The following is a 46710-nucleotide window of genomic DNA, read 5'->3' as shown; positions in this document are numbered from 1 at the left end:
AACAACTCACCAACCCCGACTACTGGGTCCAACACCTCCGCCACACCGTCCGCTTCAACGACGGCATCCAGTACCTCCACAACCAGAACGTCACCACGTACCTGGAGCTCGGCCCGGACGGCGTGCTCACCGCCCTGACCCGTACGATCCTGGCCTCCGGGGAAGCGGAGACCCGGCAGCCGGTCACCGCGGCCCCACTGCTGCGCAAGGGCCGTCCCGAGGGCGGGACCCTCGCGGCCGCGCTGGCCCAGGCCTACGTCCGCGGCGCGGACATCGAGTGGGGCGGGTTCCTGCCCGGCGGCCGGGCCGTCGCCCTGCCCACGTACCCCTACCAGCGCGACAGCTACTGGCTGAGCGCTCCCGCCGCCCCTGCGGCGCCGAGGCCGGCCGGCGGGCACCCCCTGCTGGACCAGACGGTCGAACTCGCGGCGGGCCGGGGATGGTTGTTCACCGGCACCCTCGACGCGGACGCCGACCCGTGGCTGGCGGAGCACGCCATCCTGGGCCGGCCGCTGCTGCCGGGCGCGGCCGTCGCGGAGCTCGCCCTGTACGCGGCCCGGCGGGCGGGCGCGGCGCAGGTCGCCGAGCTCACCCTCGAACAGCCGCTGCCGCTGGACGAGCGCGTCACCGTCCAGCTGATGGTGGGCGCCCCCGGGGCCGACGGGACGCGCACCCTCGCGCTCCACTCGCGGCCCGAGGGGACGCCGGACGCGGCATGGGTCCGGCACGCCTCCGGGATGCTGGCCGACGGGGCTTCCGCGGCGCCGGGCGGCGCGGCCGAGGATGCGGCCGACCTGGCCGTCTGGCCGCCCGAGGGCGCCACCGAGATACCCGTCGGCGACCTCTACGCCCGCCTGGCCGAGCGCGGATACACGTACGGCCCCGCCTTCCAGGGCCTGCGGACCGTGTGGAGCCGCGGGAGCGACCTCTACGCGGAGGTGGTGCTCCCCGACAGCGCCACCGGACCGCAGGGGGACGGTTTCGGGCTGCACCCGGCCGCCCTGGACGCGGCCCTGCACACCGCCCTCGTCGGGGCCGGCGCCGGGGACCGGCTGCTGGTGCCCTTCGCGTGGAGCGGTCTGACCCTGCGGACGCCCGGCGCCACCGAACTGCTGGTCCGGATGCGGCGGGTGGCGGGCGACAGCTACTCGCTGCTGATCGCCGACCTGTCCGGTACCCCGGTGTTCACCGCCGACGCGCTCGCCGTGCGCGAGCTGCGGGCGGACCCGGCGGCCGCCGCCGGACCGGTGCACGGGGCCGCGCTGTTCGGCCTGCACTGGTCCCCGCTGCGCGCGGCCGCTCCCGTTCCGGCCGGCCCGTGGGCCGTCCTGGGCGAAGCGGACTCCGCCGTCGTGGATGCCGTACGCGCCGCCGGCGTGGCCGTCCGGGCCTACCCCGGCCTGGACGGGCTGCAGGAGGCCGTCGACGGGGGCGCCCCGGTGCCGTCCGTGGTCGTGGCCCCGGTGCCCGCCGTCCCGGCCGGGTCGGGCCGGGCGGTGCTCACGGCCCTGGCGCCGGCCCAGCGCTGGCTGGCCGACGAGCGGTTCGCGGACTCCCGGCTCGCCTTCCTCACCGAGGGCGCGGTCGCGGTGGCGGACACCGAGTACCCGGATCCCGCCCTGGCGGCGGTCTGGGGCCTGATCCGCTCCGCCCAGTCGGAGCAGCCCGGCCGGTACGCGCTCGTCGACACCGACGGGCGGCCCGAGTCCGTACCCGCTCTCGTGCCGGCCCTGGCCTCCCCGGAGCCTCAGCTCGCGGTGCGGGCCGGGCGGATCTCGGCGCCCGCCCTGCGCGGTCACCGGCCCGCCGTCACCGGTGAGGACGCCCCGGCGGTCTTCGGAGCGGACAGCCACGTCCTGGTCACCGGTGGTCTGGGCACGCTGGGCCGGCTGCTGGTCCGGCACCTGGTGGAGCACCACGGGGTGCGGCGGCTGCTGCTGACCGGCCGCCGCGGTGCGGCGACCCCGGGCGCGGCGGAGTTCACGGCCGAACTGGCCGCGCTGGGCGCCGAGGTGGCCGTGGCCGCCTGCGACACCGGCGACCGCGCCGCCGTGGCCGCGCTGCTGGCCTCCGTACCGGCCGGCCGGCCGCTGACCGCGGTGGTCCACGCCGCGGGCGTCACCGACGACTCCGTCCTCGCGGGACTCACCCCGGAGCGGATGGAAGGGGTGCTGCGGCCCAAGGCCGACGCCGCCCTCCACCTGCACGAGCTGACCCGGGACCTGGAGCTGTCGGCGTTCGTCCTCTTCTCCTCGCTCGCGGGCACCCTGGGCTCCGCGGGACAGGGCAACTACGCGGCGGCCAACGCCTTCCTGGACGCCCTGGCCCAGCGGCGCCGCGCCGCCGGGCTGCCGGCCCTGTCCCTGGTCTGGGGCCTGTGGGCGCAGGAGAGCACGCTGACCGGCGATCTCGGCGCGGCGGACCTGAAGCGCCTGGCCCGCTCCGGGATCGGGGCGCTGTCCGCCGAGGAGGGCCTGGCCCTGTTCGACGCGGGCGTGGAATCCGGCGCCGCGGTCCTGACGGCCGCCCACCTCGACCTGCGGACGGCGGATCCGGAGGCGGTCGCGGTCCTGCTACGGGGGCTGGCTCCGGCCCGCCGCGGCGGCGCGGGCACTGCTCCGGCGGCCCCGGACACGGCGGCCGGCCTGCGCGAGCGGCTGGCCCGGGCGCCCCGGCGCGAGCACCGTCACCTCCTGCTCGAGGCGGTACGGGTCGAGGTGGCGGCCGTACTGGGCCATGCGAGCCGGGACCGGGTGCCGGCCGACGGCCGGTTCCAGGACCTGGGCTTCGACTCCCTGACCGCGGTAGAGCTGCGCAACCGCCTGACGGCCGCCACCGGCGTCAAGCTGCCGCCCACGCTCATCTTCGACCACCCGACCCCGGGTGCCCTCGCGGACCGGCTGCGGGCCGCGCTCGTACCCGACGTCCCGGCGCAGGACACCCCCGAGGAAGCCGTGAACGGCGCCGCCGGCACCGGCCTGCCGGACGGCGGGAGCGCGCTCGACACGATGAGCGCCGACGACCTGGTCCGCCTGGCCCTGGGCGAGGGCTGACCCCCGCCCAGGGCCCTGGCCCCCGGACCCGGACCCGGTCCGGACCCCGACCCAGACACCAGACCCACACCCAGCCCCCCACGGGGCCCCCAACAGGGAAGTACGGAGAGAACAGGATGGCTTCCACAACCCAACAGCAGGTCGTCGAGGCGTTGCGGGCCGCGCTGAAGGAGAACGAGCGGCTCAAGGCCGACCACGCCCACCTCGTGGAACGCGAGCACGAGCCGATCGCGATCGTGGGCATGGCCTGCCGCTACCCGGGTGGCGTCCGTTCCCCTCAGGACCTGTGGCGACTGGCCACCGACGAGGTGGACGCCGTCGGGCCGTTCCCCGCCGACCGCGGCTGGGACCTGGCGGGCCTGTACGACCCCGACCCGGACCGGCCGCACACCTCGTACGCCCGGGAGGGCGGATTCCTCTACGAGGCCGCGCAGTTCGACGCCGGGTTCTTCGGGGTCTCGCCGCGCGAGGCGCACAGCATCGACCCGCAGCAGCGCCTGCTGCTGGAGACGGCGTGGGAGGCCTTCGAGCACGCGGGCATCGACCCGGCCGCGCTGCGGGGCAGCCGCACGGGCGTGTTCGTCGGCACCATGTACGCCGACTACATGAACCGGTTCTCCCCCGCCCCGGAGGAGTACGAGGGCTTCCTGAGCGTCGGCGGCGCCGGCAGCGTTGCCTCCGGACGGCTGTCCTACACCTTCGGGCTGGAGGGCCCCGCCCTCACCGTCGACACGGCCTGCTCCTCCTCCCTCGTGGCGCTCCACCTGGCCTGTGCCTCGCTGCGGCGCGGCGAGTCCACGATGGCGCTGGTCGGCGGTGCCACGGTGATGGCGACGCCGATGCCGTTCGTGGAGTTCAGCCGGCAGCGCGGGCTGGCCGCCGACGGCCGCTGCAAGGCCTTCTCGGCCGCCGCGGACGGCACCGGCTGGGCCGAGGGCGCCGGTCTGCTGCTGGTCGAGCGGCTCTCCGACGCCCGCCGCAACGGGCACCGCGTCCTGGCGGTGGTCCGTGGTTCGGCCGTCAACCAGGACGGCGCGAGCAACGGGCTGACCGCCCCCAGCGGCCCCGCGCAGGAACAGCTGATCCGCCAGGCCCTGGCCGCCGCCGGGCTCACCGCCGCCGACGTCGACGCGGTGGAGGCGCACGGGACGGGCACCTCGCTGGGCGACCCGATCGAGGCGCAGGCGCTGCTGGCCACCTACGGCAGCGGGCGGCCGGCGGACCGGCCGCTCCACCTGGGCTCCCTGAAGTCGAACATCGGGCACACCCAGGCCGCGGCCGGGGTCGGCGGCGTCATCAAGATGGCGATGGCGCTGCGCGAGGGGGTGCTGCCGCGCACCCTGCACGTGGACGAGGCCACCCCGCACGTGGACTGGTCGAGCGGCGCGGTCTCCCTGCTGACCGAGACGATCCCGTGGCCCGGGCAGGGCGACCGGCCGCGCCGGGCCGCGGTGTCCTCCTTCGGCATCAGCGGCACCAACGCGCACGTGATCCTGGAGCAGGCGCCCGCGCCCGAGCCGGAGCCGGCCGCCGCCGCCGGGAAGCCGGCCGCGCTGCCGGCCGTACCGGTGGTGCTGTCGGCGGCCGGTGAGCCCGCGCTGCGCGCGCAGGCCGACCGGCTGTACCGGCACCTGACCGAGGCGGACGGTGACGCGCTGGCGGACGTGGGCTTCTCCCTGGCCACCACCCGCGGTCACCTCCCGCACCGGGCGGTGCTGCTCTCCGAGGACCGCGACGAACTGCTCGACGGGCTGCGCGCGCTGGCCGACGGGGTGCCGGGGCCGGACGTGGTCCGTGCGACGGCCGCCGAGGGCCGCACCGCCTTCCTCTTCGCCGGTCAGGGCTCCCAGCGCGCCCGGATGGGCCAGGAACTGTACGAGACCTTCCCGGTGTTCGCGGCGGCCTTCGACGAGGTGTGCGCCGCCCTGGATCCGCACCTGGACCGGCCCCTGCGGGACGTGGTCCTCGCGGCCGAGGACAGTCCCGAGGGCGGGCTGCTGAACCGGACGCGGTACACGCAGCCGGCGCTCTTCGCCTTCGAGGTGGCCCTGTTCCGGCTCCTGGAGTCGTGGGGCATCCGGCCCGACGCCGTCCTCGGGCACTCCGTGGGCGCCCTCGCGGCCGTCCACACCTCGGGCGCCCTCTCGCTGGCGGACGCCGCCGAGCTGGCGGCCGTACGCGGCCGGATCATGCAGCAACTGCCGTCGGGCGGGGCGATGGTGGCCCTGCGCGCCTCCGAGGAGCAGGCGACGGCCCTGCTCGCGGGGCACGAGGAGGCCGTCTCCCTCGCGGCCGTCAACGGCCCGGCCGCCACGGTGCTCTCGGGTGACCGGGAGGCCCTGGCCGCCGTGGTCGCGGACTTCGAGGCGGCCGGCGGGAAGGCCACCTGGCTGCGCGTCAGCCACGCCTTCCACTCGCCGCTGATGGACCCGGCGTTGGCCGAACTGCGGGCCGTGGCCGCCCGCCTGGACTTCCACGAGCCGCAGCTCTCCTTCGTCTCGGACCTGACGGGCCGGCCCGTGGGCGGGGAGGAGCTCGCCGACCCCGAGTACTGGGTGCGGCACGCGCGCCGCGCCGTCCGCTTCCAGGACGGCGTGGGCGCCCTCGCGGAGCTGGGCTGCACCCGCTTCGTGGAGGTGGGGCCGGGCACCGACCTCACCTCGATGGCCGCCGACTGCCTGGAGGAGGCGGACCGGGGCCGCTCCGCCGCCCGCACGCTGATCCCCTCGCTGCGGCGGCGCCTGCCGGAGGTGACCGCGCTGCTCACGGCGGTCGCGCGGATGCACGCCTGCGGCGGTGACGTCGACTGGGCCGCCGTGTTCGCGGGCCGCGGGGCGCGCCGGGTGGAGCTGCCCACGTACGCCTTCCAGCACCGGCCGTACTGGATCGACCAGCCGGCCGGGACCGGGGACGTGAGCTCCGCCGGACTCTCCGCCGTCGGCCACCCGCTGCTGACGGCCGCCGCCGAACTGCCCGACAGCGGCGGTCTGCTGCTGACCGGCCGGCTCTCCCTGGCCCGCCACCCGTGGCTGGCCGACCACCGTGTCGGCGGCCGGGTGCTGCTGCCGGGCACCGCGCTGCTGGACCTGGTGACGTGCGCCGCCCGCGAGGCAGGCTGTGGCCTGGTCGAGGAACTCGTCCTGGAGGCGCCGCTGGTGGTGCCGGAGGACGGGGAGGTCCGGCTGCGGGTGTCCCTGGCCGCCGCGGACGGCTCCGGCAGCCGGGCCGTCTCCGTCCACTCCCGTCCCGAGGACGACGCCGACGGGCAGGGCTGGTCCCGCAACGCCCAGGGCTCGGTCCTCCCCGACGGCTCCGGCCCGGCGCCGGAGCGGGTCGCCGGCCTGGCCGCGCAATGGCCGCCACGGGGCGCCGAGCAGGTCTCCGTACCCGTGGCCGAGCTCTACGCCGCGCTCGGCGCCAAGGGCCTGGCCTACGGGCCCGTCTTCCGCGGCGTGCGCGCCGTGTGGCGGCGCGGGCGGGAGGTCTTCGCCGAGGTGGCGCTCCCCGGTGAACGGCCCGGCGCCGACGCCTTCGGGCTGCACCCGGCGCTGCTCGACGCGGCCCTGCACCCGATCGCGCTCGGCGGCCTGATCGACGAGGGCGAGGGCGCCGGCGCCGACGAGCGGACCTTCCTGCCGTACGCCTGGTCCGGCGTCCGCACGTACGGCCCCGCGGGCGCGGTCCTGCGGGTCCGGCTCGCCCCGTCCGGTACGAACGCGGTGAGCATCGACGTCGCGGACGGCTCGGGCCGGGCGGTCGCCTCGATCGGCTCGCTGGCCCTGCTTCCGCTCCCGGCGGGGGCGGCGAACGCCCCGGCCGCACCGCGTGACGGCCTGCTGCTGCCGACGTGGGAGGAGCTGGCCGAACTGCCGCCCGCCCCCGCGACACACCGCTGGACGCTCCTCGGTGCGTACGGCGCCGACGGCTCCGGCGACGGCTCCGAACCGGTCCTCGGCGCGGCCCTGTCCGGCCTGCCGGCCCTGACCGACGCGCTCTCCGCCGGCGCCGGGGCCCCCGCGCTGCTCGTCCTGCCCTGCCCGCCCTCCGCGGGCGGCGGCGCCCCGGACTCCGGAACCGGGGCGGCCGTACGCACGGCCCTGCACCGGGTCCTCGACGCGGTACGGCTCCTGGCGCAGGACGAGCGGCTGGCCGGCACACGCCTGGCGGTCCTCACCCGGGGCGCCGTCACCCTGGGCGGCGAACAGCACCCCGGGGACCCGGCCCACCGTGCGGTGTGGGGTCTGCTGCGCTCCGCGCAGGCCGAGCACCCCGACCGGTTCACGGTCCTCGACGAGGACGGCACGCCCGCCTCCCGGCGGGCCGTGGCGGCCGCGCTCGCCACGGGTGAGCCGCAGCTCGCCCTGCGCGGCGGCACCGCCTACCGTCCCTCGCTCGCCGAGCAGGACGCGGACACGGCCCTCCGGCCGCCCGCCGACACCCCGCACTGGCACCTCGACTACGTGGCCAAGGGGACCTTCGCGAACCTCGCCCTCAAGCCCTGGCCGGAGGCGGCCGCCCCGCTGGAGGAGGGGCAGGTTCGGATCCGGATGCGGGTCGCCGGCCTGAACTTCCGCGACGTCCTGCTCTCCCTCGGGGTGATCCCGCCGTCCGTGGACGGGCACGCGGGCGGTTCGGGGCAGGGCGGCGAGGGTGCGGGCACCGTCCTCGAAGTGGGGCCCGGAGTCACCGACCTGCGGCCCGGCGACCGGGTGATGGGCCTCTTCTACGGCATCGGCCCGACCTCGGTCACCGACCGCCGGTTCGTGTGCCGGATCCCGGAGGGCTGGTCCTTCCGGCAGGCCGCTGCGGTTCCCGTCACCTACCTGACGGCCTACTACGGCCTGGTGGACCTGGCCGGACTGCGCGCGGGCGAATCGGTGCTCGTGCACGCGGGCGCCGGCGGCGTCGGCACGGCGGCGATCCAGATCGCCCGCCACCTCGGCGCCGAGGTGTACTCCACGGCGAGCCCCGCCAAGTGGGACGCGCTGCGAGCCGCGGGGGTCCCGGACGGGCGCATCGCCTCCTCCCGCACCCTGGACTTCGAGCGGGCCTTCCTCGGTGCCACCGGGGGCGACGGCGTCGACGTGGTGCTCAACTCCCTCGCCGGGGAGTTCGCGGACGCCTCGCTGCGGCTGCTGCCGCGCGGCGGACGGTTCCTGGAGATGGGCAAGACCGACCGGCGCGACGCCGCCGAGGTGGCCGGCGCGCACCCCGGGGTGACGTACCGGACGTACGACGTCCGCGACCCCGGTCCGGACCGGATCCAGGAGATCTTCACCGACCTCCTCGGGCTGTTCGAGCGGGGCGCGCTCCAGGCACCGCCGGTGGCGGCCTGGGACCTGCGCCGGGCACCGGACGCGTTCCGCTACCTGAGCGAGGCCCGGCACATCGGCAAGGTGGTGCTGGACCTGGCCGACGGGAACGAGCGCTGGGACACCGCCCGGGCCGTCCTGATCACCGGCGGTCTGGGCTGGCTGGGCCGGCTCGCGGCCCGCCACCTGGTGGCGGAGCACGGGATACGGCAGTTGGTCCTGATGGGCCGCGGGCTGCCCGGCGAGGACGCGGCCCGGGACATCGCCGAGCTGCGCGCCCTGGGCGCGGACGTCCGTACGGTGCCCTGTGACGCGGCCGACCGGGCCGCGCTGGCCGCGGCCCTCGGCGGGCTGGCCGGTGACGGCGTCCGCATCGGCGGGGTCGTGCACGCGGCGGGGGTGCTGGACGACGGCCTGCTCACCTCGATGACCGCCGAGAGCCTGGAGCGGACCCTGCGTCCGAAGGTGGACGCGGCGCTCCACCTGCACGAGCTCACCGAGCCGCTCGGCCTCGACGCGTTCGTCGTCTTCTCCTCCCTCGCGGGAACGCTCAGCTCTCCGGGGCAGGCCGGCTACGCGGCGGGCAACGCGTTCCTCGACGGACTGATGGAGTACCGGCGTTCGGTCGGCCGCCCCGGCGTCTCCGTCGTGTGGGGTCTGTGGGAGGGGGCCGGCGGCATGGGCGCCGGTCTCACCGACGCGGACGTCGCCCGCATGGCGCGGGTGGGCGTGGCTCCGCTCACCTCGGAGCTCGGGCTGGAGCTGCTGGACGCCGCGGTGCGCCGCGACCGTCCGGTGGCGGTCGCGGCGCGCTGGAACCTCGACGGGCTGCGGGCCCGGATCGCGGAGGGCGCGGCGGTGCCGGCCCTGCTGCGGAGCCTGGTGCCCGCCCCGGCGAGCGGCGCGGGGGCGCGGTCCGCGCCCGGGGCCGCGGCGGGGGCGGCGGTCGCCGAGTCCTCGCTGACCGGCGACCGGCTGCTGGACTCCGTGCTCCAGGAGGTCGCGGCCGTCCTGGGGCACGCCTCCGGTGCGGCGGTGGACCGGGACGGGGCCTTCGAGCGGCTGGGCTTCGACTCGCTCACGGCGGTGGAGCTGCGCAACCGGCTCGCCGTCGCCACGGGCATCAAGCTGCCCGCGACGTTCATCTACGACTGGCCGACGCCGGCCGAACTGGTGGTCCACCTGCGGGAACAGCTCCCGGAGGCGGCCGCCGAACCGGCCGTGGAAGCCACCGTCGCGCCGGCGGCCGAGCCGGCCGTGGGCGCGGCTGCCGCGGCGGACACGGCGGACACGGCCGGCAACGGCGCCGGCGTCACCGTGGCGCTGCTCGCCGACCTCGCCCGGCTGGAGGCCGCGGTCGCCGACCGGCCGCTGAGCGAGGCGCAGAGCGCCGTGGTCAGCGAGCGGCTGCGCGAGCTGCTGACCGAACTGGGTTCTATGAAGGAGGATCACTCCGCGTGGGCATGACCAACACCCCGACGGCCGCGCCGGCTCCGCCGGCCGGCCGGGCCACCCGGCCGACCCGGCCCGCGAGCGGGCCCGTCGACCCCTCCCGGTGGATCCGTACCTACCACGCCCGGCCGGCCGCGACCGCCCGCCTCGTGTGCTTCCCGCACGCGGGCGGGGCCGCGAACGCCTTCGTGGCGCTGTCGGCCGCGCTGCCCGAGGACATCGAGCTGCTCGCCGTCCAGTACCCCGGCCGCCAGGACCGGCGCGGCGAACCCTGCGCCGAGGACATCGGCGAGCTCGCCGCGGGCGTGGCCGAGGCCCTCGCCTCCCGCTCCGATCTGCCGGTGTTCCTCCTCGGTCACAGCATGGGGGCCCTCGTGGCCTTCGAGACGGCCCGGCTCCTGGAGGAACGCGGCACCGTCGCCCGGCTGTTCGTCTCGGCGGCCCGGCCCCCGGCGCAGGACTGGGAGGAGCCCGACCTGACCGGCGTCGGCGACGAGGAGCTGGTCGCCGGGCTGCGGCGGCTCGGCGGGATCCCCGAACCGCTGCTGCGGGACCCGGAGATCGTCGGCGAGGTGCTGCGCCTGCTGCGCGCCGACCACCGGGCCCTGCTGCGCTACCGCTGCGCCGGCGGGGCCGCCGTGACGGCCCCGCTCACCGTGCTCCTGGCGGCGTCCGACCCGAAGAACTCCCTGGAGCAGATGGCCGGCTGGGCCCGGCACGGCAGGAACGGGCACACCCTCGTGACGCTGTCCGGCGGGCACTTCTCGCTCGTCGAACGGCCCGGGGAGACCGGGCCGCTGCTCTCCCACTGCGTCCGCGAGGACCTGGCCCGGCTAGCCGCGGCGCCCCGGGCCGCGGAGCCGGACGCGCCCGCCGCTCCGGCCGAGGAGCCCCTCGCCGACCTCGTACGGGAGATCCTGCTGGGCGGCCTCGAAGGCCGCACCCCGGCGCTGCCGACCGACCCGGCCGCGCTGGAGGCCGCGGCCCGCGCGGTGATGTCCCCCGAGGGCTTCGCGTACGTGGCGGGCACCGCCGGCTCCGGGGCGACCGGCCGGGCCAACCGCGCGGCCTTCGACCGCCACCGGCTGGTGCCGCGGATGCTGTGCGGCATCCGCCGGACCGACACCTCGGTTACCCTGTTCGGGCAGCGGCTGCCCGTACCGGTCCTGCTGGCACCGCTGGCCGCGCAGCAAGTGGCGCACCCCGAGGGCGAGTCGGCCACGGCGCGGGCCGCCGCGGCGGCCGGGGTGCCGCTGGTGCTGTCGACCTTCGCCTCCCGCACGCTGGAGGAGGTGGCCGAGCTGGCGGGTGACCACCCGCGCTGGTTCCAGCTGTACCTGCCCTCGGACCGGGCGGTGGGCGAGTCGCTGGTGCGACGCGCCGAGGCCGCCGGCTACACGGCCATCGTGGTCACGGTCGACGCCACCCACCTGGGCTTCCGCCCGGCCGAACTCGACATCGGCTACTCGCCGTTCCTGCGCGGGACGGGCATCGCGAACTTCACGGGCGACCCCGCGTTCCTGGCCGGGCTGCCGGCCGGGGCGGACGCCACCGCGGCCGTGCTGCGCTGGGCGCAGATCTCCACCGACCCGACCCTCACCTGGGCGGACCTGGCCTGGCTGCGCGGGCTGACCCGGCTGCCGCTGCTCGTCAAGGGCGTCCTGCATCCGGATGACGCCCGGCTGGCGCTGGAGCACGGCGCGGACGGCGTGGTCGTCTCCACGCACGGCGGCCGCCAGCTCGACGGCAGCGTGTCCGCCCTGGACGCGCTGCCCGGGGTGCGCGCGGCCGTCGGCCCGGACGTACCGGTGCTGATGGACTCCGGGATCCGGACCGGCAGTGACGTGGTCAAGGCCCTGGCCCTGGGCGCGGACGCCGTCCTCTACGGCAGGCCGTACGTGTACGGGCTCGGGCTCGGCGGCCGGGGCGGCGTCGAGCACGTGCTGCGCTGTCTGCTGACGGACCTCGGCCTGGCCCTGGCCCTCACCGGCTGCGCCGGCCTCGCGGACGTCGGGCCGCACCTGCTCGCGAGCACCACCTCGGACACCCCCGGGGCCCACGGGCCCGCGGAGAACGGAGATCGGCGATGAAGCGACCCCACGGCTCCGGCTCGGACCCCACGGGCTGGCTGCGCAGTTACCACCGGGCGCCGGCCGGCGCGCCGACGCTGGTCGTCTTCCCGCACGCGGGCGGCTCGGCGACGGGCTACCACGGCCTGTCGGCGGCCCTGTCCGACAGCGCCGAGGTGCTCAACGTGCAGTACCCGGGCCGCCAGGACCGGCTGGGCGAGCGCTGCCTGGAGGACATCGGGGAGATGGCCGACGAGGTGGTCGAGGCCCTGCTCCCCCGTGCGCACCGGCCGCTCGCCCTGTTCGGCCACAGCCTGGGCTCGATCGTCGCGTACGAGGTGGCCCTGCGGCTGGAGCGCCTGCACCCGGACCGCGCGCCGATCGGCGTGATCGTCTCGGGCCGGCCGGCGGCCGCCATCCACCTGAGCCGGGGCCTGTCCCTCATGGCGGACGAGGACCTCGCCTCGTCCATCTTCGACCTGGCCGGCACCCCGCCGGAGCTGCTGGCCGACAAGGACCTGATGGCGACGGTACTGCCCTCCCTGCGGGCCGATTTCAAGGCCGCGGAGAGCTACCGGGGCGCCGTGGGCACCCGGCTCGCCTGCCCCCTGCACGCGTACTCCGGGGCGCAGGACTTCAACGTGCCGCGCGAGGGACTGCTGCGGTGGAGCGAGCACACGGCGGCCGCCTTCACGGCGCGGTTCTTCGAGGGCGGCCACTTCTACCTGCAGTCCTCCGAGCACGAGGTGGTGCGGGCGATCGCGGACGACCTCCGCGTCTTCGCCGCCGCCTCGCTGGTGGGCAGCGGCCGCTGACCCGGCGGCCCGCTCACCACGGCGAAGGCCCTCCCGGTCAACCGATCGGGAGGGCCTTCGCCGTGTGTACGGGGGGCTAGGCGGCGCGTTCGCCGGTGAGGCGGACCTTCAGGGTGGCGTGTCCGTTGGCGAAGTTGGAGAAGAGCCGGGTGGGTGGGGCGAGCAGCTCGATGTCGGCCACCCGCGTGCGCAGCGACTCCAGCATGGAGATCATGTGGACGCGGCCCAGGTAGGCGCCGAGGCAGAAGTGCGGTCCGTGGCCGAAGCTGACGTGCTTGTTGGGGGTGCGCCCCAGGTCGAAGGTGTAGGGGTCGGCGAAGGCGTCCTCGTCGAAGTTGGCCGAGCTGTTCCACAGGGTGACGATCTCACCGGCCTTGACGACGTGGTCGCGGATCGGGATGTCCACCAGGGCGTGCCGGCCGAAGTGCATGGTCGGGGTGGTCCAGCGCATGACCTCCTCGGTGGCGCTCTCCAGGGTGACCTCCGCGTTCTTCAGCCGGCGCCACTGGTCCTCGTACTGGCTGAAGGCGTGGACGATGCCGGAGGCGGTGGCCCGGCTGGACTCGTCGCCGCCCAGGATCAGGCTGTACGCGTTGTAGATGATCTCCTCCTCGCTGAGCGGCTCGCCGTCGATCGTGGCGGTGGCCAGCGTGCTGAGGACGTCCTCGCCGGGATTGCGGCGGCGCTCGGCCATCAGTCCGGAGATGTAGAGCACGATCTCGTTGCGCGCCATCAGCGAGACCTCCTCGCCGTCGTCGGCGCTGTACCGGGAGAGGGTCTGGGCGTTCCAGTCCACGAGCTGCTCGCGGTCCTCGGCGGGGATGCCCATGAGGTCGCCGATGCTGTGGATGGGGATCCGGTCGGCGACCGCGGTGACGAAGTCCACCTCGCCGGCCTCGACGGCCTCGGAGATCAGCTGGTCGGTGAGTTGCTGGACGTTCTGCACGACCGGGGCCAGGACGCGCGGCGAGAAGGACTTCATCATCAGGTTGCGGATCTCGCGGTGGCGCGGGCCGTCGGTGACGGCGAGCATCTTGCCCGCGGCGGAGTCCTCGCCGAGCAGCAGGGTGCTGAGCACGTTGCCCTGCTCGGAGGTGTACCGCTTGTTGTCGCGGTAGGCGGTCATGATGTCGTCGTACTTGGTGAGGACCCAGAATCCGGGCTTGCCGTCCCGTGCCGGGTGCCAGAACACCGGGTTGTGCGCGCGGAAGGGCCGCCACAGCTGGTGCGGGTCGTTGTCCTCGAAGGTCTGCGGGTCGGTGAGGTCGTAGGCGGCCGGATCGGCCAGGTCCGCCGGGTCCGCGAGCTCGGCCGCCGGCAGGGTGGGGGCAGTCATGGGCGTGTCTCCTCCGGGGCCGCGGACCCGGAGGTCCGCGGCACGGTAAGGGTCGGCTGTGGAGGGGGGCGGGGGCGGGGGCCTCAGGCGGCTTCCGCCACCACCGCGGTGGTGGCGAGTTCGGCGATGGTCTGCTTGCGGAACACGTCCTTGGCGGAGATCACCAGCCCGGCCTTCTTCGCCCGGGCGACGACCCTGATGCCGAGGATGGAGTCCCCGCCCAGCTCGTAGAAGTTGTCGGTGACTCCGACGGCCGGGATGCCGAGCACGTCGGACCAGATCTGGGCGAGCAGCCGCTCGGTGCCCGTACGGGGCTCCTGGGCGCCCGCGGGGGCGGCGGCGTGCTCCGGGGCGGGCAGGGCCTTGCGGTCGACCTTGCCGCTCGGGGTGAGCGGGAACTGTTCCAGGCACACGACGGCGGACGGCACCATGTGGACGGGCAGCCGGGCGGAGACGAACTCCCGCAGCTCTGCCGGCTGCGGGTGGTGTCCCGCGGCGGCGGGGGTCACGTAGCCGACGAGGCGCTTGTGCTCGCCGTCGGCCAGGGCCAGGACCAGCGCCACCCCGACCTGGGGGTGCTGCTGGAGGACGAGTTCGATCTCGCCGGGCTCGATGCGGTAGCCGCGGACCTTGACCTGGTGGTCGGCCCGGCCCACGTACTCGATGACTCCCGCGCTGGTCCAGCGCACCAGGTCGCCGGTGCGGTACATGCGGTGGTCCGGGGCCTCGCCGTGCGGGTTGTCCAGGAAGCGGTCGGCGGTCAGCTCGGGCCGGTTGAGGTAGCCCTGGGCGACGCCCGGACCGGCGATGAACAGTTCGCCGGCCACCCCGATCGGCGCCGGCCGCAGCCGCTCGTCGAGCACGTACGCGGTGGTGTTGGCGACGGCGCGGCCGATCGGGACGGGCATGTTCCCGTCCGCCTCGCGGATGAGGTGCCAGGTGCCGAGGACGGCGGTCTCGGTGGGCCCGTAGAGGTTCACGAGCCGCTGCGGCGGCGCGGCCGCCAGTACCTCGGCCACGCGCACGGAGTTGGCCGCCTCGCCGCCGAAGAGCACGTGGCGCAGCGCCCCGAAGGCGTACGGGTCGGCGGCGACGATCTGGTTGAAGACGGCGGTCGTGACGAACAGCGTCGTGACGCCGCCCCGGCGCAGTGCGGCGGTCAGCTCGGCCGGGTCGAGCAGCGTGTCCTTGTCGATGACGGCCATCCGGCTGCCCGCCAGCAGGGGGCCCCAGATCTCGAGGGTGGCCGCGTCGAAGGTGACGTCCGAGCCCTGGGCCATGACGTCGTCCGGGCCCAGCGACACCCAGTCGGCGTTGCGGAACAGCCGGACGACGGAGCGGTGGCCGATGACGGCGCCCTTGGGCGTGCCCGTGGAGCCCGATGTGTACATGATGTACGCGGGGTCGTCGGCGGTGACCCGGACGTCCGGGGCAGCGGCCGGCTGGGCGGCGACCGCCTCGTCCTGCTCGTCCAGGGAGATCATCCGCGTGCCGGCGGACGGCAGTTTGCCGGTGAGCCAGGACTCGGTGAGGCACAGCGGCACTTCGGCGTCGGAGAGCATGAAGCTCAGCCGGTCCCCGGGATAGTCGGGGTTCAGCGGCAGGTAGGCACAGCCGGCCTTCAGGACGCCGAGCAGCGCGGTGACGAGCTCGGGTCCGCGGGGCAGGCAGACGGCGATGAACGTGCCGGGCCGGACCCCGTCGGCGACGAGCAGGTTGGCCAGCCGGTTCGCGCGGGCGTCCAGTTCGGCGTAGGTCAGCGTCTCCAGGCCGGCGCTGACGGCGATCGCGTCGGGGCGCAGGCGCGCCTGTTCGGCGACGAGCTCGTGGACGCAGCTGTCAGCGGGGAACTCGGCGCGGTTGACGGCCCATTCGGTGGTGAGGAGGCGCAGCTCCTCCTCGTCGGCGAGCGGCAGCTCCTCCACGGCGGTGTCCGGGTCGGCCGCGGCGGCGTCGAGCAGCACCGACAGGTGGCGGGCCAGCACTTCCACGGTGACCGCGTCGAAGAGGGCGCCGTCGTACTCCATCGTGCCGGCCAGGTCGCCCGTGCCGGTCTCGGCGAACTCCACGGTGATGTCGTACGCGGCGGGCACACCGGGCGCGGGGAAGGCCCGTACGTCAAGTCCCGGCGCCTGTACGGGCCCGGCCGCCTCGGCGGTGTCGCGCAGCACCACCATCACCTGGACGGCGGGGGTGTCGCCGGCGTCCTTGCCCTCGCCGAGGGCGGTGCGGACCTGGTCGAAGGGCACGTCCTGGTGGGCGGCGGCCTCGGCGAGGGTGGCACAGGTCCGCGCCAGCAGCTCGGTGAACGGCGCCTCGGCGCGTACGTGGGCGCGCAGCAGGAGGGGGTTGTCGAAGGCGCCGACCAGGCCGTCGAGCACCGGCTGGGGGCGGCCGTCCGCGAGGGTGCCCAGGGCCAGGTCCTCCTGGCCGGTGTGCCGGGAGAACAGCACCTGGCAGGCGGCGAAGAGGCCGGCGAACAGGGTGCCGCCGTGCGCCTCGGCGGCCGCGGCGAGGCCCTTGACGGTCCCGGCGGGTATCCGGAACCCGTGGTGGGCGGCGGCCGCGCCGCGGGCCCGGGAGCGGGGCCGGTCGGTGGGCAGCCGCAGGGCGGGCAGGCCGGCGAGGTGGCCGCGCCAGTGCTCCAGCTGCGCGGCGAGGTCGGTCTCGGTGACGCGTGCGCGCTGTTCGGCCGCGTACTGCGCGTACCGGACCGGGAGTTCGGGCAGCCGGGCGGGCCTGGCGGAGACGGCCGCCGCGTACAGCTCGGTGAGCTCCGCGATGACGAGCGTCCGGGAGCGGGTGTCCACGGCGATGCGGTGGGCGTTCAGCACCAGCACGTGCTCGTCGGCGCCGAGGCGGACCAGGAGGGAGCGCAGCAGCGGGCCGGAGGCGAGGTCGTACGGCCTGGCGGCCAGTTCCGCGATGCGGGCGTCGAGCCGGCGGGTGCGCTCCGGTGCGGGCAGCGCCGTCAGGTCGGCGGATTCCAGCTCCAGCGGCCCGGCCGGCCAGACCTTCTGCACGGGCCGGCCGCCGGCCTCGGTGAAGGTGGTGCGCAGGGGCTCGTGGCGGGCCGCCAGGAGCCGCAGGGCCCCGGTGAGTTCGGTGCGGTCGAGGGTGCCGGTCAGCCGCAGCGCGATGACCGGGTGCTGACCGTACGCCCCCTCCCGGCGGTGTCCGGACCGGATGAGCTCCTGCCCGAAGGTGAGCGGCAGCCGGTCGTTCCCGGTCGTCCCGTCGGTCATCCCTTCGTTCCTTTCATGTCCATCTCTTCCATCAGGTCGAGCAGTTCGGGGGTGACGAATTCGTCGATCGGGCAGACACCGGACAGCGTCGAGAAGTACCGGTTCGTCAGTTCACCGCTGGTGGCGATGGCGCGCAGCAGGTCCAGGTGGTGGGCGGGCGGGTCCAGCCGGGCCGTCTTGAGCGTGGCCCGGTATTCGGGCGTGAGCGCCTCCATCCGCTGCTCGGCGTAGGTGTCGAGGGCGGTCCGCAGCCGCTCGGGGTCGTGCAGGCCGTCGCCGATGCAGTCCGCGAGCAGCTGGGCCTGGTAGAAGCCGTCGGTGATCCCGCGAGCGGTGATCGAGTCCTTGTGGTGGGCGGCGTCGCCGACGAGCACCCAGCCGGGGCCGGCGGCCTGCCGGAAGAAGTTGCGCTGGTCGCCGGTACCGTAGACGCGCTCCAGCCGGGCCCCGTCCGCCATTTCCTGGCGCAGTTCGGGGGCCGTCTTCTCCACGTTCGTGAGCAGGGCGCCCAGCGCGTCGCCGCGCACGCTGTGGAACTGGTCCTGGGGGAGGTAGCCGGCGACGAGCGTCGCCCCGTCGTTGGTGGGTACGGTGCCGACCCAGTGCCCGGGGGTGTCGTACAGCCTGAATCCGGGCCGCAGGCCGGACCAGTAGGAGTAGTAGGCGCACGTCGAGGTCGGGTCCTCGACGACGAGCGGGGCGCCGGCCTTCGCGGCGACGGTGGAGCGCATGCCGTCGGCGCCGACGACGAGGGTGGCCCGCTCGACGGTGCCGGTGGAGCCGAGCCGGACCCCGACGACGCGGTCGCCGTCGAAGACGAGGTCGCTGACCGAGCAGTTCTCGCGGAATTCGACGCCCGCGTCGACGGCGCCCTGCGCGAGGATCGGGTCGAGGAGGTAGCGGCGGGGCGCGTAGGCGGCGCGCTGCCCGTCGGCCGCCCAGGAGCAGCCGTCGAGCCGGATGTCGCCGTGGGTGTAGCGAACGTTGTCGAGGGCGGGGGCGCCGGTGGCCACGACCGCGGGCAGCAGGCCCCACCGGGCGAGGGAGGCGACACCGGGCTGGTGGATGTAGAGCGTGGAGAGGGTGTCCTTGGGGAAGGTGCCGCGCTCGACCATGAGCACCCGGTAGCCGGCGCGCGCGAGCAGCATCGCGGCCGGAGCCCCGGCGCACCGAGCGCCGACCACAATCGCGTCGTAGTGGGTCAAAAGATGCTCCTTGTCCTGCGCCGGCCCCGGTGGCGGGCGTTACGGGGATGCGGGGGGGGCGGGTACGGGGCCGGCGGCCCGGACCGGTCGGTCCGGGCCGCCGGCCGGCTAGTTCACCCGGATCGGCAGCTTCCAGACCCCGGTGAACTCCGGGGAGGTGAGGAAGGTCGGCTTGTCGTCCGGGTCCACCCGCAGCTTGGGGAAGCGGTCGAACAGGATGTTCATGGCGATCCGCCCCTCCAGCCGCGCGAGCGGGGCGCCGAGGCAGAAGTGGATGCCCCGGCCGAAGCCGATCTGCGGGTTGGGGGTGCGGGCCGGGTCGAAGACGTCCGGGTTCTCGAACACCCGGGCGTCCCGGTTGGCGGCCGAGAACCAGACCTCCAGCACATCGCCCTCGGGCACCTTCACCCCGGCGATCTCCACGTCGCGGGTGGTGACCCGGTAGCCCGCGGCGAGCGGGCTCAGGTAGCGCAGCGACTCCTCCAGCAGGGTCGGCACCAGCGACCGGTCCGCCCGCACCCGTTCGTCGACGTCCGGGAAGGCGTCCAGGCACAGGATGGTGTTGCCCAGCAGCATCGTCGTGGTGATGTGGCCGGCCGAGATCAGCAGATTGGCGAAGTTGACGATCTGCCGGTCGGTGAGCCGCTCCCCGTCGACCTCCGCCTCGACGAGCCGGGACAGCAGGTCCTCCTGCGGTTCGGCGCGCCGCCGGGTGACGAGGTCGAGGATGTAGAAGCCCATCGCCATGGCCGCTTCGGCCTGGGTGTCGAGGGACTCCTCCTGCGCCTGGTCGCCCTGGTGCGTGGTGAGCTGGGTGCTCGCCATGAGCGACTGGTCGGCCCATTCCTTGAGGAGCTCCCGGTCCTCGCGGGGGATGCCGAGCATGTCGCAGATGACGATCACCGGCAGCGGGTAGGCCAGTGCCTCCGCGAGGTCGAAGGTGTCGCCCTTGACCTCGTCGAGCAGCTCGTGGGTGAGCGCGGTGATGCGCGATTCGAGCTCGGCCACCATCTTCAGGGTGAAGGTGCGCCCCACCAGCTTGCGCAGTTTCTGGTGCTCCGGCGGGTCGGCCTGGGTCAGGTTCCCGTCGAAGGCGACGGCCGCCTGTTCCGGGCTGACGTAGCGGGCGGCCACCTCGGAGGAGTACGTGGCGGGGTCGCTGAGGATCTCGAGCGTCTCCGGGTACCCGTAGACGTGCCACATCCCGACCTCGGGGTCGTACTCGATCGGCGCCTCGGGCTGGATCCCGCGCAGCCAGAAGTGCCGTGGATGCATCTCCCACTTGGCGAGGGGGCTGGTCGTACCGGTCATCGGGGGTCTCCTTCGGTGGCCCGGTCACGGGCCGCACAGTGGCGCCTCATCGGACGAGGAGCGGGAGCTCCGAGGTCGAGATGACGTGGGGCAGCGGCAGGAAGGCCGGCGGGTTGTCCGGGTCCGTCCGCATCTTCGGGAAGCGGTCCAGCAGGATGTCCGTCGCGATCCGGCCCTCCATCCGGGCCAGCGGGGCACCGAGGCAGAAGTGGATGCCCCGGCCGAAGCCGATGTGCGGATTGGGGTCGCGGTACGGGTCGAACAGGTGCGGGCGGGTGAACTGGCGCTCGTCCCGGTTGGCCGCCGACAGCGAGATGGCGACCAGCTGCCCCGGGTGCACCGTGACGCCGGCGAGTTCGCCCTCGGCGACGCAGGCCTTGTAGGCCGTCGCGATCGGGCTCAGGTAGCGCAGCGACTCCTCGATCAGACCGGGGGTGAGGTCCGGGTTCCCGCGGACGGCGGCCAGGTGCTCCGGGAAGGCGTCCAGGCACAGGAGGGTGTTGCCGAGCAGCGCGCTGGTGGTGGCGTGGCCGACGACGAGCAGCTCGTTGGCGAAGTTCACCACCGCGTTGTCGCTCAGCCGCTCCCCGTCGACCTCCGCCTCGACCAGCTTGGTCAGCAGGTCCTCGCGCGGCTTGAGCCGGCGCTCGGCGGCGTGCTCGCGCAGGTACTGGAACATCTCCGGGACCACGCGCATGGCGGCCTGGGCGTCGACGTCCTCGTCCAGGTCGCGGTCGCCGGAGGTGAGGGCGACCGCGCTGTGGGCCATCCGGTCGACCCACGTCTTGAACAGGTCGCGGTCGCTCTGCGGTACGCCGAGCAGCTCGGAGATGACGATGATCGGCATCGGGTAGGCCAGGTCGTCGACCATCTCGATGCTGTCCTGGTCGGACACCTGGTCGAGCAGTTCGTGGGTGATCTCGACCATCCGCGGCTCCAGGGCCGCGACCATCCCGCGGGTGAACGCCTTGCTGATGATCTTGCGCAGCTTGGTGTGGTCCGGCGGGTCGGACTGCAGCAGGGTGCCGTCACTGAACTCGGGGTCGATCTCCACGTCGCCCGCGATCAGTTCGGCCACGTCACTGGAGTACGTCCCCGGATTGCCGACGACCTCCAGCACCTCCTTGTACCCGTACACGTTGACGATGCCGTAGTCGTTGACCTCGACCGGGTGCTCGGGCTTGTGACCGCGCAGCCAGAAGAACTCCGGATTGATGCCCATGCGGTCGACGAAGGCCGCCGCTTCCTTCGCGTCCGCGCCGGCGGATGTCCCGGTCATGGTCAGTTCCCCTCAAGGTGGAGGTTGATGATGCGGGCGATCTCGGCCGCGGGCTGGGCCTTCGGCATGCCCATGTGCGTGGCGTCGATGTCGTGTTCGTGGATGGTGCCGCCGATGTGCGGGGCCCAGATCGCCGCGTAGGACTCGTCCGGGTTCCGCGTGGCGTTGAAGAACACCGCGTCGCCGTCGTAGACGGGCGAGTCCCACTCCAGCAGCATCTCGGCGTGCGACTTGAAGAGGTGGCTGCCGTTCTCCACCAGCGCCTCGCGGTCCTCGTCCACTCCGGAGCCGATGAAGAACTCCTTGAAGAACTCGCGGACCTCCGGCATGTTCACCGGGTCCTCGATGTGCCGGAACCAGCCGCTCGGCGGGCTGTCCATGAGGGCCAGCAGCGCCACCTCGTGTCCCCGCCGCTTCAGTGCCGCGGCGAGGGCGTGGGCGTAGGTGCCGCCCGTGGAGTGCCCGACGAAGTGGTACGGGCCCTCCGGCTGGACCGCCAGGATCTGCTCCAGGTAGTCGTCGAGCATCGCCTGGGTGGACCCGGCCCGGCCCGTGCCGTCGAAGCCGCGGCCCTGGATGCCGTACACCGGCCGGTCGCCGAGGAGCTGGGCGAGGCCCACGTAGGACCAGCACAGTCCGACACCGGGGTGGATGAACCACAGGGGCGGCTTCGTGCCCTCGGTGCGCATCGGCAGGACGACCGCGAACGGGTCGGCGAAGACGGGCGCCTGGGCGGTCTTGACCTGGGACTCCAGGTACTCGGCCAGCTTCGCCACCGTGGTGGCGCCGAACATCACGCGGATCGGGACCTTGGCCCCGAGGACCGCGCGGATCCGGCTGATCAGGCGGGTCAGGCGCAGCGAGTGACCGCCGAGGTCGAAGAAGTCGTCGTCGATGCCGACCTTCTCCAGTTCGAGCGCCTCGGCGAACAGCTTGGCCAGGGTGGTCTCCAGCGGGTTGCGCGGCGCGCGGTAGTCCGCTCCGCCGGTGAACTCCGGGTCGGGCAGGGCCTCCCGGTCCAGCTTGCCGTTCGGGGTGAGCGGCAGCTGCTCCAGCGTGACGAAGGCCGACGGGACCATGTACTCCGGCATCCGGCTGGTGAGGTGCTTGCGCAGGGCCTCGGCCACCACGCTCTCGCCCGGTGCGGGGACGACGTAGGCGACGAGCTGCTTGTCGCCGGCCAGGTTGTCCCGGGCGGTGACCACGCCGTGGTCCACCGTCGGGTGGGCCGTCAGCGCGGACTCGATCTCGCCGAGCTCGATGCGGAAGCCGCGGATCTTGATCTGGTTGTCCGTGCGTCCGCGGAACACCAGCTCGCCGTCGCGGGTCCACTCGACCAGGTCGCCGGTGCGGTACATCCGCTCGCCGGGCCCGCCGAACGGGCAGGCCACGTACCGCTGGGCGGTCAGCTCCGGCCGGCCGACGTAGCCGCGGGTCAGACCCGCACCGGCGATGTAGAGCTCCCCCGGTACGCCCGGCAGGACCGGCCGCAGCGCGGCGTCCAGCACGTACACCCGGGTGTTGCGGATGGGGCGGCCGATCGACACGGTGGCCCCGGCGGTGAGCTCGCTCACCGTCGCGCCGATGGTCGTCTCCGTCGGACCGTAGCCGTTGAACATCCGGCGTCCGGCCGACCAGGTGGCCACCAGCTCCGGCGAGGTGGCCTCACCGGCCACCATCAGGGAGGCGACGGTGGACAGCGAACCCGCGGGCATGGCGGCCAGCACCGTGGGCGTCAGGATCGCGTGGGTCACCCCGTACGTGTCGGCGGTCTCGGCGAGCGCGGCCCCGGGCGTGAGCCGGTCCGGGTCCGCCATGACCAGGGCGCCCCCGGCGAACAGCGACATGCACATCTCGGCGACGGAGATGTCGAAGCTCGGCGAGGCGAACTGCAGGACCCGGCTGCCGGCGGTGATGCCGAGCAGCTCCGTCACCTCCGCGACCATGTTGGCGAAGCCGGTGTGCGTGACGGCCACGCCCTTGGGCCGGCCCGTGGATCCCGAGGTGTAGATGACGTAGGCGGTGTTGGCCACCACGAGCGGGTTCAGCCGCTGCGCGTCGGTCAGTACGGTGTCGTCCGTCCCGGCCAGGGCCTCGGCGAACTCCGGGGCGTCCAGGACCAGCAGCTGCGAGGGCAGGTCGGGCAGCCGGTCCGCCGTGGCCCCGTCGGTCAGGATCAGCCCGATCGCCGAGTCCTCGACCATGTACGTGAGCCGTTCGGCCGGGTAGGCCGGGTCCAGCGGAAGGTAGGCGCCGCCCGCCTTCGTCACGGCGAGGACCGCCACCGGCCACTGCGGCGAGCGCCGCAGGGCCACGCCCACGACCGTCTCCGGTCCGACACCCCGCTCGACGAGGGCCCGCGCCAGCCGGTTGGCCCGCGCGTCCAGTTCCCCGTAGGTCACCTTCTCGTCCTCGAAGAGCACCGCGACCTCGTGCGGGGCCTCGGCGGCCTTCCGCTCGAACAGGGCGGGCAGGGTGAGGGCCGGGGTCTGCGTCGCCGTGTCGTTGAAGGCGAGGAGGATCCGCTCGCGCTCGGCCTCGTGCAGCACGTCCAGCGCGCCCACCGGGATCTGCGGGTCGGCGATCAGCTGCCGCAGGATGTGCAGCACCCGTTCGGCGATCCGCTCCACCGTCTCCGCGCTGATGGCCTGCCGCTGGTACTGCAGGATCATGCGCAGGTAGGGCTCGGCGTCGGCCGCCAGACCCACCAGGTACGCGGCGCCCGCGGACGGGCGGATACCGGTGAACGAGACGCCCGCCGCGGTGTTGGCCGCGCCCAGGGCCTCCTTGTCGACGGGGAAGGACTGGAACAGCACGATCGTGTTGAAGAGTTCCTTCAGGCCGGCCTCCCGCTGGATGCGGTGCAGCCCGAAGTGGTGGTGGTCCAGCAGCGCGGTCTGCCGCTCCTGGAGGTTCTTCAGCACCTGGCCGAGGGTGTCGCTCGGCGCGTACTCGGCGCGGATGGGCAGGGAGTTGACGAACAGACCCACCATCTGGTCGACGCCGGGCACCTCGGCCGGGCGGCCGGAGACCGTGGTTCCGAAGATCACGTCCCGCTTTCCGGTGAGCTGGCCGAGCATCAGCGCCCACACGCCCTGGACCAGGGTGCCCATCGACACGCCCAGCTCGGCGGCGCGCTTCTTGAGCGCACGGGCCTCGTCCAGCGGCAGCGGGACGTCGACCTGCCCGACGCGGGCGTCGTCGCCGGCGTCCCGCGGGGTCTCGGCGGCGAGCAGGGTGGCCTCGCCGACGCCCTCCATCTCCTTGGCCCAGGCCGCGGCGGCCGCCTTGTCGTCCCGCCGGGACAGCCAGCGCAGGAACTCCCGGTACTCGGGCACGCGCGGCTGCCCGGAGGCGTCGCCCCCGGACGCGTACAGGTACGCGAGGTCCCGTACGAGCAGGGGGAACGACCATCCGTCGAAGAGCGCGTGGTGCACGGTCAGCACCAGCTCGGAGGTCTCCTCCGCCAGCCGGACCAGCGAGGCCCGCAGCATCGGGGGCTTCGCCGGGTCGAACTGTGCGTAGTGGTCCTCGGCGAGGATCCGCTCCAGCCCCTCCTCGCGGCCCGCTTCGTCGAGCTCGCGCAGATCGGCGACGCGCCAGGGCAGTTCGACCTCGTCGAGGACGAGCTGGGTGAGGTCGCCGCTCGCGTCGGTGACGAAGGCGGTGCGCAGGTTGGCGTAGCGGTCGAGGAGCGCCTGCGCGGCGACGCGCATCCTGGCCGGGTCGACCTGGCCCTGGACGTGGAAGGCCACCTGCACGATGTGCGGGTCGAAGGCGTCCTCCTCCAGGCGCATGGTCTCGAAGAGCAGACCGAACTGGAGCGGGGTCAGCGGCCAGACGTCGGCCAGGCCCGGGTACTGCGCCTCCCAGTTCTCGATCTCGCCCTGGGTCATGCGGACCAGCGGCACGTCCGAGGGGGTCAGGCCGCCGGCGCCGGGGGTGGCGACGTGGTGGGCGAAGCCCTCCAGGGCGCGGACCCACAGGTCGGCGAGTGCCTGGGCCTCGGCCCGCGTAAGCACTCCGGCCGGGTAGGAGACCCGGGCGTTGAAGCGCGGGCCCCGGTCGGTGTCGGTGACGTAGGCGCTGATCTCGACCGTGGAGAGCGCGGGCATGTCCGCGTCGAGGTCCGCGGCGAGGCCGAGCGCGTCGGCGGCCAGGTTCCAGCCGGTGCCCTGCTGCCCGTCGGCGCTGTCGCCGGCGGCGACCCGTCCCAGGTAGTTGAAGGAGATCTGGGGGGTGGCCCGCCAGTCGAGTTCGGCGGCGGTGGACGGGTTGAGGTAGCGCAGGAGGCCGAAGCCGACGCCCTTGTCGGGGATGGCCAGGAGCTGTTCCTTCACGGCCTTGAGCACGCCGCCCGCGGCGGCGCCGCCGGCGAGTGCCTCCTGCACGTCGTGACCGGCGAGGTCGAGCCGTACGGGGAACATGCTGGTGAACCAGCCGACCGTACGGGACAGGTCGGCGCCGGGCACGACCTGCTCCTCGCGGCCGTGTCCTTCGAGCCGGATCAGCGTCGAGGACTCCTCGACGCCCCGGTCCGCGCGCCACTGCGTCACGGCGAGCGCGAGGGCGGCCAGCAGGCCGTCGTTGACCCCGCCGTGGAAGGCGGTGGGCACCGTGGTCAGGAGCGCCTCGGTGACCTGCTCGGGCAGTTCCAGGGAGACCGTCTCCACGGTGGACATGACGTCCACCGCCGGGTTCAGCGCCCGCGCGCCGAGGACCGGGTCGTTGCAGTCCAGCAGCTCGGACCACTGGGCCAGTTCGGCGATGCGATCCGGGTCGGACGCCTCGTCGAGCAGCGCGTGGGCCCAGCGGCGGGCGGAGGTGCCGACCGCGGGCAGGCTCGGGGCGGAGCCCGCGCCGATCTGCTCCCAGGCGGTGGAGAGGTCCGGGAGCAGGATGCGCCAGGACACGCCGTCGACGACGAGGTGGTGCAGGACCACCAGCAGCCGGCCGGCGCCCTCCTCCGGGGCGAACCAGACGAACTGCGCCATGGTGCCGGCGGCCGGGTCGAGCCGGCCGGTGGCGGCGTCCAGTTCGGCCCTGGCCGTCTCCAGCCACGCCTCGTCCCAGGTGCCCGCACAGTCCACCCGCCGGACCAGCGCGGCCACGTCGACCGTGCCGGGGGCGGCGATCTCCAGGCTGCCGTCGCCGCCCTGGACGAGACGGGAGCGCAGGACGTCGTGGTGGTCGAGCACCGCGGTCAGGACCGCGGTCAGCCCTTCCTCGTCGATGCCCTGCGGCAGTTCGAGCGCCGCGGACATCGAGAACCGGTTGAAGCTGCTGCCCAGTTCGAGCATGTACTTGGCGATCGGGGGCAGCGGCATGACGCCGCTGCCGCCGCCTTCCAGCTCGGCCAGGACCGGGCCCAGGTGCCGGCTGCCGGCGGCCGTGGCCAGCTCGGCGACCGTGCGCAGCTCGAAGATCTGCCGCGGGTTGACCACGACGCCCTGCGCCTTGGCGCGGGAGACGATCTGGATGGACCGGATGCTGTCGCCGCCGATGGCGAAGAAGTCGTCGTCGATGCCGACCCGTTCCAGGCCGAGCACCTCGGAGTAGACCGCGGCCAGCACCTCCTCGGTGCGGCTGCGCGGGGCGCGGTAGCTCTCGCCGGCGAAGTCAGGCTCGGGCAGGGCCGCGCGGTCCAGCTTGCCGTTGGGGGCCAGCGGCAGCCGGTCCAGCGGCACGAGCACCGCCGGGACCATGAACTCGGGCAGCCGGCCGGTGATGAAGCGGCGCAGCTCCCGCATGGTGATGCCCGAGGTCATGTCGGCCTCGAACCGGCCCTGCGCGTCGACCTGGCCGCCGGAGTCCGGGGAGCTCACCACGTAGCCGACCAGCCGCTTGGCCCCGTCGGGGGTGCTCTGGCCGGTCACCACGGCGTGTTCCACGCCGGGGTGGGCCGTCAGCGCCGCCTCGATCTCACCGGGCTCGATGCGGAACCCGCGGATCTTGAGCTGGGCGTCGCCGCGTCCGGCGTACTCCAGCTGCCCGTCGGCCCGCCGGCGGGCCAGGTCGCCGGTGCGGTACATCCGCGATCCGGGCGCACCGTACGGGTCGGCGACGAAGCGCTCGGCGGTCAGCGCGCCGCGGCCGTGGTAGCCGCGGGACAGGTTGCCCGCCACGTAGAGCTCGCCCACGGCCCCCACGGGCACCGGCTTCAGGCCGGCTCCCAGGACGTACGTGCGCATGTTGCCCAGGGGCGCGCCGATCGGGGCGGTGTGCGCGCCGTCCCAGTCCTCACCGGCGGGGAGCCCGAAGGTGGTGGCGTAGAAGCTCTCGGTCTGGCCGTAGGCGTTGACCACCCGGACCCCGGGGACGGCCTCGCGGACCCGGTGGACCAGGGACGCGGGCAGGGCCTCGCCGGCGAACACCACGGCGTCCGCGGTGATCTTGCCGTTGACCTGGTCGAGGAGCTCGGCGAAGACCGAGGGGACCGTGCTGATCACGCCGCCGGTCCAGCCGCCCTGCTCGCCGATGACCAGGACGTCGCGGGCCAGTTCGACCGTGCCGCCCGCCGCCAGGGTCGTGAAGACCTCGAAGACGGAGACGTCGAAGTTGACGGAGGCGCCGGCGAGCGTACGGGTGCCGGCGTCCACGCCGATCGTGGCGGCGAGCCGCAGCACGCCGTTGACCACGTTGGCGTGGGTGACGGTCACGCCCTTGGGCACGCCCGTCGAGCCGGAGGTGTACATCACGTACGCCGCGTGGCCGGGCAGCAGGGCCGCCGACGGCGCGGTGGCGCCGGAGCCGGCCGCGGAGCCGCCGAGGGCCAGGTCGCCGAGGTACAGGCGGGTGATCCCGGAGTCCGGCAGGACGCCGGCGGTGGCCGCGTCCGTGAGCAGCAGCCTCGGCCGCGCGTCGGTCAGGATGTGCTCCAGGCGCCGGCTCGGGTACTTCGGGTCGATCGGCAGGTACGCGCCGCCCGCCTTCAGTACGCCCAGCAGGGCCGCGACCAGGTCCGCCGTCCGCGGCAGGGCGACGCCCACCACCGTCTCCGGTCCCACGCCGTGCCCGGCCAGCTCGCGGGCCAGCCGGTTCGCCCGCTCGTCCAGTTCGCGGTAGGTCAGCGACTCCTCGCCGCAGACCAGCGCGACCGCGTCGGGCCGCTGCGCCACCTGGAGCTCGAACAGCCCGGGCACGGTCAGCTCGGGGGTCGGCTCCTGCGTGGCGTTGAAGCCCTGCAGCACCAGCTCGCGCTCGGCGCCGTCCACCAGCTCGACCGCGGACACCCGCTGCCCGGGGGCGGCGGCCAGCAGGCCCACCACCCGTACGAAGCGGTCGGCGACGGCCTGGGCCGTCTCCCGGTCGAAGAGGTCGGTGGCGTACTCCAGGAGACCCACCACGCCCATGCCGGGCAGGTCGGCCATGTTGAAGAACAGGTCGAACTTGGCGGTCTCGGTGCGGACCCGCTCGAACTCCACCCGCAGACCCGGCAGGGCGAAGTCCTTCCGGGCGAAGTTCTGCCAGGCGAACATCACCTGGAACAGCGGGGAGTAGGCGGTGGACCGCTCCGGGTTCAGCACCTCCACCAGCCGCTCGAAGGGGACGTCCTGGTTGTCGTACGCGGCCAGGGACTTGCCCCGGACCCGCTCCAGCAGCTCCGTGAAGGCGGGGTTGCCCGACAGGTCGACGCGCAGCACCCAGGTGTTGACGAAGAAGCCGACCAGTTCGGCGAGGGCCTCGTCGGTGCGGTTGGCGATCGGGGAGCCGATCGTCAGGTCGTCACCGCCGCCGAGCCCGTGCAGCAGCACGGCCAGGGCGGACTGGAGCACCATCGAGGAGGTCGCGCCGTGCCGGCGCGCCAGGTCCTCGACGGCGGCCGCCACGTCGGGGGCCAGGGCGAACTCCACCGACTCGCCGCGGTGGGAGGCCTTCGCCGGACGCGGGCGGTCGGAGGCGAGCTGCAGCGGCTGCGGCACGCCCGCCAGCTCCTCGCGCCAGTAGCCCACCTGTGCGGCGAGCGCGCTGGCCGGGTCCTCCTCGTCGCCGAGCACCTCGCGCTGCCACAGCGTGTAGTCCACGTACTGGACCGGGAGCTCCGTCCACTGCGGGGCGCCGCCCTCCTTGCGGGCCGCGTACGCGGTGGCGAGGTCGCGGGCCAGCGGGGCCATCGAGGAGCCGTCGCTCGCGATGTGGTGGATCAGCAGGACGAGGACGTGCTCCCGCGCGCCGAGCCGGAGCACGGGAGCCCGTACGGGGATCTCCGTGGCCAGGTCGAAGAGGTGCGCGGAGGCCTCGGCCATGGCATCGGCCAGGCCGCCGCGGGCCACCTCCACGAGCGGGACGTGCAGCCGCGCCTCGCCGGCCGGCAGCACGTGCTGGGCCGGGACGCCGTCGGCGTCCTCGACGATCAGCGTGCGCAGGCTCTCGTGGCGGGCCACGACGTCGCGCAGCGCGGCCTCCAGCGCCGGCAGGTCCAGCTCGCCGGTCAGGCGGAGCGGGAAGGGGGCGTTGTAGGTGGCCGAGGGGCCCTCGAACCGGTCGATGAACCACAGGCGGCGCTGGGCGAACGACAGCGGTACGGAGTCCGGGCGCTCGGCGGTGCGCCGCAGCGGCGGCCGCACGGGCGCCCCGGCGGCGAGGTGCTCGACCAGCTCCACGACCGTGGGCGCCTCGAACACGACCCGGATGGGCAGTTCGACGTCGAGGACCTGGCGGATCCGGCTGACCAGGCGGGTGGCCAGCAGGGAGTGGCCGCCCAGGGCGAAGAAGTCGTCGTCGATGCCGACCCGGTCCAGGCCGAGCACCGCCGCGAACAGGCCGCACAGAACCTCTTCCTGCGGGGTGCGCGGAGCCCGGCCGGTGGCCGCCGCGGCGAAGTCCGGGGCGGGCAGGGCCCGCTGGTCCAGCTTCCCGTTGGGGGTCAGCGGCACCTCGGCGATGGCGACGACGGTGGACGGCACCAGGTGCTCGGGCAGCCGGTCCTTCAGGTAGCCGCGCAGGGCGCCCACCAGCGTGCCGATCCGGCCCGCGGCGGCCGGCTCGTTGGCCAGCGTCCGGTCGGCGCGGCCCGAGGGCGTGAACCCGCCGGTCAGGACCTGGTCCGTGACGGGCCCGGCCGGGAAGAAGACCGCGTCGAAGCACTCGGCCGCGGCGGCGGACCAGGTGAGCAGCACGCCCCAGCCGCGCTCGGCGGCCCATTCCCGCAGGTCCTGCGGGTCGAGCACCGGGCCGGAGGCGGCGGGTGCGGAGACCACACCCACGGCCGCGGCGGACTCGACCTCGTCGGCGAGCCGCGCGTTGGGGATGCGGGTGACGCGTACGGGCTGCTCGCCGGCCGCGCGGACGAAGTCCTCCAGGCCGAAGAGGTCGTCGACCTGGCGGCCCCACTGCCGGGCCGGGACCCCGCTCAGCGGGAGCGCGGCCACGGGCGCCTTGTGCAGCAGCACCTCGTAGCGGTGGCGCGTCAGCTCGTTGTGGGGGCGGCCGGCCTTCAGCCGGATGTCCACGCCGCCCGCTCCGTGCCGCTCGGCCCACCGGGTGAACCACTCGGGGTCAAGGACGAGTTCCTTCTCCATGAGGATGGCGCGGGCGACCGCGGCGCGGCTCACCGAGGCGGAGGCCTCGGGGTGCAGCGCGCGCTGTACGCCGGAGCGGAAGAGCCGCAGGGTGGCCGCGTTGCGGACGTCACCGACGAGGATCCGGCCGCCGGGGGCCAGCAGTTCCATGGCGCCCGCCAGGACCAGGTCCATGTACTCCGCGTCGGGGAAGTACTGCACGACGGAGTTGATGACCACGAGGTCGAAGTGCTCGCGCGGCAGACCGGAGATGTCGTCACCGTTCTGGTGCCGCAGGTGCACCCGGTCGCCGAAGCCGGTCTGCTCCACCTGCACGAGCAGCCGGTCGATGACCGCGGCCGACATGTCGGTGCCCCAGTACTCCTCCACCTGCCCGAGGGTCTGCGACATCAGCAGGCCGGTGCCGACGCCGATCTCCATCACGCGGCGCGGCGACCAGTTGGTGATCTGTTCCACCGCGGCGTCGCGCCACACGGCCATCTCGTCCAGCGCGATGGGCTGTCCGCCGGTGTAGCTGGAGTTCCAGCCGGTGAAGTCCTCGCCCCAGGCGGCGTCGGAGACGGCGTAGAGGTCGTCGTAGATCTCCTCCCACTCGTCGACCTGCTCGGCGGCGCCGGAGGTGTCGGAGCCGTCCACGCGCGGGACCACGTAGCCGACCAGCCGGCGTTCGCCGGCCTGGTCCTCGTTCCAGGTGACGACGGCCTGGGCGACGCCGGGGTGGGCGGCCAGGGCGGCCTCGATCTCGGCGGGCTCGATGCGGAAGCCGCGGATCTTGACCTGGGTGTCCACCCGGCCGCGGAAGACGAGGGCGCCGTCCGGGGTCCAGGCCACCACGTCACCGGTGCGGTACATCCGCTCGCCGGGCTCGCCGAAGGGCGAGGCCACGAAGCGTTCGGAGGTGAGCGCGGACCGGTGGGCGTAGCCGCGGGCCAGGCCCGCACCCGCGATGTAGAGCTCGCCGGCCACGCCGGGAAGCGTGGGGCGCAGGCCCGCGTCGAGGACGTACACCCGCATGTTGTCCATCGGGCGGCCGATCGGGATCGGCTCGCCGACCCGCTCGGGGTCGGGCATCGGGTGGGAGGTGGCGAAGGTGGTGGTCTCCGTCGGGCCGTAGCCGTCGACGACCTTGAGGCCGGGGCAGGCCCGCAGGGCTCGGGTCACCGAGGCCGGGGAGACGACGTCACCGCCGGTCCACACCTCGCGGACCCCGGTGAAGCACTCCGGGTTCTCGTCGGCGATCACCTTGAACAGACCGGCGGTCAGCCACAGCGCGGTGACCCGCTGCTCGGCGATGACCGCGGCCAGCGCGCCGGCGTCCAGCTTGCCGACGGGCGCCACCACGGCGGTGCCGCCGCCCAGCAGGGGGACCCACAGCTCGTAGGTGGAGGCGTCGAAGGACTGCGCGGAGTGGACGAGGACCCGCTCGTGGGCGCCGCCCCGGTACTGGCGGTCCAGCGCCAGGCCGGACACGGCCCGGTGCGTCACGCCGACGCCCTTGGGGACGCCGGTCGAGCCGGAGGTGTACATCACGTACGCGAGCTGGTCGACGCGCCCGTGGGCGGCCGCCGGCAGGGCGTCGGCGGGGGCAGCGGCGACGGCCAGGGCGGTGTCCGCGTCGTCCAGGACCACGTACGGGCAGGTGCCGCCCGGCAGCCCCGCGACGATCTCGGAGTCGGTCAGGAGCAGGGTCGGCGCGGCGTCGCCCAGCATGAACTCGATGCGCTCGGCCGGGTACTCCGGGTCCACCGGCAGGTAGGCGCCGCCGGCCTTGAGGACCGCGAGGAGGGTCACGACCAGCTCCGTGGAGCGCGGCAGGGCCACGCCCACGACGGACTCCTGACCGACGCCGCGCGCGGCGAGCACGTGGGCCAGCCGGTTGGCCCGGGCGTCCAGTTCGCGGTAGGTCAGGCTCTCTGCGCCGAAGGCGACGGCGATCTTGTCCGGTGTCGCGGCGGCCTGCGCCTCGAACAGCGCCGGGACGGTCTTCGCGGGGGCGGGTACGGCCGTGTCGTTGAACGTGCCGAGGAGCCGCTCGCGTTCGGCGGGCTCCAGGACGTGCACGGAGCCGACCCGGGTGTCCGGGTCCGACACGAGCTGCTGGAGGATCCGCGCGAACCGGGCGGCGATGCCCTCGACGGTCTCCGGGTCGAAGAGGTGGTGCTGGTACTGGAGCGCCACCCGCAGGTGCGGGTCGGCGAAGGCCATCACGACCAGCGGGTAGTGCGCGCCGCTGAGCGGGCTGATGCCGGTGATGGAGATGCCCGCGGCCGAGTTCGCCTCGTTGATGGCGACGCCGTCGATCGGGTACGACTCGAAGCCCACGAGGGTGTCGAAGAGGACGTTCAGCCCGATCGAGCGGTGGATGTCGAGCAGCCCGTGGTGGTGGTGGTCGAGCAGGGCGCTCTGCCGGTTCTGCAGGTCGCGCAGCAGCTCGCCGAGGGTGGCGCCGGGTCCGCACTCCACCCGGACGGGCAGGGTGTTGATGAACAGGCCGACCATCGAGTCCACGCCGGGGACGACGGGCGGGCGGCCGGAGACGGTGGCGCCGAAGACGACGTCCTGGCGGCCGGTGAGCCCGGCGAGGATGAGGGCCCAGGTGCCCTGGACCAGGGTGTTGAGGGTGAGGCCCAGTTCGGCGGCGCGCCGGCCCAGGTCGCGGGCGGCGTCCGCGGACAGCGGGATGTCGATCTGGCCGATGCCGGCCGGGTCGGACGCGGCGCCGGCCTCGGGGGCGATCAGGGTCGGCGACTCGACTCCGGCGAGCTCCGCGGCCCAGGCGCGGGCCGAGGCCTCGCGGTCCTGACCCGCCTGCCACACCAGGAAGTCGCGGTAGCCGGGCACCCGCGCCAGCGCGGAGGCGTCGCCCTCGGAGCCGTAGAGCCGCAGCAGGTCCTGCATGAGGACCGGGATCGACCAGCCGTCGAAGAGGACGTGGTGGGCGGTGAAGACCAGCTCCCAGCGGTCGGGGGCCAGCATGACGAGGGACATCCGCACGAGCGGGGCCCGGGTCAGGTCGAAGTGGGAGTTGTGGTCCTCGGCCAGGAAGCGCTTCAGTGCCTCCTCGCGGCCCTCTTCGCCGAACCCGCTGAGGTCGAGGTACTGCCAGGGCAGCTCCACGCGGTCGCGTACGACCTGCACCCGGTCCCCCGCCGCGTCGAATATGAACGCGGCGCGGAGGTTGGCGTACCGGTCGAGCAGCGCCTGGCCGGCGGCCCGCATCCGGGCCGGCTCGACCTCACCGGCGAGGTGGAAGACCAGCTGCATCTGGTACGCGTCGAAGGTGGAGCCGGCCAGCTGGGCGTGGAAGAGCAGGCCGTCCTGCATCGTGGTCAGCGGCCAGACGTCCTCCAGACCGGGGTAGCGCTCCTCCCAGGCCTCGATCTCGCCCTGGGTCGCCCGGACCAGCGGCACGTCCGAGGGGGTCAGACCGCCCGCGGCGGGCTCGGCGGCGTGCCGGGCCAGGGCCTGGAGGGCGGTGCTCCACAGCTCGGCGAGCTCCTCGACGTCCTCCGCCCGGAGCAGGCCCGAGGGGAAGGCGAGCCGCGCGGTGAGTTGCGGGCCCTGCTCGGTGTCGGTGACGAGCGCGCCGACGTCCAGCGTCGAGAGGGCGGGCATCCGCCCGTCGGGCTGCGCGATCAGCTCGGTGGTGCCCTCGGCGAGGGTCCAGCCCAGGCCGCGCAGGTGCTCGGGCACGTCCGCGGAGGACGAGAACCGGCCCAGGTAGTTGAAGCCGATCTGGCCGGTGGGGTACCGGCGCAGCACCTCGGCGGTCTGCGGGTTCAGGTGGCGCAGCAGGCCGTAGCCCACGCCCTTGTCCGGGAGGGACAGGAGCTGCTCCTTGACCGCCTTGACGGCGGAGCCGGCGGCGGCGCCGCCCGCGAAGGCCTCGTCGAGGTCGATCCCGGCGAGGTCGAGGCGGACGGGGTACATGGTGGTGAACCAGCCCACCGTGCGCGACAGGTCGGCGCCGGGGGCGACGTCCTCCTCGCGGCCGTGTCCCTCGACCCGGATCAGGGCGGAGGACTCGTCGATGCCGCGGGCCCGGCGCCAGCGGGCGACGGCCAGCGTCAGCGCCGCGAGCAGGCCGTCGTTGACACCGCCGTGGAAGCGGGCCGGCAGGGTGGTCAGCAGGGTCTCGGTGACCGGCACGGAGAGCTTGAGCCAGGTGTGGTCCACCGTGGACATCACGTCCACGGCGGGGTCCAGGGCCCGCGAGCCCAGGAGCGGGTCGGGGCCGGCCACGACCGAGCGCCACAGGGCGAGTTCGGCGACGCGCTCGGGCGACGCCGCCTCCTCGGCCAGGGCGTGGGCCCAGCGGCGCACCGAGGTGCCCACCTCGGGCAGCTCGGGGGTGCGGCCCTCGCGGACCTGCTCCCATGCGGTGGCGAGGTCCGGCAGCAGGATGCGCCAGGACACGCCGTCGACGACGAAGTGGTGGAGGACCAGCAGCAGCCGGCCGGCGCCCTCCTGCGGGGCGAACCAGACGAACTGCGCCATGACACCGGCCGCGGCGTCCAGCCGGCCGGTGGCCGCGTCCAGTTCGGCGGTGGCCGTCTCGAACCACTGCTCGTCCCAGCTGCCGTCGCACTCGACGCGGTGGATCAGCGCGTCCGCGTCGACGGAGCCGGGCGCGCCGGCCTCCAGGCCGGCCCGGTCGGCGCCGTCGGCGCCGCCGCCCGTGACCAGGCGGGAGCGCAGGACGTCGTGGCGGTCCAGCACCGCGCCGAGGGTGGCGGCCAGTGCGGCGCGGTCGATGCCCTCGGGCAGCTCGACGGTCATGGACATCGCGAACCTGTCGATGCCCTCGCCGAGTTCCATCAGGTACTCGCCGATCGGCAGCAGCGGCAGCCGGCCGGCGCCGCCGCCCTCCAGCTCCGCCAGCACGGGGCCGGAGCCCGCCGCGACCCCGACGACCGCGACCGCGGCCAGTTCGGCGACGGTGCGGTGGTCGAAGATCTGCCGCGGGCTGACCTCCACGCCACCGCTGCGGGCGCGGGAGACGACCTGGATGGAGCGGATGCTGTCGCCGCCGATGGCGAAGAAGTCGTCGTCGATGCCGACCCGGTCGAGGCCGAGGACCTCGGCGTAGACCGCGGCGAGGACCTCCTCCGCGGCGTTGCGCGGGGCGCGGTACTCGCCGCCGCTGAAGTCGGGCTCGGGCAGCGCGGCCAGGTCGAGCTTGCCGTTGGCGGTCAGCGGGAGCCGGCCGACCATGACGAAGACGGACGGGACCATGAACTCGGGCAGCCGGCCCGCGGCGAAGCGCCGGAGCTCGCGCACGGACACGCTGGTGGTCAGGTCGACGTCGAGGTCGCCGAGGCTGGCGACGGTGCCGAAGCCGCTCTGGTCGGCCTCCAGCGGGACCACGTGGCAGACGAGCTGCTTGCTGCCGCGGCCCTCGCGGATGGTGACCACGGCCTGGGCCACGCCCGGGTGGGCGGTCAGGACGGCCTCGATCTCGCCGGGCTCGATGCGGAAGCCGCGCACCTTCATCTGCGCGTCGTCGCGGCCGGCGTACTCCAGCTGTCCGGCGGCGTTCCAGCGCGCCAGGTCACCGGTGCGGTACATGCGCGAGCCGGCGGGCCCGAACGGGTCGGCGACGAAGCGGTCGGCGGTCAGCCCGCCGCGGCCGTGGTAGCCGCGGCCGATCTCGCCGGCGACGTACAGCTCGCCCACCACGCCGACGGGGACGGGCCGCAGGCCCGGGCCGAGCACGTAGGTGCGGACGTTGCCGAGCGGGGCGCCGATGGGGGCGCTGCCGGAGCCGTCCCACTCCTCGTCGGCGGGCAGCGCGAAGGTGGTGGCGTAGAAGGACTCGCTCTGGCCGTAGGCGTTGACGACGCGGACCCCGGGGATCGCCTCGCGGACGCGGCGCACCAGTGCGGTGGGCAGGGCCTCACCGGCGAAGACCACGGTGTCGACGGCGATGTTCCCGTTGACCTGTCCGAGGAGTTCCGCGAAGACGGACGGGACGGTGCTGATCACGCCGCCGCTCCAGCCGCCGCGCTCGCCGATCACCAGTGCGTCGCGCACCAGCTCGACGGTGCCGCCGGAGCAGAGGGTGGCGAAGAGCTCGAAGACGGACACGTCGAAGTTGACCGAGGTGCCGGCGAGCACGCGCGTCCCCGCGCCGACGCCGATCGCCGAGGCCAGGCCCAGCACGTCGTTCACCACGTTGGCGTGGGTGATCGCCACGCCCTTGGGCGTGCCCGTGGAGCCGGAGGTGTACATGACGTACGCGACCTGGCCCGGGCGGGTGGCGGCCGGGGCGGCGGCCGCGCCCTGCGACGCGCCGGAGTCGGGGTCGACGTCGGACGCGAAGTCGATGTCGCCCAGGAACAGCCGCGGGACCTGCGTCCTCGGCAGCACGCCCACGGTCTGCTCGTCGGTGAGGATCAGCCCGGGGGCCGCGTCCGCCAGGATGAAGTCGAGCCGTCGGCTCGGGTATCTCGGGTCGATCGGCAGGTACGCGCCGCCGGCCTTGAGCACGCCGAGCAGCCCGGCGACCAGGTCCGCCGTCCGCGGCAGGGCGACGCCCACGAGCGTCTCGGCGCCCACGCCGCGCGCGGCCAGCTCCCCCGCCACGCGCGAGGCCCGCGCGTCGAGCGCGCGGTACGTGAGGACCTCGTCCCCGGCCTCCAGTGCGACCGCGTCCGGGGTGGCGGCGGCCTGCCGCTCGAAGAGCTCGGCGACCGTCAGCTCGGGCAGCTCCACCGCGGTGTCGTTGAACTCCCGTACGACCGTCCCAAGTTCGGCGTCGTCGAGGACGGGCGCCAGGGCGACCGGCCGGTCCGGGCGGGCGACGACCTCGCGGATGACCCGCAGGTAGCGGTCGACGACGGACTGCGCCGTGGAGCGGTCGAACAGGTCGGTGGCGTATTCGAGGTAGCAGAGCATGCCCGGACCGGCCGGGTCCGAGAAGTAGTTGAACTCCAGGTCGAACTTGGCCGTCGGGGTGGCGAGCACCTCGAAGCGGGCCCGTTCCAGACCCGGCAGGTCCAGCTCGATCCAGGCGTCGTTCTCCCAGGTGAACATGACCTGGAACAGCGGGTGGTAGGCGGTGGACCGCTCCGGGTTCAGGACCTCCACCAGGTGCTCGAAGGGGGCGTCCTGGTTGTCGTACGCGGTCAGCGCCTTCTGCCGGACCTGCTCCAGCACCCGGTCGAAGGTGGGCGCGCCGGAGAGGTCCGTGCGCAGCACCCAGGTGTTCACGAAGAAGCCGACCAGGTCGGCGAGCTCGTCGTCGGTGCGGCCGGCGACGGTGGAGCCGATGGCGATGTCGTGGCCGGCGCCCAGGTGCTGGAGCACCACGGCGAGGGCGGCCTGGAGCACCATCGGGACCGTCATGTCACGCTCGCGGCCCAGGGTCTCGACGGCAGCCAGCAGCTCGGCGTCGATGGGGAAGCCGACCGTGTCGCCGCGGTGGCTGGCCACCGGCGGGCGCGGGCGGTCCGAGGACAGGCGCAGCGGAGTCGGCACGCCCCGCAGCTCGCCCTGCCAGTAGGCGACCTGCGTGGAGACCACGCTGTCGGGGTCGTTCTCGTCGCCGAGCAGCTCGCGCTGCCACAGCGTGTAGTCGACGTACTGCACCGGCAGGTCCGCCCACTGCGGGGCGCCGCCGCCCAGCCGGGCGGTGTACGCGGTGGCCAGGTCGCGGGAGAGCGGCTCCATCGACTCGCCGTCGCTGGCGATGTGATGGACCAGCAGGAGCAGGACGTGCTCCCGCTCGCCGGAGCGCAGCAGGGTGGCGCGAACCGGTATCTCCGCCGACAGGTCGAAGGTGTACTGCGCCGCCTGGAAGACGGCCTCGTCCACCCCGTCCGGCGCCACCTCGACGAGCGGTACGTCGAGCAGTGCCTCGGCCACCGGCAGCACCCGCTGCGAGGGCACGCCCTGCTCGTCCATCACGATGAGCGTGCGGAGGCTCTCGTGCCGTGCCACGACATCGCGCACCGCCGACCGCAGGGCGGTCCGGTCCAGCTCGCCGGTCAACCGCACGAGGAAGGGGACGTTATACGTCGCCGACGGTCCCTCGAATCGGTCGATGAACCACAACCGACGCTGTGCGAACGACAACGGGATCATTTTACTGTCCACTCCTGTCCATCTTGCGCAGTCGAGGCCGGCTCGACGTGCCTGCGTTCTTGACCGTGCGCGAAAGCTCTGAAATTGCGTGAGACTCGAAGATCGACCGCAAAGGCACGCTCACCCCGAGCACCTTCCGGATACGGCTGGTGAGCCGCGTTGCCAGCAGGGAGTTGCCCCCCAGTTCGAAGAAGTCGTCGTTCATGCCGACCCGTTCCACGCCGAGCACCTCCGCCAGCAGCTCGCAGAGAGCCGCCTCCTCGGGAGTGCGCGGCGCCCGGTAGGGGCGGCCGGCCGGTTCGGGCTCGGGCAGCGCGGCCCGGTCGAGGCGGCCGTCGTGGGTCAGCGGCAGCCGCTCCAGGGGCACGAGGACCGCGGGGACCAGGGCGGCGGGCAGGTGCCGGGCGGCGTGGGCCCGCACCTGGTCGGCGTACGGCCCGGGCTCGGCCCCGTACGGCTCGGCGGGTACGAGGTAGCCCACCAGCTGCGCGGTCCCGCCCGGCCCGTGGCCCTCGCGGGCGACCACGGCCGCCCGCGCCACCCCGGGGTGCCCGGTCAGGACGGCCTCGACCTCGGCGGGCGCGATCCGCGTGCCGCGGACCGCCGCCTCCGTGTCCCCGCGCCCCACGAACTCCAGCCGGTCGTCGCCGTTCCAGCGGACCAGGTCGCCGGTGCGGAACATCCGCGATCCGGCCGGGCCGTGGGGGTCCGCGACGAACCGCTCCGCGGTCAGCCCGGCGTGTCCCCGGTAGCCGCGGGCCGGCGCGCCGCCCGCGAGGTACAGCTCCCCGACCGCGCCGTGCGGCACGGGGGTGAGACCGGCGCCGAGGACGTACGCCCGTACTCCGGCGAGCGGTGTCCCGGCGGGCACGGCGGCGGTGCCCGGTGGCTCCTCGCCGTCCGGTGGCGAGAAGGCGGTGGCGGGGCCGGTCTCGGGGTGCCCGTGGAGGGTGACCAGCCGGACCCCCGGGGCGGACTCGGCCGCCCGCCGCGCCAGCGCGGCGGGCAGCGGCTCGCCCGAGAACACGATCGTGTCCGCGTGGATGTCCTCGGCCACCTCGTCGAGCAGGTCGGCGAAGGCCGAGGGGGTCGTGGCGAGCGCCCCGCGCGCGGCGGGGAGGCGGTGTCCCGCGAGGGCCCGCGGATCGGGCAGCACCTCGACGCCCGCTCCGCCGCAGAGCGCGGCGAGGATCTCCGGCACGGGCGGTTCGGTGTCGCCGGAGGGTCCGAGCAGCAGCCGCGGACCGCCGGCCGCGGAGCCGAGCCGCGCGAGCAGCCCCGGGACCCGCCCGGCCAAATTGCGGTGGGTGCTCTCCACCCCCGTCGGCCCGCCCGAACTGCCGCAGGCGTACGAGAGGTACGCGAGCCCGTCGGGCCGCCGGACGGGGGCCGCCGCAACGGACGCACCGTCCCCGGACTCCAGTTCCCCCAGGTGCGCGGTGGGGACCGCGATGTCCGCGGCGGCCGCGGCGTCCGGGTCGGTGAGCACCAGCAGCGGCCGCGCGTCGGCCAGGACGCGCGCGAGGCGGTCGCCCGGGTGGCGCGGGTCGAGCGGCAGGACGGCGGCCCCGGACTTGAGTACGCCGAGCAGCGCGACCACCAGGTCCGCCGAGCGGGGCAGCGCCAGGGCCACCGGGGTCTCCGGGCCGGCGCCGCGGGCGATCAGGCCGTTGGCCAGCCGGTTCGCCCGCTCGTCGAGCTCCCGGTAGGTCAGGGACCGCGTACCCGCGACCACGGCGACCGCCTCGGGGGTCGCGGCGGCCTGCCGCTCGAACAGATCCGGGACGCTCACCCCGTCGGCTTCGGTGCTGACGGCACGCTGTTCCGCTCCGAGCACGTTCAGCAGCCGGTCCCGCTCGGCGGGCTCCAGTACGTCCACGGTGCCCACCCGGCGGCCGGTGTCCTCGGCCAGCTGCCGCAGGATCGCGGCGAACCGGGCGGCCATGGACTCGGCCACGGCGGGGTCAAGCACGGTGCGCTGGTACTGCACCGCCAGGCGCAGCCGGTCGGGCTCGATGAAGGCGAGCACCGTCACCGGGTAGTGGCTGGCGGTGAAGGAGCGGATGCCGGTGATCGAGATCCCGGCCGCGCGGCTGGCCTCGACGATGCCGGCCCGGTCCATGGGGAAGGACTCGAAGCCGATGATGGTGTCGAACAGGGCGTCCATTCCGGCGGCCTGCTGGATCTCGCTCAGGCCGAAGTGGTGGTGGTCCATCAGCGCGGCCTGCCGGCCCTGCAGCGCGGTCAGCAGCTCGGCGAGGGTGTCCGCGGGGGCGCACCGCACCCGTACCGGCAGGGTGTTGAGGAACATGCCGACGGTGGTGTCGGCGCCGGGCAGGGCGGGCGGGCGGCCGGCGACGGTGGAGGCGAACACGACGTCCCGGCGGCCGGTGAGCTGGGCCAGCAGGATCGCCCAGGCGCCCTGGACCACCGTGTTCAGGGTGACGCCGAGCTCGGAGGCGCGCCGGAACAGCTCGCGGGAGGCCTCGACGGGCAGCGGCACCTCGGCCTGCCGCATGGCGATGTCCTCGGCGGACGCGGCGGACGCGGCCTCGGCCGGTTTCGGCGACTTGGCCGAGCCGGCGGCGGGGGCGGCCTGGGCGGACACCACCGGGGCGAGGAGCGTCGGCTCCCCCAGCCCGCTGAGCTCCTCGCGCCATACCCGGGCGGACTCCTCGGGGTCCTGGCGGGAGAGCCAGGCCAGGAAGTCCCGGTAGTCGCGGGCGGGTTCCAGCCCGGTCGCCCGGCCCGCCGAGCCGTAGAAGGTGAGCAGGTCCTGCATCAGCAGGGGCACCGACCAGCCGTCGAACAGCACGTGGTGGGCGGTGAGTACGAGCTCGTACGTCTCCTCGCCGGTCCGGATCAGCGTCAGGCGCAGCATCGGCGGCGCAATCTGGTCGAAGTGCGTGGTCAGGTCCTCGGCGAGGAACCGCTCGAAGGCCTCCGTGCGCTCCGCCTCGCCGAGCCCGGACAGGTCGAGCTCCTGCCAGGGCAGGGTGACGGAGTCCAGGACGAGCTGGACCAGGTCCCCGTACGCGTTGTGCACGAAGGCGGTCCGCAGGCCGGAGTGCCGCTCCAGCAGGGACTGCCCGGCGGCGCGCAGCCGGCCGGCGTCCACCCGCCCGGACAGGTGCAGGGCGTACTGCACCTGGTAGGCGTCGAACGAGGAGTCCTCGAAGATCGAGTGGAACAGCAGGCCCGACTGGAGCGGGGTGGTGGGCCAGACGTCGGTGAGGCCCGGGAAGCGCCGCTCCCAACCGTCGATGTCGTACTGGCTCGCGGTCACCAGCGGCAGGTCCGAGGGGGTCAGACCGCCGGCGCCGGGCCGGGCCGCGTACCGGGCGAGCCCTTCCAGGGCGGCGCACCACAGGTCGGCGAGCTCCCGGACCTCCGCCGGGGTGAGCACTCCCTCGGGGGCGCTGAAGGCGGCGTTCAGGACCGGGCCGGCCGGCTGGTCGCTGACCGTGGCGTTGATGTCGAGTTCGGCGGAGGCCCGCATCCGCGGGTCCTGCGCGGCGTCGAGCTCGGCCAGTTCGGCGATGGCCGCGACCTCGGGGGCCTGGGTGAAACCCGCCCCCCGTGCGTCCCCGGGCCGTTCGGAACCGGCGGCGAAGCGGCCCAGGTAGTTGAAGCCGACCTGCCCGATCGGGTGTTCGGCCAGCTGGGCGGCGGTCTGCGGGTTCAGGTGGCGCAGCAGGCCGTAGCCGATGCCCTTGTCGGGCAGGGAGAGGAGCTGCTCCTTGACCTTCTTGACGGCCAGGCCCGCGGCCGGTCCGCCCGCGAAGGCCTCGTCGAGGTCCACCCCGGCGAGGTCGAGGCGGACCGGGAAGGCGGTGGTGAACCAGCCCAGCGTGCGGGCGAGGTTCGCACCGGGGGCGGCGGCCTCCTCGCGGCCGTGTCCTTCGAGGCGGATCAGGGCGGAGGTCTCCTCGACGGAGCGGGTACGCCGCCACCGCGCGAGCGCCAGGGCCAGCGCGGCCAGCAGCCCGTCGTTGACCCCGCCGTGGAAGGCCGCGGGCAGGTCCGTCAGCACGGCCTCGGTCACGGAGACCGGGAGCCGGACGTGGGTGACGCGCACCGAGGACCGCACGTCGACGGCCGGGTCCAGCCGGCGGGCGCCGAGCACCGGGTCGGGGCCCTCGACGATCGAGCGCCAGAGGTCCAGCTCCGCGACGCGCTCGGGGCGCAGGGCCTCGTCGGCCAGCGCGTGCGCCCAGCGGCGCATCGAGGTGGTCACGGGCGGCAGTTCGGGGGTGCGGCCGGCGCTGATCTGCTGCCAGGCCGAGGCGAGGTCGGGCATCAGGATGCGCCAGGACACGCCGTCCACGATCAGGTGGTGGAGGACGAGCAGGAGCCGTCCGGCGCCACCGCGTCCGGCGCCCTCACCGCCCTGCCCCTCCTCGCCGCCGGCGTCGAACCAGACGAACTGGGCGACGACGCCCGCCGCCGGATCCAGCCGCTGCGCGGCCTCCTCCAGCTCCCCGAGCAGCAGGTCCCGCCAGGACTCGGCGTCCCAGCGGCCGTCGCACGCGACGCGGCGCAGCAGCGGCTCCACGTCCACGGAGCCGGCGGGCGCGACGACCAGGCCGTCGGCCTCACCGTCGCCCTCCCCCGCGGCGTCGGCGACGAGGCGCGAGCGCAGCAGGTCGTGGCGGTCCACCACGGCCGTCAGGGTGGCGGCCAGCCCGGCCCGGTCGATGCCCTCGGGCAGCTCCAGCACCATGGCCTGCAGGAAACGGCCGAAGCCGGGGCCCCACTCGCGGATCCAGCGGGCGACGGGCAGCAGCGGCATCCAACCGGTGCCGCCTCCGGCGAGCTCCGCCAGGACCGGGCCGGTGGGGGCGCCCCGGCCGTTCGCGACGGCGATCTCGGCGAGGCGGGCGACGGTGCGGTGCTCGACGGCCTGGCGGGCGGTGACCACCAGGCCGCGCGCCCGCGCCCAGGAGACGACCTGGAGCGACTGGATGCTGTCGCCGCCGAGGGTGAAGAAGTCGTCGTCGATGCCGACCTGGCCCACGCCGAGGGCCTTCGCGAAGAGCTCCGCGAGGATCTCCTCCTGCGGGGTGCGCGGGGCCCGGTAGGTCTCCCCCTTGAACTCGGGTTCCGGCAGGCGCGTCTTGTCGAGCTTGCCGTTCGGGGTCAGCGGCAGCCGGTCCAGCAGGACGAAGGCCGCGGGGACCATGTGGTCGGGCAGCTGGTCGGCGGCGAAGGCGCGCAGCTCGCCGACGCCGAAGCCGGAGTCGAGGGCGATGCTGCCGTAGGCGCTGCCCTGCGGGGCCGCCCGGCCGGGGCCGCCGGAGGCCGCGGGGACCACGTAGGCCACCAGCTGGCGGCTGCCGCGGCGCTCGTACGGGAGGACCGCGCTGTCCGCCACGCCGGGGTGAGCGCTGAGCACCGCCTCGATCTCGAGCGGCTCGATCCGGATGCCGCGGATCTTGACCTGGGTGTCGACGCGCCCGTGGAAGACGAGTTCGCCCTCCGGCGTCCGTTCCACGAGGTCGCCGGTGCGGTACATCCGCGCGCCGGGCCCGGCGAAGGGGCAGGCCACGAAGCGCTGGGCGGACAGGTCGGGGCGGCCCAGGTAGCCGCGGGCCAGCGAGGCGCCGGAGACGTACAGTTCGCCGGTCACTCCGGCGCCCACCGGGCGGAGCGCGTCGTCCAGGACGTGCGCGTCGGTGCCGGTGATCGAGCGTCCGATCGGCGGTACGCGGCCGTCGCCGGCCAGCGGCGCGCTCATCGTGGCGCACACGGTCGTCTCCGTGGGCCCGTACGCGTTGATCATGCGGCGGCCGGCCGACCAGGTGGCGACCAGCTCGGGGGTGGTGGCGTCACCGGCGACCACGAGGGTCTCGACGGAGGCCATGGCCCCGGCGGGGAGCGCGGCCAGCACCGGGGGCGGCAGCGTCACGTGGGTCACGCCGTGCCGGGCGATGGTGTCGGCCAGCGGGTCGCCGGGGGCCAGCGCCTCCTTGTCGGCCAGCACGAAGGTGGCGCCGGACAGCAGGCCCATGCACATCTCCCACACCGAGGCGTCGAAGCTCGGCGAGGCGAACTGCAGCACCCTGCTCGCCGGGCTCACCTTCAGCCGTTCGGCGTGCGTGGCCAGCAGCGGGGCGAGGCCGTTGTGAGTGACGGCGACGCCCTTGGGGCGGCCGGTGGAGCCCGAGGTGTAGATGACGTACGCGGTCTGCGCCACCCGCTGCGGGCGGATCCGGTCCGCGTCGGTGAGCGGGCCGGCCGCCTCGGCGGCGACGGCCGCCGCGGTCCCGGGCGCGTCCAGCAGCACTACGGGGGCGGGGAGTGCGGGCAGCAGACCGCCGGTGACGGCGTCCGCCAGGACCAGGCGGGCGCCGGAGTCCTCGACCATGTACCGGAGGCGTTCCGCGGGGTACGCGGCGTCCATCGGCAGGTACGCGCCGCCCGCCTTGAGCACCGCGAGGACGGCCACCCACAGCTCCGGCGACCGCTGCACGGCCACGCCCACGACCGACTCCGGTCCGACTCCGCGTCCGGCCAGGACCCGCGCCAGGCGATTGGCGCGCGCGTCGACCTCGCGGTAGGTCAGCGAGGTCTCGCCGAAGACCAGCGCGACGGCGTCCGGAGCGGCGACGACCTGCTTCTCGAACATCTCAGGAATCGTCGCCACCGGCACCGCCGTGTCATGGAACGAGCACAAAGCGACCATCCCCCAATGGTTGGACATGAAGACCGGAATCTCGTGGGTTTGATTTATCAATTAATCGCAGCCGGGCGGTCGCCGCGGCAACCCGAAAAAGCTGCCATACAGGCATTGCCCACCCGGAGCTTAGGGCTCCAGCACGGTGGCGGCGATGAATTCGAGCAGCTCGGAGCTCAGCCCGGGCTCGAAGAGATAGAAATGCCCGCTGGGGTAGACACGCAGGTCGAAGGCGGTGTCCGTGTGCGCGCCCCAGGTCTTCATCTCGTCCAACGGCGCCCGGCTGTCGGATTCGCCGACCAGTGCGGTGATGGGCACGTCCAGCCGCGCGTCGACGGGCATGACGTGCTGCTCCCAGAGGGCGAAGTCGTCCATGACGGAGGGCAGCAGGGCCTCCATCGCGTCCTCGTCGTCGGCGAGCTCCTCGTCGAAGCCGCCGAGCCGCAGCACCTCGGCGCGGAACTCCTCGTCGGAAAGTCCGTGCAGCTGGGGGCGGTTGCGGAAGGGCTCCGGCGAGGCCTGGCCGGAGAGGAACAGGTGGGCCGGCCGAGGACCGCCGCGCGACTGGAGCGCCAGCGCCAGCTCGAAGGCCAGCAGGGCCCCGCAGGAGTGGCCGAAGAAGGAGAACGGTCCGTCCAGGACGGGGCGCAGGGCTTGCGTCAGGGCCCGGACGAGCGGGCCGACCTCGGTGGCGGGGTCCTCCATGATGCGGTTCTGCCGGCCGGGCAGCTGCACCGCGACGACCTCGATGCCGGCGGGCAGTTCCTGCACCCAGTCGGCGAAGGCTCCCGCGCCGCCGCCCGCCTGGGGAAAGCAGATCAGCTGATGGCGGTGTCCGGGCCGTCGCGCCCGCCATATGAAGGGGCTTTCGACGACCAGTCCGGCGCCGGTTTCCGTTGCGTGGGTGCGCGTGTGCATGACCATGACCCCTCTGCAGATTTCGGTGGAAGCAGGAAACAGAAAGCAGAAATCGGAAAGTGGAATGCAGTACCGGGTGCGCTGACGCAGCGGGCCGGAGCGGTCACGGCCTATTTTCCGCACTTCCGCAATTGATCGTAGGAGTGGCCCCCCAACGAGGCAAGGAACGCCCGCACAGCTCTGCCGGACGGGTACTGGTGAGCGATTCCTCCTTGCGTTTTCGGCCACCGCGCCCCGTTCTTTGCGCTTCCGCCGCCCCCGCTGTCCCGTCGACGGGACGGCGGGGGCGGCGGGGGCGGCGGGGGCGGCGGGGCGGCGGAAGCACGAAGAACGGGGCTGGGGGGGGGGGGGGGGGGGGGGGGGGGGGGGGGGGGGTGGGTGTTTTTTTTTTTTTTTTTCTTTTTTTTTTCTTCCTCCTCTGCTTGCGGCGATG

At 74.3% G+C, this 46710-nt stretch carries 11 protein-coding genes and 1 pseudogene; 4 read left to right on the top strand and 8 right to left on the bottom strand.

Going from position 1 to position 46710, the window contains the following annotated elements:
- Positions 1–122: 122 nt before the first annotated feature.
- The 4 genes and pseudogenes from ACZ4VT_RS33935 to ACZ4VT_RS33920 all read left to right on the top strand — a co-directional run.
- Positions 123–2324 (top strand): annotated as a pseudogene (locus ACZ4VT_RS33935) (type I polyketide synthase); the annotation flags it as partial.
- Positions 2325–2377: 53 nt separating this feature from the next.
- Positions 2378–9832, top strand: a complete 7455-nt coding sequence (locus tag ACZ4VT_RS33930) for a type I polyketide synthase (RefSeq protein ID WP_467955243.1) — start codon at positions 2378–2380, stop codon at positions 9830–9832.
- On the top strand, positions 9829–11907 hold the full coding sequence (locus tag ACZ4VT_RS33925) for an alpha-hydroxy-acid oxidizing protein (RefSeq protein ID WP_467955244.1): 2079 nt from the start codon (positions 9829–9831) through the stop codon (positions 11905–11907). The genes ACZ4VT_RS33930 and ACZ4VT_RS33925 overlap by 4 nt, the downstream gene beginning before the upstream one ends.
- Positions 11904–12701: a thioesterase II family protein gene (locus ACZ4VT_RS33920; RefSeq protein ID WP_467955242.1), complete on the top strand. Its 798-nt coding sequence runs from the start codon at positions 11904–11906 to the stop codon at positions 12699–12701. Before ACZ4VT_RS33925 ends, ACZ4VT_RS33920 begins: the two co-directional genes overlap by 4 nt.
- Positions 12702–12777: 76 nt before the next feature.
- Here ACZ4VT_RS33920 and ACZ4VT_RS33915 read toward each other — a convergent pair whose 3' ends face one another.
- The 8 genes from ACZ4VT_RS33915 to ACZ4VT_RS33880 form a co-directional block, all read right to left on the bottom strand.
- Positions 12778–14037 (bottom strand): cytochrome P450, encoded by a 1260-nt coding sequence (locus ACZ4VT_RS33915; protein ID WP_467955241.1) that lies wholly within the window; start codon positions 14035–14037, stop codon positions 12778–12780.
- An 83-nt stretch (positions 14038–14120) separates the two neighbouring features.
- Complete coding sequence (locus ACZ4VT_RS33910; protein WP_467955240.1) at positions 14121–17282, bottom strand: non-ribosomal peptide synthetase; 3162 nt, start codon at positions 17280–17282, stop codon at positions 14121–14123.
- Entirely contained in the window at positions 17279–18487 is a 1209-nt protein-coding gene (locus tag ACZ4VT_RS33905; protein ID WP_467955239.1) for an NAD(P)/FAD-dependent oxidoreductase, read from the bottom strand. Before ACZ4VT_RS33905 ends, ACZ4VT_RS33910 begins: the two co-directional genes overlap by 4 nt.
- A 108-nt stretch (positions 18488–18595) precedes the next feature.
- On the bottom strand, positions 18596–19798 hold the full coding sequence (locus ACZ4VT_RS33900; RefSeq protein ID WP_467955238.1) for a cytochrome P450: 1203 nt from the start codon (positions 19796–19798) through the stop codon (positions 18596–18598).
- A 46-nt stretch (positions 19799–19844) separates the two neighbouring features.
- Entirely contained in the window at positions 19845–21077 is a 1233-nt protein-coding gene (locus ACZ4VT_RS33895; RefSeq protein ID WP_467955237.1) for a cytochrome P450, read from the bottom strand.
- 2 nt (positions 21078–21079) lie between these two features.
- A complete protein-coding gene (locus tag ACZ4VT_RS33890) occupies positions 21080–38683 on the bottom strand; it encodes an amino acid adenylation domain-containing protein (RefSeq protein ID WP_467955236.1) in 17604 nt (5867 codons plus the stop codon).
- Between the two features lies 1 nt (position 38684).
- On the bottom strand, positions 38685–45311 hold the full coding sequence (locus tag ACZ4VT_RS33885; protein WP_467955235.1) for an amino acid adenylation domain-containing protein: 6627 nt from the start codon (positions 45309–45311) through the stop codon (positions 38685–38687).
- A gap of 177 nt (positions 45312–45488) precedes the next feature.
- Positions 45489–46277, bottom strand: coding sequence for a thioesterase II family protein (locus ACZ4VT_RS33880; RefSeq protein WP_467955234.1), 789 nt, complete (start codon positions 46275–46277; stop codon positions 45489–45491).
- Positions 46278–46710 lie beyond the last annotated feature (433 nt).

This window comes from Streptomyces sp. NPDC029164, assembly GCF_055563995.1.
This window is presented reverse-complemented; position numbering and strand designations above follow the sequence as displayed.

Coding starts and splice junctions, on each gene's coding strand:
- ACZ4VT_RS33925 (WP_467955244.1), top strand. CDS start 9,829: ATGACCAACACCCCGACGGCCGCGCCGGCTCCGCCGGCCGGCCGGGCC.
- ACZ4VT_RS33920 (WP_467955242.1), top strand. CDS start 11,904: ATGAAGCGACCCCACGGCTCCGGCTCGGACCCCACGGGCTGGCTGCGC.
- ACZ4VT_RS33915 (WP_467955241.1), bottom strand. CDS start 14,037: ATGACTGCCCCCACCCTGCCGGCGGCCGAGCTCGCGGACCCGGCGGAC.
- ACZ4VT_RS33910 (WP_467955240.1), bottom strand. CDS start 17,282: ATGACCGACGGGACGACCGGGAACGACCGGCTGCCGCTCACCTTCGGG.
- ACZ4VT_RS33900 (WP_467955238.1), bottom strand. CDS start 19,798: ATGACCGGTACGACCAGCCCCCTCGCCAAGTGGGAGATGCATCCACGG.
- ACZ4VT_RS33895 (WP_467955237.1), bottom strand. CDS start 21,077: ATGACCGGGACATCCGCCGGCGCGGACGCGAAGGAAGCGGCGGCCTTC.
- ACZ4VT_RS33890 (WP_467955236.1), bottom strand. CDS start 38,683: ATGATCCCGTTGTCGTTCGCACAGCGTCGGTTGTGGTTCATCGACCGA.
- ACZ4VT_RS33885 (WP_467955235.1), bottom strand. CDS start 45,311: ATGTTCGAGAAGCAGGTCGTCGCCGCTCCGGACGCCGTCGCGCTGGTC.
- ACZ4VT_RS33880 (WP_467955234.1), bottom strand. CDS start 46,277: ATGCACACGCGCACCCACGCAACGGAAACCGGCGCCGGACTGGTCGTC.